This is a genomic window from Achromobacter sp. 01N37, assembly GCF_056399725.1.
Map to the genome: position 1 here is coordinate 56,003 of NZ_JBFTRX010000006.1, position 57,671 is coordinate 113,673.

At 65.2% G+C, this 57,671-nt stretch carries 47 protein-coding genes (2 of these 47 running past the window's edge); 26 read left to right on the plus strand and 21 right to left on the minus strand.

Going from position 1 to position 57,671, the window contains the following annotated elements:
• Nucleotides 1-349, minus strand: the 5' portion of a protein-coding gene (gene lolB / locus AC1DSJ_RS15825) for a lipoprotein insertase outer membrane protein LolB (RefSeq protein WP_441371600.1). 233 nt of this gene lie to the left of the window's left edge; the window shows 349 of its 582 coding nt (coding positions 1-349); the start codon lies at nt 347-349; its stop codon lies beyond the left edge, outside the window.
• Nucleotides 350-366: 17 nt separating this feature from the next.
• Nucleotides 367-2,253, minus strand: coding sequence for a tetratricopeptide repeat protein (locus tag AC1DSJ_RS15830; RefSeq protein ID WP_054423148.1), 1,887 nt, complete (start codon nt 2,251-2,253; stop codon nt 367-369).
• Here AC1DSJ_RS15830 and mutM point away from each other — a divergent pair.
• The 4 genes from mutM to AC1DSJ_RS15850 all read left to right on the plus strand — a co-directional run bounded on the left by mutM (nt 2,252) and on the right by AC1DSJ_RS15850 (nt 6,200).
• Complete coding sequence (mutM, locus tag AC1DSJ_RS15835) at nt 2,252-3,079, plus strand: bifunctional DNA-formamidopyrimidine glycosylase/DNA-(apurinic or apyrimidinic site) lyase (protein WP_054423149.1); 828 nt, start codon at nt 2,252-2,254, stop codon at nt 3,077-3,079. The two genes, AC1DSJ_RS15830 and mutM, sit on opposite strands and share 2 nt — an antisense overlap.
• Before the next feature lie 138 nt (nt 3,080-3,217).
• Nucleotides 3,218-4,171 (plus strand): MBL fold metallo-hydrolase, encoded by a 954-nt coding sequence (locus AC1DSJ_RS15840; RefSeq protein ID WP_175170904.1) that lies wholly within the window; start codon nt 3,218-3,220, stop codon nt 4,169-4,171.
• 123 nt (nt 4,172-4,294) lie between these two features.
• Nucleotides 4,295-5,974: an FAD-dependent oxidoreductase gene (locus AC1DSJ_RS15845; protein WP_441371601.1), complete on the plus strand. Its 1,680-nt coding sequence runs from the start codon at nt 4,295-4,297 to the stop codon at nt 5,972-5,974.
• A gap of 19 nt (nt 5,975-5,993) precedes the next feature.
• Nucleotides 5,994-6,200 carry a DUF2783 domain-containing protein gene (locus tag AC1DSJ_RS15850; protein WP_054423152.1) on the plus strand — a complete coding sequence of 69 codons (207 nt, stop codon included), beginning with the start codon at nt 5,994-5,996 and terminating at the stop codon, nt 6,198-6,200.
• A 73-nt stretch (nt 6,201-6,273) separates the two neighbouring features.
• Here the strand turns inward: AC1DSJ_RS15850 and AC1DSJ_RS15855 are convergent, their stop codons facing one another.
• Nucleotides 6,274-7,182 carry a LysR family transcriptional regulator gene (locus AC1DSJ_RS15855; protein ID WP_342066239.1) on the minus strand — a complete coding sequence of 303 codons (909 nt, stop codon included), beginning with the start codon at nt 7,180-7,182 and terminating at the stop codon, nt 6,274-6,276.
• Nucleotides 7,183-7,345: 163 nt separating this feature from the next.
• Between AC1DSJ_RS15855 and hmgA the strand changes: the two genes are divergently transcribed.
• Complete coding sequence (gene hmgA, locus AC1DSJ_RS15860) at nt 7,346-8,644, plus strand: homogentisate 1,2-dioxygenase (protein WP_346551505.1); 1,299 nt, start codon at nt 7,346-7,348, stop codon at nt 8,642-8,644.
• 119 nt (nt 8,645-8,763) lie between these two features.
• Entirely contained in the window at nt 8,764-10,083 is a 1,320-nt protein-coding gene (gene fahA, locus AC1DSJ_RS15865) for a fumarylacetoacetase (protein WP_342066238.1), read from the plus strand.
• A gap of 505 nt (nt 10,084-10,588) precedes the next feature.
• On the opposite strand, the gene AC1DSJ_RS15870 is transcribed toward fahA, so the two are convergent.
• Nucleotides 10,589-12,484, minus strand: coding sequence for an LTA synthase family protein (locus tag AC1DSJ_RS15870; RefSeq protein ID WP_054423156.1), 1,896 nt, complete (start codon nt 12,482-12,484; stop codon nt 10,589-10,591).
• Between the two features lie 294 nt (nt 12,485-12,778).
• Complete coding sequence (locus AC1DSJ_RS15875) at nt 12,779-13,507, minus strand: FadR/GntR family transcriptional regulator (protein ID WP_427217478.1); 729 nt, start codon at nt 13,505-13,507, stop codon at nt 12,779-12,781.
• Between the two features lie 175 nt (nt 13,508-13,682).
• Between AC1DSJ_RS15875 and AC1DSJ_RS15880 the strand changes: the two genes are divergently transcribed.
• The 5 genes from AC1DSJ_RS15880 (at nt 13,683) to AC1DSJ_RS15900 (ending at nt 18,354) form a co-directional block, all read left to right on the plus strand.
• Nucleotides 13,683-14,528 carry an NAD-dependent epimerase/dehydratase family protein gene (locus AC1DSJ_RS15880; RefSeq protein ID WP_441371602.1) on the plus strand — a complete coding sequence of 282 codons (846 nt, stop codon included), beginning with the start codon at nt 13,683-13,685 and terminating at the stop codon, nt 14,526-14,528.
• 8 nt (nt 14,529-14,536) lie between these two features.
• Nucleotides 14,537-15,415, plus strand: coding sequence for an SMP-30/gluconolactonase/LRE family protein (locus tag AC1DSJ_RS15885; protein ID WP_441371603.1), 879 nt, complete (start codon nt 14,537-14,539; stop codon nt 15,413-15,415).
• Nucleotides 15,416-15,531: 116 nt separating this feature from the next.
• Complete coding sequence (locus AC1DSJ_RS15890) at nt 15,532-16,509, plus strand: TRAP transporter substrate-binding protein (RefSeq protein WP_441371604.1); 978 nt, start codon at nt 15,532-15,534, stop codon at nt 16,507-16,509.
• Between the two features lie 7 nt (nt 16,510-16,516).
• Nucleotides 16,517-17,080 (plus strand): TRAP transporter small permease, encoded by a 564-nt coding sequence (locus AC1DSJ_RS15895; protein ID WP_441371605.1) that lies wholly within the window; start codon nt 16,517-16,519, stop codon nt 17,078-17,080.
• Nucleotides 17,071-18,354, plus strand: coding sequence for a TRAP transporter large permease (locus AC1DSJ_RS15900; protein WP_054423161.1), 1,284 nt, complete (start codon nt 17,071-17,073; stop codon nt 18,352-18,354). Before AC1DSJ_RS15895 ends, AC1DSJ_RS15900 begins: the two co-directional genes overlap by 10 nt.
• Here AC1DSJ_RS15900 and AC1DSJ_RS15905 read toward each other — a convergent pair.
• The 5 genes from AC1DSJ_RS15905 to AC1DSJ_RS15925 form a co-directional block, all read right to left on the minus strand.
• A complete protein-coding gene (locus tag AC1DSJ_RS15905; RefSeq protein WP_175170912.1) occupies nt 18,306-19,097 on the minus strand; it encodes a phosphatase PAP2 family protein in 792 nt (263 codons plus the stop codon). The two genes, AC1DSJ_RS15900 and AC1DSJ_RS15905, sit on opposite strands and share 49 nt — an antisense overlap.
• Before the next feature lie 65 nt (nt 19,098-19,162).
• A complete protein-coding gene (locus tag AC1DSJ_RS15910) occupies nt 19,163-20,569 on the minus strand; it encodes a sensor histidine kinase (protein WP_441371606.1) in 1,407 nt (468 codons plus the stop codon).
• The gene (locus AC1DSJ_RS15915) at nt 20,566-21,279 is read right to left on the minus strand and encodes a response regulator transcription factor (protein ID WP_054423361.1); all 714 of its coding nucleotides are present in this window, start codon (nt 21,277-21,279) and stop codon (nt 20,566-20,568) included. Before AC1DSJ_RS15915 ends, AC1DSJ_RS15910 begins: the two co-directional genes overlap by 4 nt.
• A gap of 52 nt (nt 21,280-21,331) precedes the next feature.
• A complete protein-coding gene (locus AC1DSJ_RS15920) occupies nt 21,332-22,747 on the minus strand; it encodes an FAD-binding oxidoreductase (RefSeq protein ID WP_054423163.1) in 1,416 nt (471 codons plus the stop codon).
• Nucleotides 22,748-22,843: 96 nt separating this feature from the next.
• On the minus strand, nt 22,844-23,473 hold the full coding sequence (locus AC1DSJ_RS15925) for a BPTD_3102 family carboxylase-like protein (protein ID WP_175170914.1): 630 nt from the start codon (nt 23,471-23,473) through the stop codon (nt 22,844-22,846).
• A 324-nt stretch (nt 23,474-23,797) separates the two neighbouring features.
• Between AC1DSJ_RS15925 and AC1DSJ_RS15930 the strand changes: the two genes are divergently transcribed.
• Both AC1DSJ_RS15930 and pgi read left to right on the plus strand, forming a co-directional pair.
• Complete coding sequence (locus tag AC1DSJ_RS15930; RefSeq protein WP_054423165.1) at nt 23,798-25,192, plus strand: phosphomannomutase/phosphoglucomutase; 1,395 nt, start codon at nt 23,798-23,800, stop codon at nt 25,190-25,192.
• A gap of 7 nt (nt 25,193-25,199) precedes the next feature.
• Nucleotides 25,200-26,753 (plus strand): glucose-6-phosphate isomerase, encoded by a 1,554-nt coding sequence (gene pgi, locus AC1DSJ_RS15935; protein WP_342066233.1) that lies wholly within the window; start codon nt 25,200-25,202, stop codon nt 26,751-26,753.
• A 65-nt stretch (nt 26,754-26,818) separates the two neighbouring features.
• Here the strand turns inward: pgi and AC1DSJ_RS15940 are convergent, their stop codons facing one another.
• The 10 genes from AC1DSJ_RS15940 to coq7 all read right to left on the minus strand — a co-directional run bounded on the left by AC1DSJ_RS15940 (nt 26,819) and on the right by coq7 (nt 39,666).
• On the minus strand, nt 26,819-27,952 hold the full coding sequence (locus AC1DSJ_RS15940) for a glycosyltransferase family 4 protein (RefSeq protein WP_054423167.1): 1,134 nt from the start codon (nt 27,950-27,952) through the stop codon (nt 26,819-26,821).
• Entirely contained in the window at nt 27,949-29,106 is a 1,158-nt protein-coding gene (locus AC1DSJ_RS15945; RefSeq protein WP_346551523.1) for a glycosyltransferase family 4 protein, read from the minus strand. The genes AC1DSJ_RS15940 and AC1DSJ_RS15945 overlap by 4 nt, the downstream gene beginning before the upstream one ends.
• Nucleotides 29,103-30,218 (minus strand): glycosyltransferase family 4 protein, encoded by a 1,116-nt coding sequence (locus AC1DSJ_RS15950; RefSeq protein WP_441371607.1) that lies wholly within the window; start codon nt 30,216-30,218, stop codon nt 29,103-29,105. Before AC1DSJ_RS15950 ends, AC1DSJ_RS15945 begins: the two co-directional genes overlap by 4 nt.
• A gap of 3 nt (nt 30,219-30,221) precedes the next feature.
• Nucleotides 30,222-32,153: an asparagine synthase (glutamine-hydrolyzing) gene (gene asnB, locus AC1DSJ_RS15955; RefSeq protein WP_054423170.1), complete on the minus strand. Its 1,932-nt coding sequence runs from the start codon at nt 32,151-32,153 to the stop codon at nt 30,222-30,224.
• 45 nt (nt 32,154-32,198) lie between these two features.
• Entirely contained in the window at nt 32,199-33,341 is a 1,143-nt protein-coding gene (locus AC1DSJ_RS15960; protein WP_441371608.1) for a glycosyltransferase family 4 protein, read from the minus strand.
• Entirely contained in the window at nt 33,342-34,691 is a 1,350-nt protein-coding gene (murJ, locus tag AC1DSJ_RS15965; protein WP_175170920.1) for a murein biosynthesis integral membrane protein MurJ, read from the minus strand.
• A gap of 1 nt (nt 34,692) precedes the next feature.
• The gene (locus tag AC1DSJ_RS15970; RefSeq protein WP_441371609.1) at nt 34,693-35,718 is read right to left on the minus strand and encodes an SDR family oxidoreductase; all 1,026 of its coding nucleotides are present in this window, start codon (nt 35,716-35,718) and stop codon (nt 34,693-34,695) included.
• Nucleotides 35,719-35,728: 10 nt separating this feature from the next.
• Complete coding sequence (gene tviB, locus AC1DSJ_RS15975; protein WP_156336544.1) at nt 35,729-37,006, minus strand: Vi polysaccharide biosynthesis UDP-N-acetylglucosamine C-6 dehydrogenase TviB; 1,278 nt, start codon at nt 37,004-37,006, stop codon at nt 35,729-35,731.
• A 95-nt stretch (nt 37,007-37,101) separates the two neighbouring features.
• A complete protein-coding gene (locus AC1DSJ_RS15980) occupies nt 37,102-38,208 on the minus strand; it encodes an MraY family glycosyltransferase (protein WP_054423174.1) in 1,107 nt (368 codons plus the stop codon).
• A gap of 780 nt (nt 38,209-38,988) precedes the next feature.
• A complete protein-coding gene (gene coq7, locus AC1DSJ_RS15985) occupies nt 38,989-39,666 on the minus strand; it encodes a 2-polyprenyl-3-methyl-6-methoxy-1,4-benzoquinone monooxygenase (protein ID WP_342066229.1) in 678 nt (225 codons plus the stop codon).
• Nucleotides 39,667-39,789: 123 nt separating this feature from the next.
• Here coq7 and AC1DSJ_RS15990 point away from each other — a divergent pair, with 123 nt between their 5' ends.
• The 4 genes from AC1DSJ_RS15990 (at nt 39,790) to AC1DSJ_RS16005 (ending at nt 44,310) form a co-directional block, all read left to right on the plus strand.
• Nucleotides 39,790-40,233, plus strand: a complete 444-nt coding sequence (locus AC1DSJ_RS15990) for an OsmC family protein (protein ID WP_054423176.1) — start codon at nt 39,790-39,792, stop codon at nt 40,231-40,233.
• Between the two features lie 8 nt (nt 40,234-40,241).
• Nucleotides 40,242-41,213, plus strand: a complete 972-nt coding sequence (locus tag AC1DSJ_RS15995; RefSeq protein WP_427949687.1) for a thymidylate synthase — start codon at nt 40,242-40,244, stop codon at nt 41,211-41,213.
• 422 nt (nt 41,214-41,635) lie between these two features.
• Nucleotides 41,636-43,699, plus strand: a complete 2,064-nt coding sequence (locus AC1DSJ_RS16000) for a putative bifunctional diguanylate cyclase/phosphodiesterase (RefSeq protein ID WP_054423178.1) — start codon at nt 41,636-41,638, stop codon at nt 43,697-43,699.
• 119 nt (nt 43,700-43,818) lie between these two features.
• Nucleotides 43,819-44,310, plus strand: coding sequence for a dihydrofolate reductase (locus AC1DSJ_RS16005; RefSeq protein WP_441371610.1), 492 nt, complete (start codon nt 43,819-43,821; stop codon nt 44,308-44,310).
• 114 nt (nt 44,311-44,424) lie between these two features.
• Here the strand turns inward: AC1DSJ_RS16005 and AC1DSJ_RS16010 are convergent, their stop codons facing one another.
• Nucleotides 44,425-45,843: an aminotransferase-like domain-containing protein gene (locus AC1DSJ_RS16010; protein WP_175170924.1), complete on the minus strand. Its 1,419-nt coding sequence runs from the start codon at nt 45,841-45,843 to the stop codon at nt 44,425-44,427.
• Nucleotides 45,844-46,004: 161 nt separating this feature from the next.
• Between AC1DSJ_RS16010 and aptA the strand changes: the two genes are divergently transcribed.
• The 9 genes from aptA to AC1DSJ_RS16055 all read left to right on the plus strand — a co-directional run.
• Entirely contained in the window at nt 46,005-47,330 is a 1,326-nt protein-coding gene (gene aptA, locus AC1DSJ_RS16015; protein ID WP_054423181.1) for an omega-aminotransferase AptA, read from the plus strand.
• Nucleotides 47,331-47,500: 170 nt separating this feature from the next.
• A complete protein-coding gene (locus AC1DSJ_RS16020; RefSeq protein ID WP_054423182.1) occupies nt 47,501-48,994 on the plus strand; it encodes a CoA-acylating methylmalonate-semialdehyde dehydrogenase in 1,494 nt (497 codons plus the stop codon).
• Between the two features lie 145 nt (nt 48,995-49,139).
• Nucleotides 49,140-50,648 (plus strand): M81 family metallopeptidase, encoded by a 1,509-nt coding sequence (locus tag AC1DSJ_RS16025; RefSeq protein WP_441371611.1) that lies wholly within the window; start codon nt 49,140-49,142, stop codon nt 50,646-50,648.
• An 81-nt stretch (nt 50,649-50,729) separates the two neighbouring features.
• A complete protein-coding gene (locus AC1DSJ_RS16030; RefSeq protein WP_054423184.1) occupies nt 50,730-52,295 on the plus strand; it encodes an ABC transporter substrate-binding protein in 1,566 nt (521 codons plus the stop codon).
• Nucleotides 52,296-52,322: 27 nt separating this feature from the next.
• Nucleotides 52,323-53,264, plus strand: coding sequence for an ABC transporter permease (locus AC1DSJ_RS16035; RefSeq protein ID WP_441371612.1), 942 nt, complete (start codon nt 52,323-52,325; stop codon nt 53,262-53,264).
• Between the two features lie 9 nt (nt 53,265-53,273).
• The gene (locus AC1DSJ_RS16040; protein WP_175170928.1) at nt 53,274-54,179 is read left to right on the plus strand and encodes an ABC transporter permease; all 906 of its coding nucleotides are present in this window, start codon (nt 53,274-53,276) and stop codon (nt 54,177-54,179) included.
• Nucleotides 54,180-54,184: 5 nt separating this feature from the next.
• Entirely contained in the window at nt 54,185-55,882 is a 1,698-nt protein-coding gene (locus AC1DSJ_RS16045; protein ID WP_054423187.1) for an ABC transporter ATP-binding protein, read from the plus strand.
• Nucleotides 55,883-55,940: 58 nt separating this feature from the next.
• Nucleotides 55,941-57,347, plus strand: a complete 1,407-nt coding sequence (locus tag AC1DSJ_RS16050) for an amidase (protein WP_342066226.1) — start codon at nt 55,941-55,943, stop codon at nt 57,345-57,347.
• Between the two features lie 28 nt (nt 57,348-57,375).
• Nucleotides 57,376-57,671, plus strand: partial view of a M81 family metallopeptidase gene (locus AC1DSJ_RS16055; protein ID WP_175170930.1) — the 5' portion only. Its footprint extends 1,180 nt past the window's final position; the window shows 296 of its 1,476 coding nt (coding positions 1-296); its start codon is at nt 57,376-57,378; the stop codon falls past the right edge of the window.

Consider the following 57,671-nt stretch of genomic DNA (forward strand, 5'->3'; position numbering starts at 1 on the left):
CCAGCGCGTCTTCCGCCAGCGCGTCGGGGTTATCCGCCGTCAGGCGCGTGCCGTCGGCCTTGGTCAGGCTGGCCGAACCGGGCTGGCCTTCGACGCGGGCTTCGGTAGAACCCAAGGGGTTGGTCAGGTCCAGCACATAGCGCCGGCCATCGTCCGACCACGAAAAGCCGCCCTGCACGGCGTTCTGCTTGCCGCTTTCTTCATTCACCGTGATGGCGAAGCGGCCGATGCGCGAAAACGCATCGGCGCTGGCGCCTTCAATCGGTTTGGGCGTGGTGGTGCAGGCGGCCAGGGCCATGGCCAACATCGCCATCAGCGCCCAGCGCAGCCACGCTGCCACGCCCGCCATGCGTTGCACTGCTGCCCTCACAGACGAACTCCCAGACGCTTGACGACGTCCTGGACGGTCTTGTTCTTGGGATCTTTCATGAGCGCGGCGCGCAGCAGCTCGGTCGCCTGATCGCGCTTGCCCTGGGACCACAGCACTTCAGCCAGGTGGGCGGCGATATCGGCTTCCGGACGCACGCTGTAGGCGCGGCGCAGGTATTCCGCCGCGGACTCGGATTCGCCCATGCGGTACTTGACCCAGCCCATGCTGTCCAGAATGAACGGGTCATTGGGCGACAGTTCCAGCGCCTGGGTGATCAGGTCCAGCGCTTCGGGCAGGCGCTGGTTGTGGTCAGCCAGCGTGTAGCCCAGCGCGTTATAGGCATGCGCGTGGTCCGGGTCCAGCGCAATGACCTGACGCAGCATGCGTTCAAGATCGGCCAGACGGTTCTGGCGTTCGTACAGCATCGCCAGTTCGTATTTGATTTCAACCGTGTCCGGGAGCGCCTGGTCGGCGGCTTCAAGCGTGGTAACGGCTTGCCCCACGCGGTCGGCGTCACGCAGGATCTGCGCCTTGGTCAGCACGCCCAGGGTGCGTTCTTCTTCATCCTGCGGGCCTGCGGAATCAATCATGGCCAGCGCGTCGTCGACGCGGCCGCTCTTGGCGCGCAGCGCAGCCTGACGCATGCGCACGGAATAGCGCAGGGTCGGGTCGTCGATACGGCCAAGTTCATTGATGGCTTCGTCGTAGTGGCCCTGGTCTTCAGCGATGCGCGACAACAGCACATGCGCGTCGGCGGCGGCAGCCCCCGCGTCGGTTGCGCCCGGCACCGTGGCGCGCTGGCGTTGCTGCTGCACATCCAGATACTGCTGAAGCAGCGTCTTCGCCTGCGGCAACTGGCCCGCCTTGTAGGCCAGCTGGGCCTGCATGAAGAGCAGGTCGAAATCTTCCGGCGAGCGGCGGGCCATGGCCTGCAATTCGGCCAGCGCGCCGTTGTAGTCGCCGCTGTCGGCCAGTTGGCCGGCCAGCATCAGGCGAACCTTGCGGGCGCTGGGGTTGCGGTTGATATAGGCGCGGGCTTCGGTTTGCGCGCGTTGGGGGTCGACCTTCGAGCCGTATTCCAGCACGCGCTGGGCGGCGGGTTCGGACTTGGGGTCGGCCGCCAGCGCCGCGCGGGATTCCTGCGCCGCGCGCTCGTAGTCGCCCGCGGCCGAGGCCACGTCGGCTAGCGCCAGATGGGCGGCAGGCAGCTTGCGCACGCTATCGCTCAAGGATTCGTCCAGGATGCGCAGCGCCAGACGGCGGTCGTTCAGGCGGCTCAACACGGCCAAGGCCTGGCCGATGGCGGCCGGCTTGTCGCGCGAAGCGTCGATACGGTTGCGCAACGCTTGAGCCAGGCCCTTGGTCTGCCCGTTGGCGGCGGCCAGCGCCAGCTCGGTGGAGCTGGCCTCGACGTCGTTGGGAGACAGGCGCGCCCAGACCCGGGCCGCGTCCAGCGCGCCGGGCAGGTTGCCGCCCGCGAGCTGGAATTCCAGGCCGCGACGGGCCAGGCGGGGGTCGCCCGTGTCCCGGGCGAGGCCGACCATGGTGGTGGCGGCCGTGCCGTACATGCCGCGCTGAGCGGCGATCTCCGACGCGAGGACGCGATAGAAGATGTCGGCGGTCAGTGATACGTAGGGCAATTGGCCCGGACGCAGGCGGATCACCTCGGTTTCTGGCTGGCGGTTCTGCGGGGCCATACGCGGCCCGGTCGCATCACGCGTCCGGCTGTCGGCCGCCTGGGCTGGCAGCGCAAAACCTGTTGCCAGCGCAAGCGCCAGCGCGGCGATCCCGATATTCATTTGTTTGAAAGACGACTTCACGCGGCCCGTCCGGTTGATGGCACAATCTTCGTACACGCAATTGATGATCTTACACTGGCTCATGCCGGAACTGCCTGAAGTCGAAACTACGCGTCGCGGAATCGACGCCGTCATCACCGGTCGGACGTTGAATCGTCTGGTCGTCCATGAACCCCGCATGCGCTGGCCCATCCCCCCGGATCTGCCTGCGCTGATCGGCGGCCGCGCCGTTCTGGAGTGCGCCCGCCGGGGCAAATACCTGCTGCTGCGCTTTGAACACGGCACCCAGATTGTGCATCTGGGCATGTCCGGGTCGTTGCGCCGCGTGGCTCCCGGTGAATTCTTGCGCAAGCACGACCACGTCGAATGGATTTTCGATGACGCCGTGCTGCGCCTGCATGACCCCCGCCGGTTCGGCGCAGTCTTGTGGCACCCCGAGGCCGACGGCCCGATCGACGCCCACCCGCTGTTGGCCAAGCTGGGCATCGAACCCTTCGACCCGCGCTTTGACGGCGCCTGGCTGCATCGCCACTTCAAGAACCACAGCGCCGCCATCAAACAGGTGCTGCTGGCCGGGATGGCGGTGGTGGGCGTGGGCAATATCTACGCATCGGAATCCCTGTTCCGCGCGCGCATCAACCCGAAGACGCCGGCCAACAAGCTGTCGCTTGCGCGCTGCGAGCGGCTGGCCGACATGGTGCGCGCCACGCTGGCCGACGCCCTGACCTCTGGCGGCAGCACCCTGCGCGACTACGTTGGCGCTACGGGCGAACCGGGGGCCTACTTCGAGATCCATGCCGCCGTCTACGAACGTGAAGGCCTGCCCTGCCGGGTGTGTTCCACCCCGATCCGGCGCTTCGTCCAGGGCCAGCGCGCCACGTATTACTGCCCGAAGTGCCAAAGGAACTGAATCATAAGTCCCCGAAAACCCTCGGGAAATCCCTGTAAAAACAAGGCCGTTTGTTTATAGCGAACGTATTGCACAAACACTAACGCCACGCTATATTCCTTCCACACACCTATTCCTATAACAGTGGAAGGAGCCTCCATGAGCAAGCAATTCGCCTCGCACGCCGATATGGACGACAAGGTCGTCTCGTTCGAAAAACTGTCCGACAACGCCTATGCCTACACGGCCGAAGGCGACCCCAACACGGGCGTGATCATCGGCGACGAGGCCGTCATGGTGATCGACACCCAGGCCACGCCGGTCATGGCGCAAGACGTCATCCGCCGCATCCGTGAAGTCACGGACAAGCCGATCAAATACATCCTGCTGTCGCACTACCATGCCGTGCGCGTGTTCGGCGCTTCCGCCTACAACGCCCAGGAAATCCTGGCCAGCCGCGACACCTACGACCTGATCGTCGAACGCGGCGAACAAGACAAGGCCAGCGAAATCGGCCGCTTCCCCCGCCTGTTCCGCAACGCGGAATCGATTCCGCCGGGCCTGGTCTGGCCGACGATGACGTTCAAGGGCGAAATGACCGTCAACCTGGGCAATCTGGAAGTCAAGCTGCTGCAAGTGGGCCGCGGCCACACCAAGGGCGACACCATCGCCTGGCTGCCCGAGCAGAAGATTCTGTTCGCAGGCGACCTGGTCGAATACCAGTCCACCCCGTACTGCGGCGACGCCTACTTCCGCGACTGGCCCAGCACGCTGGACGCGCTGTCGGGCTTTGAAGCCGAAAAGATGGTGCCCGGACGCGGCCCCGCCTTGAAGAGCGCCACCGAAGTCCGCCAGGGCCTGGCCGGCACCCGCGCCTTCCTGACCGACCTGTACGGCGCCGTCAACCGCGGCGTGGCCGAAGGCAAAGACCTGAAGACGATCTACCGCGAGGTCTACGACTTCATGAAGCCGCGCTACAGCGACTGGGTGATCTTTGACCACTGCATGCCGTTTGACGTGTCGCGCGCCTACGACGAGGCCTCTGGCCACACCCACCCGCGCATCTGGACCGACAAGCGCGATCTGGAAATGTGGGCGCAGCTGGAAGGTTAAGGCGCACGGGCCGCTGAAGACGGCCCTGCCCGAACTGGAATTTGGCAAGAACCGAAGACGCGCGTCGCAAGACGGCGCGCGGCTTCGCGCATAAAAACAAAGTGACCCACACAGGAGACAACCGTGGGAGACATCGACTTTCAGGCGATGGAGTTCGCCTATGAAAAGCACGCCGACCAAAGCGCCGGCGCAGCGCCGCGCCATCAAGTGGTGGTGGTGGGCGCCGGCCCGGTCGGCTTGACCACCGCGCTGGATCTCGCCCGCCAAGGCGTGCGCGTGGTGGTCCTGGACGACGATTACCGCTTGTCCACAGGCTCGCGCGCCATCTGCTTTTCCAAGCGCACGCTGGAAATCTGGGACCGTCTGGGCGTCGGCCAGCGCATGATCGACAAAGGCGTGTCGTGGAATGTGGGCAAGGTGTTCTTCCGCGAACAGGAAGTGTGGCGCTTTGACCTGCTGCCCGAACCCGGCCACCGCCGCCCCGCCTTCATCAACCTGCAGCAGTACTACGCCGAAGGCTATCTGTACGAGCAGGCGCGCCAGGAACCGAATATCGACCTGCGCTGGAAGAACAAGGTGGCCGGCGTCACGCGGGCCGATGACGGCGTCGACCTGACGATCGAAACCCCCGAAGGCCCGTACACGCTTCACGCCGACTGGCTCGTCGCCTGCGACGGTGCGCGCTCGCCGGTGCGCAAGCTGATCGGCCAGGAAAGCCACGGCCGCATCTTCCGCGACCGCTTCCTGATTGCCGACGTGAAGATGAAGGCCGACTTCCCGACCGAACGCTGGTTCTGGTTCGACCCGCCCTTCCATCCCAACCAATCTGTACTACTGCACCGCCAGCCCGACAACGTCTGGCGCATCGACTTCCAGCTGGGCTGGAATGCCGACCCCGTTGAAGCCGTCAAGCCCGAGAACGTGCTGCCGCGCATCCGCGCCCTGCTCGGCCCCGACGCGCAGTTCGATCTGGAATGGGTCAGCGTCTACACGTTTGCGTGCGAACGCATGGACAAATTCCGCCACGGCCGCGTGGTGTTCGCCGGAGACTCCGCGCATCGCGTTTCGCCGTTTGGCGCACGCGGCGCCAACAGCGGCGTGCAAGATGCGGAGAACCTGGCGTGGAAGTTGAAGCTGGTGTTGGCGGGCCTGGCCCCCGATACGCTGATCGACAGCTACAGCGCCGAACGCGAGTTCGCCGCCGACGAGAACATCCTGAATTCGTCGCGCGCGACCGACTTCATCACCCCAAAGAGCGACATCAGCCGCAGCTTCCGCAACGCGGTGCTGAACCTGGCGAAGACGCATCCGTTCGCGCGTTCGCTGGTCAACAGCGGCCGCTTGTCATTGCCCGCAACCTACGCCGCATCGCCCTTGAACACGCCGGATGCCGACGCGTTCACGGGCCGCATGGTGCCGGGCGCGGTGGCGCTGGACGCGCCTGTCGCCGCACACGGCGATGAAGGCTGGTGGATGTCGCAACTGGACGGCGGCTTTGTGCTGGCCGTGTTCTGTGACGGCACGCTGCCCAGCCGCGATGTGCAATCCGCTTTGCAAGCGCTGCGCATGGCGCCGGTGCCCGTCAAGGCCGTGCTGGTGGCAGGCCCGCAGTGCGACGTGTCGGGCTTGTCTGCCGACCTGCCCGTGGTGACGGACGTTCAAGGGTGCCTGGCCAAGCGCTATGACGCAGAAGCCGGCACGGCTTACCTGATCCGCCCCGACCAGCACATCGCCGCGCGCTGGCGCGCGTTCAACGCAGAAGCCGTCGCCGCCGCCGTAAAGCGCGCAACGGGCCACGCGTGAATCCAGAGGTCATTCCATCATGCTGATTACTGAAACCAATCTGAGCTCGCCGGACGACTTCTACGAGGCGCTGATCGAAACGCACCGCGACCTGACCAACGAGCAAAGCCAGGAACTGAACGCGGCGCTGATTCTGCTGCTGGCCAACCATCTGGGCGATGTGGCGCTGCTGCGAGAGGCGTTGCAGCAAGCGCGGGCATCGGTGACGAACACAACGACGGTTTGAAGGGCCATAGGATGGGTGAAGCGCGCGGCCCGGGACGGAAATAATCATCCGCCCGAGGCGCGCGCAACCCCTCCTAGGCGCCCACCGCGAACGTGTTGACGATCAACGCGCGCAGCCATTGGTTGCCGCTGTCCCGGTCCACCCTGCGCTGCCAGTACAGGTTCGTCTGTAGCGCAGGCACTTTCACCGGCGGGGTCATGTAGCGCAGGCCGAATGGCGGCGCGGCGCTGGCGGCCAGCTTTTCAGGCACCGTCGCCAGCAAATCCGTTGCGCTGACGATGTACGGCACGGCCGAAAAATGCGGCACGCTGAAGTGCTCGGCCAGCACGATGCCCGCGCGCTCCATCGACTGATTGACCTGCCCGTAAGGCGCAGCGCGCGACACGATCAGATGGCGTTCCGCCCGGAACGCCTTGATGCCCATGCCCGCATGCGCCGTCGGATGCGCCTGCCGGAACAAGGTTGCGTAACCCTGGCGAAACAGCATGCGTTGCAGCGTGCCCGCGCCCATTTCGTCGAACGCGCCGATGGCCAGATCGACGCGGCCCGACTCCATTTCGCGCGGCAGGTCTGGCCCTTGCACCCGCACGGAATCGATGCGCACCTGCGGCGCGACTTGCACGCACACTTCCATCAAGCGCGGCATGAAGTGGATTTCGCCTACGTCCGTCATGGCTACGCGAAAGCGTCGCGTGCTGGTGGCGGCGTCGAACACATCCTGATCTTGCAAGGCCTGCGTCAGCACGGTCAGCGCTTCGCTGACGGGGCCGGCCAGCCGCTGCGCGCGAGGGGTGGGCAACATGCCCTGGGCGGTGCGCACGAACAGTTCATCACCAAAGGCGTCACGCAAACGGCGCAAGCCGTTGCTGACCGCAGGTTGCGTCAAATCCATGCGGCGCGCCACGGCCGACAGGTTGCGGTCTTCCAGCAGGTGCTGAAACAGGATCAACAGATTCAGATCGACATCACGCAATTCCGCCATCATGCCCCCTACTATTCACAAAATTTATAGTCTGTATTTTTGCATTCCCGTAGCCTTAGCGGGCGTTTTTTCCGACAATGGCGAATCGGCCCTGGGTACGCCCAGCACAGCCCCCCATACCGATCGCGCGGCCAAGCACCGCGCCGCCACCCAGGAGGATTCCATGGAACTGCAATATCTGACCGGTTTCGGCAACGACTGCGCCACCGAGGCTTTGCCCGGCGCGCTGCCCGTCGGCCGCAATTCGCCGCAGCAATGCCCTTACGGCCTGTACGCCGAACAGCTGTCCGGCACGGCCTTCACGGCCCCCCGGAACGAAAACCGCCGCTCGTGGCTCTACCGCATTCGCCCGGGCGCGCAGCACAAGCCGTTTGAAGCGTTTGGCGGCGCGGCGGGCTGGGAAAGCACGTTCGGCCACGGCCCTGTGACGCCGAATCAGTTGCGCTGGAGCCCGATGCCCATCCCGGATGCGCCCACCGACTTCCTGGAAGGCGTGAAGACGTGGGGCGGCAACGGCAGCCCCGACGAGCAAGGCGGCGTGGCCATACACATGTACGCGGCCAACCGTTCGATGCAGGGCCGTTTCTTCTACAACGCCGATGGCGAGCTGCTGCTGGTGCCGCAAGAAGGCCGTCTGCGTTTGGCCACCGAGCTGGGCCTGATCGACCTGGAACCCTTGGAAATCGCCGTGATTCCGCGCGGTGTGCGCTTTCGTGTCGAGCTGTTGGACAGCACGGCGCGCGGCTACATGCTGGAGAACTTTGGCGCCGCGCTGCGCTTGCCGGAACTGGGCCCCATCGGTTCGAACTGTCTGGCCAACGCGCGCGACTTCAAGACGCCGGTTGCCTGGTATGAAGACGTGGAAGGCGATTTCGAATTGATCGCCAAGTTCACGGGCGGCTTCTGGCGCGCGTCCATCGACCATTCGCCGTTGGACGTGGTGGCCTGGCACGGCACGCACGCGCCGTACAAATATGATCTGCGCCACTTCAACACCATCGGCTCGATCAGCTTCGACCACCCGGACCCGTCGATCTTCACCGTGCTGACCGCGCCGTCCGACACCCCGGGCACGGCCAACATGGATTTCGCGATTTTCCCGCCGCGCATCCTGGCGATGGAAAACACGTTCCGTCCGCCCTGGTTCCACCGCAACGTGGCCAGCGAATTCATGGGCCTGATCCAAGGCGTCTACGACGCCAAGGCCGATGGATTCGCCCCCGGCGGCGCCAGCCTGCACAACTGCATGAGCGGCCACGGCCCCGACGCCGAGACCTTCGAAAAGGCCTCGCACGCCGACACGCACGCCGCGCATTACATTCGTGACACGATGGCGTTCATGTTCGAAACGCGCCGCGTCATCCGCCCGACGGAGCAAGCGCTGGCGTCGGTAGAATTGCAGGGCGACTATTACCGGTGCTGGCAGGGTATCGTGAAGCACTTCGACCCCGCGAAGGCGTGACGGCAGCCCCGCGCTGATCCCTCCACGGCGGTGCGCGACAGCGCATCGCCGTTTTGGCATTTCAGCGATACCGTATTTCGGCATTCCCATTCCCACCATTACAGAAGAGACACGCAGCCATGACCACCACGATCAACGAAACCCACGATCCGTCCTTGAAGAGCTGGATCGCCAGCGCCAACACCGGCACGTCAGATTTTCCGGTGCAAAACCTGCCGTATGGCGCGTTCCGCCGCAAGGGCGCACAAGAGTCGTTCCGCCCGGGCGTGGCGATCGGTGACCAGATTCTGGACCTGGCCGCGCTGGCCGCGAAAGCACCGTTCGAAGGTCTGGCCGCTGAAGCCTTGGCCGCCTGCGCGGGAGACAGCCTGAACGCGCTGATGGCGTTGGGCCAGCCGCACTGGAGCGCGCTGCGTCTGGCGTTGTCGCGTGCTTTGCGTGAAGGCGCCGCGTTGCGCGCCACGGTCGAGCCGCTGCTGGTGGCGCAGGCCGACGCGGAGTACACGACGCCCGCGCGCATTGGCGACTACACCGACTTCTATATTTCGGTGCACCACGCCACCGCAATCGGCAAGCAGTTCCGTCCCGATAACCCTTTGCTGCCGAACTACAAGTGGGTGCCGATCGGCTATCACGGCCGTGCATCGAGCATTGGCGTGGACCAGAAATTCCCGCGCCCGGTTGGCCAGACGCGTCCCGCTGCTGAAGGCGAAACGCCGCAATTCGGCCCGTGCGCACGGTTGGATTACGAACTGGAGCTGGGCATTTTTGTGGGTACGGGCAATGAGCAAGGCGAGCGAATCGGTCTGGCCGATGCTGACGCGCATGTGTTCGGGCTTTGCATTTTGAACGATTGGTCGGCGCGGGATATTCAGGCGTGGGAATACCAGCCGTTGGGGCCTTTCCTGTCGAAGAATTTTGCGTCGACGATTTCGCCGTGGATTGTGACGATGGAAGCGCTGGAGCCGTTCCGTACGCAATGGAATCGTGGCCCGGCCGAACCGCAGCCGATGCCGTATCTGGCGTCCGATGCAAACCGCGCGAAGGGTGCGTATGACGTGCAGTTGGAGGTGCTGATGACGACGGCGCAATCGCGTGAAGCGAAGCTGCCGCCGGTGTCGCTGTCACGCAGCAATTTCCGGGATGCTTACTGGAACGTGGCGCAGCTGATTACGCATCACACGGTGAACGGCTGCAATCTGCAACCGGGCGACATGCTGGGAACGGGCACGCTGTCAGGTCCGCAGCCGTCGGAAGCCGGGTCGTTGCTGGAGTTGAGCAATGGCGGGAAGACGGCGATTGATCTGCCTTGGGGGGAGAAGCGGACGTTCCTGCAGGACGGGGATCAGGTGATCATGCGGGCGGCTTGCGAGAAGGCGGGGTATCCGAGGGTTGGATTTGGTGAGGCGTCGGGGGTGGTGTTGCCGGCGCGGGGTTGATGATTGCTTGCTCGCGGGGGGGGTGTTTGCTCGCGGGGTTGAGGGGGGTTATTTGCGGGCGGCTTAGGGGGATGTAGGTCGCCCATCGGCGCGGTGGCCCTGGCGGCGTGCGCCCACGATTGCGGTCCGGAGCCTTCGCTCCGGACTTGCCTAGGCGGCCCCCCCCGTTGTCATCTTCGTCACCCGCCGTTGGCGGGTTCCTTCAGATTCCCTCGGGCGCATCGAGGTTGCACGCCGCCAGGGCCACCGCGCCGACGGGCTGCCGGCGTCTTGGGTCGGTGCGCTGCTAGGGTGTGCCTTAATTACGAGTGCTGCGGGGCCCGCCGAGTGGCGGCCGCGCGGGCGGCCTTACTCGGCATACGCACTGGGGGTCGCTCGCTTGGTGATCGCTTCGCGAATGCGGGGCGTGGCTTGTTGATGTCCCTCGCACGTGTTTTGTGGGGTATAGGGTGGCGCGCGGTGGGCACTGCCTTGCGCGTGCCTACCCTTTGCGCGCCATCCCCCCTCAAGGCAACCGGTACTTTTCTTCGCGGTAGACCCAGCTTGCCCACAACGCGTGCGCTAACGCTTCTTCCGTCAGCGTCGGGTCGGCGGGCGTGATCGGGGCGTACACCTCATCCTTGCCAACCGGGGCGGCCTCGTATTTGAACTCTCTGGGTTCCTTGGCGGGTTCCAGCACCAGCAGCTTGTCGCCTTGCAAATACCCGAAGTTGTCTGCGTATTGCATGATCGCGCGGTTGGGGTCGCGTTGGGTCAGGTCGGCGCCCAGCATCGGGTTCACGTTGTCCAGGCCGATCAACGACAACAGCGTGGGCGCCATGTCGATCTGGCTGACCAGGCGTTCGTCTTGGCGTGGCGTGATGCCTGCGCCCAGGAACATTGCCGGGATCTGGAAGTGGCGGACGGGGACGGGGATGGAACCGTAGACGCGGGAGTCGTGGTCGGCGATGACCAGGAACACCGTGTTGTCCCAGTACGGCGCCTGCTTGGCTTTCTCGAAGAACTGGCCCAGCGCCCAGTCCGCGTAGCGCACCGTGTTGTCCACAGTGGCGGGGTCGCCGACCGGTTTGATGCGGCCTTCGGGGTATTCCCACGGCGAGTGGTTGCTGACCGAGAACGCCAGGGTGAAGACGGGCTTGTCGCCGTCGGCGCGCAGCAGGCGGTCGACCTGGTTGAACATGTCTTCGTCGGAGGCGCCCCATGACCCTTCGAACACCGGGTTCACGAATTTGGGGCGGTCGATGACTTCGTCGAAGCCGTTGCCCAGGAAGAAGGCGCGCATGTTGTCGAAGTGCGATTCGCCGCCGTACACGAAGCGCGAGTGGTAGCCGTGTTTGCCCAGTACCTGCGCCAGCGTGAAGAAGCCGGTTTGCGAGCGCGGGAGTTTGACTACGGCGTCGGCGACGCTGGGCAGGAAGCCGGCGGTGACGGCTTCGATGCCGCGTACCGAGCGCGTGCCGGTGGCGTAGGCGCGGTGGAACATCCAGCCTTCTTTCGACAGGCGGTCGATGTTGGGCGTGAGGTCGCGGCCGCCCAGGCTGCCGACGTATTGTGCGCCCAGGCTTTCCTGCAAGATGATGACCACGTTCAACGGCTTGTCGCGGCGTACCGTGGCTTTCTGTTCGTGCAGGCTGGGGTAACGCGGGTCCAGCGGCGCGCCGGTCAGGCCGGCTTTCTCGCGGACGATGGCGTTCATCTGGTCGACCGGCATCTTCGGATACATGGCGGCGGAGGAGCGTTCATCGCGCATGCGATAGGCCGCATCAAACACGCTGTACAGCGAGTTCAGCGCCAAGGAATTGACCATGGCGTCCGAGCTGAAGGCCACCTTGGCCGGGTTGATCGGGCGATGTTCCAGCGTGCCGCGTGCGCCCAGGAACACCAGCGCCAGGATCACGAACGATGCAATCGGGCGCTTCCACCATGCCATGAACGGGTCACGCGCACGCGTGGGGAACAGCTTCACGGCCAACCAGGCCGCCACCACCAGCACCACGAACGCGGCCAGCAGCACGCCCTTGTAGCCCTGCCACAGCATCGAACCCACTTCCTTCGGATTCAGCAGGTAGATGAAGTACAGCCGGTTCGGCCGCGTGTCGTATTCAGCGATGAATTGCGGCGTGGACACTTCCAGCAGCGCATACAGCATCCACCAGATGCGGAACCACCATGCGGTGATGCGGGCCGCCAAAGGACGGTGCCCGAACCAAGGCGAGAACACCGCCGGCAGCGCAATCACCATCGACAGCAGGCAGACGTCGATACGCAATCCGCCGAACAGCACCGGCCACAGGCCGCCAGCGGCTTGCACGCGGTCCCACATCCAGAACGACAGCCCCAGACGCGACAGCGTCAGCAGCGCCAGAATGGCAAGGATGAATCGAAGTGTCAGGCGGCGCATGCGGCGGCCCTCCCGAGATAGCGAGCGCTCGCCGTTTCAGATGAAAGAATGCCGCGGGGGGTGCCTAGCAAAGCCATGCTGCGTCGATGTCCGGAATGAAAACGGGCAAAGATTAACGCGGTTTTGCGCCAACCAGCGGCCGATCGCGTGACGTGAGCGTGACATCGTCGTAACGCCAGCGCGACGTAGACGTCAGGCCAGCGTGATGTTGACGTCACGCCAGCGCGATGTCAAACGTTGTACGACATCGTATTTCGCAAACAGGGCCGCATCTGACGCGGCCCGTCTGTCGCGCTATTGCGCACGGCGCAAGCGTTCGCGGCTGTTGCTCAAGTGCGTGCGCATGGCGGCGCGGGCGCTCTCGGCGTCTTGCCGCATGATGGCGCTGTAGATGTCTTCGTGTTCGAGATTCACGCGCGCCAGATAGGCGGCGCGGTCTTCATGCGCGAACTTGGCGGAATTGATGCGCGTGCGCGGAATGATGGCCGAGCCCAGGTGCGACATCAGGTCCGCGAAGTAGCGGTTGTCGGTGGATTGCGCGATCAGCAAATGGAATTGAAAGTCGGGCGTGATGGTGTCGCCGCCGCTTTCCAACGCGCTGCGAAACAAGTCCAGCGCGCGGCGCATTTCTTGCAGCTGCGTGTCGCTGCGGCGAATGGCGGCCAGGCCTGCGGCCTCGCTTTCCAGGCAGATACGCAGTTCCAGCAGCACCAGCACATCGCGCACGGTGGCGATGTCGGCGGGGTCGACGCGGAAGTCGCCACTGCCGTTGGGCTCCAGCGCATACGTGCCGACACCGTGATGCGTTTCAACCAGACCGGACGCTTGCAAGCGCGACAGCGCCTCGCGCACGACGGTGCGGCTGACACCAAACTGACGCATGATTTCGGATTCGGTGGGCAGCTTGTCGCCCGGGCGGATGTTGCCGCTGCGGATGCGTTCCGAGATGCTTTCCACCAGGCCTTGGGCCAGATTTCGGGGACGACGCTGCGGCAGAACAGAGGTATCGACTGGAGCGTTCACGGGATGTAGTCCGAAATTGATTGCACAAAGCTTGACGCTGAAATTTGGGGCTAATTATACTTTGCGCAGGTTGTACGACAACGTACCAGATCGCCCCCCCTCTGCACAGGCTTCTGGACGTTCATCCGCATGAGTATCTGCCTGGATATCCGTCTCTTTCACCGAGCGTTGCGACATGAACCAAACCGTCAACACCCCGCCTGCCGAGTTCCGCTGCCATCGTTTGCTATTGACCGGCGCCGCCGGCAACCTGGGCAAGGTGTTGCGTCCCCGTCTGAAAGCCCACGCGGATCTGCTGCGCGTGTCGGACGTGGCGGACGTCGGCCCCGCCGCCCCCGGCGAAGAAACCCTGCCCTGCGATCTGGCCGACGCGGCCGCCGTGTCCACCTTGGTTGAAGGGGTCGACGCCATCGTGCATCTGGGCGGCGTCTCGGTAGAGCAGCCTTTCGACGTCATCCTGCCCGCGAACATCCAGGGCATCTACAACCTGTACGAAGCCGCCCGCCTGCACGGCGTTCGACGCGTGGTGTTCGCCAGCTCGAACCACGTCATCGGCTTCTACGAACAAGGGCAGCAGCTGAATGCCGACGTCCCCTTGCGGCCCGACGGCTATTACGGCTTGAGCAAAGCCTACGGCGAACACCTGTCGCGCTTCTACTTCGACCGCTATGGCATCGAAACCGTGTGCCTGCGCATCGGCTCGTCGTTCCCCGAACCCAAAGACCGCCGCATGATGGTCACGTGGCTCAGCTACGACGACCTGACCGACTTGGTCACGCGCGCGCTGTTCACCCCCGGCGTTGGCCATCTGATCGTCTACGGCGCGTCCGCCAACCGCGACCGCTGGTGGCACGACGACGCCGCGAAAGTACTGGGGTTCGTCCCCAAAGATTCTTCTGAACGCTTCCGCGCGCAAGTTGAAGCGCAGCCGCCGCTCGCGGCCGATGACCCGGCCGCCCGCTATCAAGGCGGCGCGTTCGTCAAGGCCGGCCCGTTTCCCTTACCCCCCGCCTCCAAGTAAACGCCACCATGTCCACCCTGGCTGAACGTATCGGGGATCTGGTTTGCGGCGTGGGCGAAAGCCCAGTCTGGCGCGCCACAGAGCAGGCCTACACCTGGACCGACATCCCCGGCAAAACGCTGCACCGGTGGTCGCCCTCCCATGGCACGTTTGAGCGTTGGGCGCTGCCGCAGATGGCGGGCTGCATCGCGCCGCGCGGCGCGGGCTGGCTGTTGGCGATGGAAGACGGCCTGTACGGCTGCGGTCCGCTGCAAGCGGGCGCGCCCTGCACTCCTGAACGGATCGCTGCGGTGGCCCACGCGGCCGCCGGTATGCGCTTTAACGATGGGCGTTGCGACCGCCAAGGCCGCTTCCTGGCCGGCACGATGGTCATGGACATGGGCTTGGCGCAAGCCGCCGGCAAGCTCTACCGCTACGACGCCCACGGCGTGGCGGTGCTGCTGTCTGACCTGATCGTGCCCAACGGCCTGGCGTTCAGCCCGGACGGCAAGACGATGTACCTGTCAGACTCGCATCCGTCGCGCGCCAGGGTCTGGGCGTTTGACTACGACATCGACACCGGCACGCCGCACAGCCGCCGCCCCTTCATCGACGCCCTGCCCGCGGGCCGGCCCGATGGCGCGGCAGTGGACACCGATGGCGGCTACTGGATCTGCGGCAACGACGCCGGCCGCGTCTACCGCTACACGCCCGAGGGCAAACTCGACCGCACCTATACCGTGCCCGCCGCCAAAGTCGCGATGTGCGCCTTCGGTGGCGCGGCCATGGACACCCTCTTCATCACATCGATACGCCCCGCGAACGCCGCCCCTGGCGCGCCCGACGGTGGCGTATTCGCCCTGCGCCCCGGCGCGCAGGGCCTGGAGGAAACCGCAAGCACCGGTTAGCACCCGACCGGAGCGCCCGCATCGTCCCGCGCCCCACGCAAAGTAGGTCTGTACACATAGAGCTTCGAGGCCGACCCGGCCCTTAACGAAACGCCGTACTCCAACCGGAGGTAGACATGCTGCGCCCCACCCTGACCCGCGCCATCCTGGCGGCGGTTGCCTTGCTGACGCTGATTCCCGCCACCCAAGCCGCCGAACTGCGATCCGCCGACATCCATCCCGACGACTATCCCACCGTGCAGGCCGTGCGCCAGTTCGGTGAACTGGTCAAGCAACGCACCAATGGCCGCATCACCGTCAAGGTGTATGCCGGCGGCGCGTTGGGCAACGAAGACGATTCGATCGAACAGGTGAAGATGGGCGCGCTTGCCATGGCGCGCGTGTCCAGCGCCGCCATGCACAACATCTGCCAGACCACGCGCGTGCCGTCGCTGCCGTTCCTGTTCCGCTCGAAAGACCATCTGCACAAAGTGCTGGACAGCGAAATCGGCGACCAGATCCTGCGCTCGTGCGAAGCCGCGGGTTTTGTCGGGCTGGCCTGGTACGACAGCGGTTCGCGGTCGATGTACACGCGCAACAAGCCGATCAAGACGCTGGCCGACGCCAAGGGCTTGAAGATTCGTGTGCAGCAATCGGACCTGTCTGTGGCCATGGTGGAAGCGATGGGCGGCAACGCCACGCCGATGCCGATGGGCGAGGTCTATACGTCGCTCAAGACCGGGCTGGTGGATGCCGCGGAAAACAATTTCCCCAGCTACGAAAGCGCGCATCACTACGAGGTCGCCAAGTTCTACTCGATGACCGAACACACGATGACGCCGGAAATTTTGATCTATTCCAAGCGGCAGTGGGACAAGCTCACGCCCGAAGACCAGAAGATTCTGCGTGAGGCCGCGCGCGAATCGGTGCCCTATATGCGCAAGCTGTGGGACGAGCGCGAGCAGAAATCCCGCGCGGTGGTCGAAAAGGCCGGGTCGCAGATCGTGGAGGTGGACAAGGCGTCGTTCCAGGGTGCGATGAAGCCGGTGTACGACCGCTTCGTCACCACGCCCGAGATGAAAGACCTGGTCGCAAAGATCCAGGCCGTCCAGTGAGGACATCATGTTGGCCACTCCTACGAATGAACCTGAGGTGACCGGGGGAGGCGGGGCGCAAGCCCTTGCCGCTCCGCTGGACGCCTACACGCGCGCCTGCGCGTGGATTGCCCGGGTCTGCATGTGGACCAGCGTGTTCGGGCTCGTCTGCCTGATCATCGCCGTCAGCCTGCAAATCTTTGGCCGCCACGTGCTCAACAGCACGCCCACCTGGGCCGAAAGCCTGGCGCTGCTGCTGGTGCTGTACGTCACCATGCTGGGCGCGGCGGTGGGCGTGCGCGATGCAGGCCATATCGGCTTTGAATCGCTGCTGGACGCCTTGCCCCCCGTTGGCCAGCGGCGGCTGCGGATCTTCATCCATCTGCTGGTGCTGCTGTTTGGCGTGCTGATGGCCTGGAACTGCGGGATGCTGGCGGAATCGGTGTCTGCCTACAAGATCCCCAACCTGGGCATTTCCAACGCCTGGAAATACATCCCCGCGATGCTGTCTGGCGCCCTGATCGCGCTCTTTTCCGTTGAGCACATCATCGCCATCCTGCGCAACCATAAGGTGGTACCGGCATGGCGCTGACACTGCTTTCCTTTACGTTCATGGGGTTTCTGGTGATCGGCGTGCCGGTGGCGTTCGCCATTGGCTTGTCGTCCATCACCGCCATCATGGTCGAAGACCTGCCCTTGCAGGTTGCGTTCCAGCAGATGACCTCGGGCATGAACGCCTTTTCGTTCCTGGCCATTCCCTTCTTCATCTTCACGGGCGAACTGATGCTGTACGGCGGCATCGCCGACCGCATCGTGACGTTTGCGAAGTCGCTGGTGGGGCACGTGCGCGGCGGGCTCGGCATGTCCAACGTGGTGGCCTGCACGCTGTTCGGCGGCGTGTCCGGGTCGCCCGTGGCCGATGTGTCGGCGATGGGGTCGGTGATGATCCCGATGATGAAGCGCGAGGGCTATCACGCCGACTACGCGGTGAACGTCACCACGCATGCGGCGCTGGTCGGCGCGCTGATGCCTACCAGCCACAACATCATCATCTACACGCTGGCGGCGGGCGGCAAGGTGTCGATCGCGGCGCTGATCGCGGCAGGGGTTGTGCCCGCGCTGATCCTGACCTTGTGTAATCTGGCGGCGGCGTACTTCGTGGCGCGCAGCCGCGGGTATCCGGCGGGCACGTTTCCGGGATGGCACATCGTGCTGCGTTCGCTGATCGCGGCGGCGCCCGGCCTGTTTGTTGTGGTGCTGATCATCACGGGCATCCTCAGCGGCGTTTTCACCGCAACGGAATCCGCGGCGGTGGCGGTTTTGTATGCGCTGGCGCTAACGATCTTCGTGTACCGCTCGCTAACGTGGGACCAGTTCGTGCGCGCCGCCAGCAAGGCCGTCAAGACAACCGGCGTCGTGCTGCTGCTGATTGGCATCTCGGCCACCTTCGGCTATCTGATCAGCTTTTATGGCGTAGCGGAAAAGACAGGCGAATTGATGGCGTCGGTATCGACCAGCCCGTGGGCCATCTTCTTGATGGTCAACATCATCCTGTTCGTGCTGGGCACGTTTCTGGACATGGCCGCCACCATCCTGATCTGCACGCCGATCTTCCTGCCGATCTGCATGCAGTACGGCATGGGGCCGGTGCAGTTCGGCATCGTGATGCTGCTGAATTGCGCGCTGGGCTTGAACACCCCGCCCGTGGGGACCACGCAGTTCGTGGGGTGCGCCATCGGCGGCGTGTCGGTCGGCACCGTGATGCGCACAATCTGGCCCTTTTACGGCGCGCTGCTGGCCGCGCTGGCGCTGGTGACCTATGTGCCCGCGTTTTCGCTGTGGTTGCCGGGCGTGCTGCTCAACTGAACCGGCGTTTGCCGGGCCGGGCCGCGCGCAGCGGCTCGGCCCACGATCACCGGGTAGAAGAACAACGCCGCCAGAAACCAAAGCAAGGTGGCCGACCACAGCGTCTGGCTCAGGAAATGGGCGCCTTGCAGAATGCGCACCACGGAAAAGGCGACGCCTGCGGTCACGCCCAGGGCCAGGCCCCACCAGCGCCACGCCGGACGGTTCAGTGCCCAGCCCGCGAAATACAGCGTCAGCATCGAATAGCCGGCGCCCGCGTGGCCGCTGGGCAACGCACCGCCCGCCCGCGCACGCGCCCACGTCCACCAGTGCAGCGGGTATGGCGTGTAGCCGCCCAGCGTTTCCAGGTCATAGGGGCGCGGCAAGGTCGTGTGGTGTTTGAGCTGGTTCACCGCCAGTTGGCCAACCAGGCACGTCGCCGCCAGCGCAAGCGCTGCGCCGCGCCAGGGACGCAAGGCGGGGATGCGAAAGCTTGCCACGGCCGCCGCCACGGCCGCCAACGCCACGCCAATCGGCAGCGCAAGCACCATGCGATGTCCGAACAGATCGAACCAACGATTCAGGTGCAGCGGGAAATCATCCAGGGCGGGATCGAACAGCGCGCGGGCGATGCGCATATCCATGCCCGAGGCGTTGGCCCACCAAGCCAGGCACGCCAGCATCAGCGTGACGCCGACGAGCTGCGTGCTCAGGTACCACGCAGGCGACGGCGCATGCGGCGCGGACAGCAAGGGGGACGACATGGATCAATGGACTGGGGACGCGTCGGACAAGCAGAAAGCTTAGAGCGCGGACAGTCGAAAAATCGTCAAATTCGATCTTGTGTCTTGGGCGCAACGCCGGCTGTGGAGCCCGGGCGCGGGGTGCTGGACGTGGCGGAATTCGTGGCGGCATCAACGCCGGCTGCCGCGTCGAAGCGCAACGAGAATCGCGTGCCACGCGTTTCGGGTTCGCGCGACGACGCCACCGTCAGCGACCAGCCCTGCATGTCGCACACGCGTTTGGCGATGGCCAGGCCCAAGCCGCGCGCGGTCTCGTCATGCGCGCCGACGCCGGAGTCGCGCAGCCGGCCGCTGTAGTAGCGGCGGAACAGGAACGGCAGATCGGCTTCGGCGATGCCTTTGCCGTCGTCGCTCAATTCCAGCACGCCATCGTCGGTGAACCGGGTGGTCAGCGTCGCCGGGGCGGCATGCTCGACCGCGTTGCGCACCAGGTTGCGCAGCACCGTCAGCAAGGCGTAGCGGTCCAGCGTCAGGACGTGGCCGGGGGCAATCTGGTTGTCCCAGCGCAGGTTGGCGTGTTGCGCCTGCACCTCGTAACCGCGCCAGGCGTCTTCCATGCAGTCGGCGATATCAACCGGGGCGGGCAGCAGCAATTGGTCGCGCGCCATGGCTCGGGCGCTTTCCAGGCACACGATCACATCGTCCACGTTTTCCATGACACGCGTCAGGCGCGTGCGCTGGTCGGGCGTCAGCGCCTGCGTCAGCAACATCAGTTCACTATCAGAGCGGATGGCGGCAAGCGGGGTGCGCACCTCGTGGCTCAGGTTGCCCGCAAACTCGCGTTCGCGGGCGATGGATCGGTCGACCTGGTTCTGCACCCGGTTGAAGGCTTCGATCAGGCGGCCGGCCTCGTCGTCGCGGGTGACGGCCATATCAGGCGACCCGGGCGCCCAGGTCGATAAACGGTCGGTCAAGTCCAAGAGCGGCCCCACCGCCACCGTGGCCACGCGCCGCGACAATGCGTAGGCGCCGACGACGCAAATGGCGCCTACGCCCAACACGATCAGGCCGAAATCGTGGACACGCTCTTCGTTGTCGGTCGCGTCGTACAGCAGATAGACCTTGCCGCGTCCGGTCTCGGCCACCATCACGTGCCAGGTGTAGGCGCCGGGCTCGATCAGGTGCAGCCCGTTATCCAGGCCCAGCACTTCATCGGGAATGCCGGCCGGACGCTGTCCGTCCACGCTCATCCAGGCGCGCATTGATCCGCCCAATTCGCGTGCGCCCTGGCGCGGCATGAATTCGTCGCTGGCGCGCGCATGCTGCACCAGCCGGTCCATTTCGGTATTGAGAATGTCGTTGACCAGATCGTCTTCCATCTGGTCGAACGTCAGGTAGGCCAAGAGCGCCAGCGCCGTCACGAACAAGGCGACCGTGCCCGTCAGCGCCCACACCACGCGCTGCGTCAAGGTGCCGGTGGCAGCGCGCGTCATGCCGCGGCCCCGCCCAGCGTCAGGCGCCAACCGGTGCCGTGCATGGTCTCGATGCCATCAAAGCCGGCATCCGCCAGCGCGCGGCGCAGCAGATGGACCTGGCTGCGCAGCGCGTCGGAGGACGGCGGCTCGTTGCCCCACAGCATGGACTCCAGCTCTTCGCGCGCCACAACCCGGCCGGGGTCGCGCATCAGCGCTTCCATGATCAGGCCTGCCTTGCGCGTCAGGTGCACGGGCGTGCCATTGACCGATACCGCACGGCTGCGCGTGTCGTACTGCACCGGGCCAAACACGCGCACCGAATCCACCGTTGAGCCCTTGGCGCGCTGAATCAGCGCCAGCAGACGTGCTTCGACTTCGAGCAACGCGAAGGGTTTGGTCAGGTAATCGTCGGCGCCATGGGAAAAACCCGCCAGCTTGTCTTCCAGGCTGTCGCGCGCGGTCAGGATCAGCACGGGCACATCCACGCGCCGTTCATTTCGCAACGCGTGCAGCACTGCGTTGCCGTCCATGCCCGGCAAGCCGATGTCCAGGATCAGCGCATCAAAGCGTTGCTCTTTCATGCGTTCCAGCGCGGCGTGGCCGGTGTAGGCCACGTCCGGCAAAAACCCGCGCACCTCCAGGAAAGAGAACAGGTTGCCGGCAATGATGTGATCGTCTTCAACGATCAGCACCCGATGATTCGCACCCGCCGCGGGACTGACTGCCATCATTGAGGCTCCGTGTGAAATAAGGAACGCAGGGGGTAGCGGACCACGCCGCTCAGCCTTGCAGCACCTTGCCCGGATTCATGAGCCCTTGCGGGTCCAGCGCGCGCTTGATCCGGTGCATCAGCGCAAGTTCGACAGGGCTCTTGTAGCGCGGCAGTTCGTCGCGCTTGAGTTGGCCCACGCCATGCTCGGCGCTGATCGAGCCGCTATGCGCATGCACGCTGTCATGCACCACGCCGTAGATTTCGCTTTGCAGGGCGAGCAACTCGGCCTCGGTCTGGCCTGCGGCGTTCGCCACGTTGTAATGCAGATTGCCATCGCCCAGATGCCCGAAGATCACATGGCGCACGCCAGGAAAGCGGGATTGCAGCAAGGCATTGGTCTTGTGCACGAAACCGGCGATGGACGAAATGGGAATGGACACGTCGTGCTTGACCGACTTGCCCAGCTCGGCTTCGGCCAGCGGAATGCTTTCGCGCAAGTGCCATAGCGCCTTGCTCTGCGCCACGTTGGCGGCGATGACGGCATCGTCGACGAGACCGGCGTCGATGGCCTCGCCCAGCACCGCTTCAAAGCGTTCACGCGCATGCGCTTCGCTTTCGCTGTCGGACAACTCAAGCAACGCAAACCACGGAGACTCGGCGGACGCGCCTTCGAAGGGCAGGCGCTGCTGCGGGAACAGCCGCACGACAGCTTGCAGGCAGGCGCCGCTCATCAATTCAAAGCCCGTCAACGCCGCGCCAAAACCGGTGCGTGCGCGCGACAGCAATTCCACGGCGTGGTCGATCGTGTCGAGGGTGAGCAGCGCGGTGCACGACGCCACCGGCCGGGGGAACAGTTTGAGCGTGGCGGCGGTGATGATGCCCAGCGTGCCTTCGCTGCCGATATACAGGTCGCGCAGGTCGTAGCCGGTGTTGTCCTTGCGCAGGCCGCGCAGCCCGTTCCAGATTTCGCCATCGGCCGTCACCACTTCCAGGCCCAGCGCCAGGTCGCGCGTGTTGCCGTAGCGCAGCACCTGCGTGCCGCCAGCGTTGGTGGCCAGGTTACCGCCGATGGTGCAGCTGCCTTCGGCCGCCAGGCTGAGCGGGAAAAGGCGGTTGGCCGCTGCGGCGGCCTCTTGCACGGCTTGCAGGATGCAGCCCGCTTCCACGGTGATGGTGTCGTTGTCGGTATCCAGGTTGCGTATGGCGGTCAGGCGGGCGGTGGACAGCACCACGGCGCGGCCGGAGTCGTCTGGCGTGGCGCCGCCGCACAGGCCGGTATTGCCACCTTGCGGCACCACCGGCACGCCGTGATGCAGGCACAGTTTCACGGCGTCGGCCACTTCCTGCGTGGACCCGGGGCGTATCACCGCCAGCGCGGAACCCCGATAGCGGCGGCGCCAATCCTGCACATAGGACTCGGCATCCACACCGGTCAACACATGGGTGAAACCCAGGAGGGACTGAAGATCGCTCAGCAATGTCATAGCAGCCGCACAAGAATGGCCTGGTCTCGCCCAGGCGCGGGTCTAGGGATGTGCGGACTATTGTAGGGGCGGAATCGCGCGGGCCGAAGCGCCGCGCTAGCCGACGGCCTGGTCCAGGCGCGTGCCGGTCAGGCCGGAGCAATAAGCGCGGGACGCGATGCGGTTCATCAGGAATGCCCGGTCAACGCCGGCGGGGCCGGGCATCTCGGACAGCGCCCGGTACGCGCGGCGCAGCGCCTCGCCCCGCGTCGCGCCGCAGACCAGCAGGCGCGTGCAGGGAAGGCGGCGGTCCACGCAGCCGTCGATGCGCATTTCCAGCGCGTGCGCGTTGTCGGGATCGGGGCTGACCATGGCCGAACCGCTGTGCGGCTGCGCATCGGCGCCTATCACCCTGAACACGCCGCTGCGGTCATCCAGCGCGAACGCCACGGTGCCCATGCCCTGCCAGCCGCGATCGCGCGCGACATCGGCGGCAACGGCGCGCAGCGCGGACTCAATGGAAGCGGGAAGATGCGGCGCCGGGCATTCAGCGATCAGGACGCGCGCGTCGCGCCAGACACAACGTTCCCAGGCGCGGCCAGACGACAATTCGCCGGCGTCGGAGTGGAATACATGGATATCAAGCCGGCGTTCGCGGCCAGCGGCTGGCCCGGCGAAATCCGTGGGGGGGCCTCGCCGGCTGGTGGCGCCTCCCGATGACATGACAGTAGATACTTTGGCACCCATGGCCCCTCCCGGTCTTTCTACTTGCAGCGCAAGCGTATCACCTTCGGATGACGAGCAAGTTCCATGCCACGGCGGCGCCCCTGGGACAGGGCCTTTCAGCCCCGCCGCGTCATGCACCGGATCAAGGCGATACGGCCGCGCCACGCACCAAACCAGGGCACGCGCTACCGTTAAGACGCCCTACGCCGACCGAGGGATGAAGGCGCATGCGCCGATGGAGGATAATTCACACCTTGACCCTCTTTTCAGGCGGGTTTTGGCATTCGGGTTTTCCATTAGCCCTGGCCGAATCCCCCGTTGCAACTCCCTTATCAAGGAATCGTCGTGGGCAATAACAAGTCGCAGTTTCCCGCCTCGGTCTTCAAGGCCTATGACATCCGCGGCACCGTGCCGGACCTGATCGACGCGTCGTTCGCGCGCGCCCTGGGCGTGGCGCTGGCCGGCCGCGCGCGCGAGGCCGGCGTGCAGACGCTGGTGGTGGGCCGGGATGGCCGCTTGAGCAGCGACATGCTGTCGATGGCTTTGCAGGAAGGCATGCTGGAAGGCGGTGTGGACACCGTGGACATCGGCATGGTCCCGACCCCGCTGGTCTATTTCGCCACGCACATCATGCAGTGCGGCTCGGGCGTGGCCATCACGGGCAGCCACAATCCGCCCAAGTACAACGGCTTCAAGATGATGATGGGCGGACGCGCCCTGTACGGCGATGACGTGCAGGCGCTGGGCGCCGCCATGAACGGCACGAGCCCCGCGCCCGCCGAGCGCGCCGGCGTGCGCCGCCAGCTGGATCTGGTGGCCGCCTACATTGCGCGCGTGGCCTCCGGCGTGAAGCTGGCCCGCCCGATGAAGATTGCGATCGACTGCGGCAACGGCGTCGCGGGCGCGGTCGCGCCCCAGCTGTTCCGCGAGCTGGGCTGCGAAGTGACCGAACTCTTCTGCGAAGTGGACGGCACGTTCCCCAACCACCACCCCGATCCCGCCGAACCCAAAAACCTGCAAGACCTGATCAAGTGCGTGCGCGAGACCGATTGCGAACTCGGTCTGGCGTTCGACGGTGACGGTGACCGCCTGGGCGTGGTCACGAAGTCGGGCCAGATCATCTGGCCGGATCGCCAACTGGTGCTGTTTGCCCGCGACGTGCTGGACCGCAACCCCGGCGCCACGATCATCTATGACGTGAAGTGCAGCCGCCACGTGGGCTTGTCGGTCGAAGCTGCGGGCGGCGTGCCGCTGATGTGGAAGACGGGCCATTCGCTGGTCAAGGCCAAGCTGGCCGAAACCGGCGCGCCGCTGGCGGGCGAAATGAGCGGCCACATCTTCTTCAAGGAACGCTGGTACGGCTTTGATGACGGCCTCTACACCGGCGCGCGCCTGCTCGAAATCGTGTCGCGCTTTGCCGACCCGTGCGCGCCGCTGGAAGCCTTGCCGCAAGACGTGTCCACGCCCGAACTGAAGCTGGAAATGGAAGAAGGCCAGCCCTTCACGCTGGTGAAAGCCTTGCAGGACCAGGGGCAATTCCCCGACGCCCGCCGCGTGATCACCATCGACGGCGTACGTGCCGAATACGCCGACGGCTTCGGCCTGGCGCGTCCGTCGAACACCACGCCGGTGGTCGTGTTGCGCTTCGAGGCCGAGAACGCCGAGGCCCTCGCACGCATCCAGGCCGACTTCCGCCGCGAACTGGGCAAGCTGGCGCCAGACGCCAAACTGCCGTTCTGAGCCGTCCATGTCACTGTCCAACAGCCCAGCCTGGCAACGCTTCACCGCAGCGGCCCACGCCGCATCGCGGCGCGGCGAGCAATTGCGGCTGATCCCGGCGCCCGGTTTGCGCCTGGACCTGAGCACCCAGGCCCACTCGCCCGACTTGCAGGCGGCTTCCGGCGAACTGCTGGCGCAGCAAGGCTTTGACGCCGCGCGCGCCATGCTGTTCGACGGCGGCCACGCCAACTGGACGGAAGGCCGCGCCGCCTGGCACACCGCCTTGCGCGCGGCGGAGCCGCCGCCGGCAGTCGCCAACGCCGTGCAGGCCGAACGCGACCGTCTGCGCGAATTCGTGCGTGAGGCCGATGCCGCCGACCGCTACGGCTATGTGCTGCATCTGGGTATCGGCGGCAGCGACTGGGGGCCGCGCCTGGTCACCCGCGCGCTGCGCCATGGCGGCGCCCGCCGCGAAGTCCGCTTCGCGTCGAACGTCGATTCGCATTCGGTGGCCGACGCGATGAGCCGGCTGGACCCGCACGACACACTGGTCATCGTCGCGTCGAAATCGTTCACCACGACCGAACCGTTGGCCAACGCCGAAGTGGCGATGAACTGGCTGCGCGACGCGGGCGTGGCCGACCCGATCAAACAGGTTGTGGCGATTACCGCCAACGTGGAAGCCGCGCTGAACCTGGGCATTCTGCCCGACCACATCTTTCAGATCTGGGACTGGGTGGGCGGGCGCTATTCGTTGTGGTCGGCCATCGGTCTGCCCATCGCCTTGGCGCTGGGCAACGATGCGTTCGACCAGCTGCTGGCCGGCGCCGCCGCCATGGACGAACACTTCCGCACCGCGCCGCTGGCCGACAACGCGCCCGTGCAAATGGCGCTTGCCGGGGTCGTGAATCGCAGCGTGCTGGGGTATGACTCGCTGGTCATCGCGCCCTATGATTCCCGGCTGTATCACCTGGTGCCGTGGGCGCAGCAGCTGGAAATGGAATCGCTGGGCAAGGTCGCCACCGCCGACGGCAGCCCCGTCGGCGTGCCGACCGGCGCGGCGATCTGGGGCATGTCAGGCACCGACTGCCAGCACACCTTCTTTCAATGGCTGCATCAGGACTCCATGGGCGCGCCCGTGGATTTCATCCTGTGCGAACAGCCCGACCACGATTACGCGCGCCATCACGAGCTGCTGATCGCCAATTGCCTGGCGCAGCGCTCGGCGCTGTTGCGCGGCAAATCGTTCGAGGAAGCGTTGGCGGAAACCTCCGCCACCGAACGCGACCCGGCCCGTGCGCGGCTGCTGGCGCAGCATCGCGTGCACCCGGGCGGCCGCCCGTCGTCACTGATTGTGTTGCCGCGTCTGGAAGCCTACACGCTGGGCGCGCTGCTGGCCCTGTACGAACACAAGGTGTTCACGCAAGGCGTGATCTGGGGCATCAACCCGTTTGATCAATGGGGCGTGGAATTCGGCAAGGTGCTGGCCAAGAGCATCATGCGCGAACTGGATGCGCCGCAGCCTGGCCAACAAGACCCGTCGACCCGTTTCTGGATCGACGCGATGGCGCGCCGCCACTAGGTTGCCCCGCGCGGAGTACGCCACGCGGCGTGCTCCACCCAGCAGGCCCTATGCGTTCAGCCGGCTCAGGCGCTGAGCGCGTCGTACAGCTCCACATGGATGCGGGCGACGCGCTCGATATTGAATTCGCGTTCCGCCAGCACACGGCCCGCTGCCCCCATGGACTGACGCAGCGCGGCATCTTCTGCCAAGCGTTCGATGGCGTCGGCCAAGGCTCGCGCATCACGCACGGGCACCAGCAAGCCCGTCTCATTCGGTTCGATGGCATCGCGGCAGCCGGGCACGTCGGTCGTCACCACCGCACGCCCGCAGGCCGCGGCTTCGATCAGTGACTTCGGCAGCCCCTCACGGTATGAGGGCAGCACGGCGATGTGGCACGCCGCGTACAGCTCGGCGATGTCCGACCGTTCGCCCAGCGCCTGGACCGCGCCATCACGTTGCCAGGCCTCGACCTCGGCCTGCGTCGCGGATGCCGGGTTGCCAGCGTCCACGCCGCCCACCAATTGCATCGTCACGGGCACGCCGCGTTCGCGCAGCAGCGACGCCGCCTGCACAAATTCCTGTACGCCCTTGTCGCGCAGCAAACGCGCCACCATCGTCACCACGACGGGCGGTGCGGGCGGCTCGGGCAAGGCCCGGTACGCATTCAGGTCCACGCCTGCGCCGCGGATGATGACGACCTGCTCATCGCGCACGGCGCCCAGCGACTTGAGCATGTCGCGGTCGCTGGTGTTCTGGAAAATCACCCGGCTATTGGGATGCCCCAGCGCCACGCGATACAGCCGCGCCACCACCGCGCGCACCATCCGCATCTTCAGCGAATTGGACAGGAACACGAAGCCCAGCCCGGAGATCGCGGCCACCATGCCGGGCACGCGTGCCAGACGCGCGGCGATGCCGCCATACAGCACGGGCTTGATCGTGACCAGGTGCACCACGTCAGGACGCACGCGGCGGAACAGCCGCAACAGCGCCATCAAGGTGCCCAGCTCCTGCAAGGGATGCTTGCCGCTGCGCGTCATCGGAATGGCGTGGTGCGTCATGCCGAGTGCCTGGATGTCGGCCACGGCGGGCCCGTCCATCGTCGCCACATGCACGTCATACCCCGCGCGTTGTGCGGCCAGCGCCACTGGCACGCGATGCGACATGAAAAACGCGGGGTTATTGACGACAAACATCAGGCGGCGGCCGGTGCTCATGCCTGGACTCCAGAAATGCGGCGCCATACGGCGATGTAACGTTGCACCATGCGGGCAAGGTCAAAATTTTCCAGCACGCGGGCGCGGCCGGCTTCGCCTGCACGGCCATGGCCGCGCGCGGCCACGTCGCACAAGGCGGTTTCGATGCCGCGCGCAAGCGCCTCGGCTTGTTCAGGGGGCACGACCACGCCGGTGTCACCAACGATGTAGGCGGCGTCGCCCACGTCGGTCACCACGCAGTACACGCCGCAGGCCATCGCTTCGGCCACGACGTTGGGAAAGCCTTCGGCACAGCTCGACAGCACATGCAGGTCCAGGCCGTTCATCACGGCGGGAACATCGTCGCTGGGGCCGGCAAGAATCAGGCGGTCGCGCAGGTTCAGCTTGTCGATCAAGGCGGCAAGTTCGGGGTTGTCGGCGCTCATGCCGCGTCCGACCAGCACGCAACGCAGGCCGCCATCACGGCCATCGCGCACCAGCGCGGCCACAGCGCGCAGCAGATTGGCGTGGTCCTTGAGCGGGTCCCAGCGGGCCACGCAGCCGATCACCGGCGCGTCTTCCGACACGCCCCATTGCGCCCGCACGCGCGAGCGCGCCTGCGCATCGGGGGCATAGCGCGATAAGTCATAGCCGTTGGAGATCACCTCCATGCGGTCGCGCCGATAACCCTTTTCCGCATGGCGCTCGGCGGCGTTCTGCGCGGCGCAGACAATGGCGCGAGGCACGCTGCCCGACAAGGCCGCGCACGCACGCAACACGATGCGCGCCGACCGGCTGCTGCGTTCCAGGTGCGCGCCCGAATTGCGGATGCCCCACGCAATGGCGCGCACGCCCGCCAGCCTTGCGGCCAGCCCGCCGATCAGGTCGGCGTGATACATCCACGTCTGTACGGCATCGGGGCGCGCGTCGGCGATCAACCGGCGCAAGGCCAGAAAACCGCCCAGGCTGACACGCCCGCGCTTCATGCCCAGCGCATGCACCGCAACGCCGGCTGCGCGCAGACGCTCGCCGTAGATACCTTCATCGGTCAGCGACACGACGGTGTGTTCCACCCCCGCATCGGGATAGGTCGCCAGGCGCAGCAGCACGGATTCCGCGCCGCCCTGCCCCAGACCGGTGATGACATGCAGCACGCGCAGCGCGGGGGTGCTCATCGCCCCTCCCGCACCGCTTCGAACAGTTCGTCCCATTCCGTCAGCACCGCTTCCAGCGCATAACGATGGCGCACGGCCGTTGCTCCACGCTCGCCCAATTGACGGCGCAACGACACGTCGCTCAGCACGCGCTGCAACGCATCGCGCAGCGCATCGCTGTCGCCTGCCGGCACCAGCAACGCGTCCTGGCCGTCGCGCGTCATTTCGCGCGGGCCGCTCGGGCAATCAAACGCCACGCACGGCAGGCCCAGCGACATGGCTTCCAGCAACACATTCGGAAAACCTTCCACCAGCGAGCTCAGCACGAAGGCCTGGCCGCGCGCCAGTTCTTCCCACGGCGTTTCGGTGCGGCCGGGCAGGCTGACCCGCGATTGCAGGCCCAGGCGCTCGATCTGCGCTTCCAGCGCGGCACGCTCGGGGCCTTCGCCCCAGATGCGCAGGTTCCAGTCGGGATTCAACGGCGCCAATTGCGCAAACACGTCGATCAGCAGATGGAATTGTTTGTCTGCCACCAGACGTCCCATGGCCAGCAGTTCAAGCGGGCCGCCGTCTTCGCGCTGTTGCACGCGCGGCGCATCCAGCAAGGGCGCAGGCAAAGGATTGGGAATGACGGCCAGGCGCTTGATGCCCGGCACTTGGCGCGAGAACGGGCCGGCGGTGTCTTCCGCCTGCACCGTCACCATGTCGGCGCGCGGATACAGCAGCCGGCGCAGCTTGCGCCACACCGAACCCGTGGTCGTTTCGGCGACGGGGTTGGTCCGTTCGCAAACGATGAGCGGCACGCCCAGCCCTCGCGTGGCGAGGATGGCGGCCACATTGACGTTGGTCAGGAAAGACACCACCACATCGGGCTTGGTGTCGCGGATGTGTTTGCGTAGCGCCATCAGGCGCTTGAACGCAGCCCACCCGCCCGAGGCCCGCGTGCCGGCGATATCGGCCAGCCAGGCAAGTTCGACCTTGTCCGATAAGGGATAAAAACACGTGCCCTTGGACGAGTAGGTGGGCGTCAAGGTGACGGCATCCCCGCGTTCGGCCCATGCGCTGACGAGTGTGGCAGCCACCCGCTCGGCGCCGCCCGCATGCATGGAACTGACCAGCATCAATATTCTCATTCGTCAAAGACTCCCAATAGATCCCCCTTGATCCGGTCCTGCACGATAACGATCCAGCCAGGCCTGCATCATCAGCACGCCCCACAGATGGCTGTCCCAGTTGCGATGGCCCGACGTGTGTTCGCGCCACTTGCGCAGAATGGGTTCGGGCTCGAACCAGCCTTCCTGGCGCAAGCGCGCCGGGTCCAGCAGCGCGTCCGCCCATTCCCGCAAGGGGCCGCGCAGCCACGCAGCCAGCGGCACGGCGAAGCCGCGCTTGGGGCGGTCCACCAGCGCCTGCGGCACGTGGCGATGCAGCACCTGGCGCAGCAGCCACTTGCCCGTATTGCCGCGCACCTTGTATTGATGCGGCAGGCTCCAGGCGAATTCATACACGCGGTGATCGATCAGCGGCACGCGCGTTTCCAGGCTGACGGCCATGGCGGCGCGGTCAACCTTGACCAGGATGTCGTCGGGCAGGTAAGTCACCGTGTCCAGCTTCATCATGGCTTCGAAGGTCGTGCCTTGCATGGCGCGCGCAAATTCCGAGACGGGTTCGACGCCACCTTTGACGACCTGGGACGGGTCCGCCCAGTACGACACGAAGTGGCGATAGAAATCGCCGCGCGAATCGGTGCGCAACAGTTCGCCGAGCTTGCCGACTTTGCCGCGCCACGCGCCCCGCCCGGGCAGATGCGTCGATGCGGTGAGCAGCGCGCCAGCGGGTTTGCGCAACAGCGCCGGAACGCGCTCGCACTGCTGCCACCACTTGTTCACGCGGAAATAGCGCGAGTAGCCGCCAAAGAGTTCATCGCCGCCGTCGCCCGACAAGGCCACGGTGACGTGCTGGCGCGCCATCTTCGTGACGAGCGACGTCGGAATCTGCGACGAATCGGCGAACGGTTCGTCATACATGTCCGCCAGCGACGGCACGACCGCCAGCGCATCCGCCGCGGTCACATACAGTTCAGTGTGGTCCGTGCCCAGATGGGTGGCGACGGCCTTGGCGTGCTGCGCCTCGTCGTAGCCCTTTTCGTGGAAACCGATCGCGAAGGTGCGCACGGGCTTGGCGCTTTGCGCCTGCATCAGCGCGACGATGGTCGACGAATCAATGCCGCCCGACAGGAAGGCGCCCAAGCTCACGTCCGACAACATCTGCCCGCCGACCGCCTTGGACAACACGGCTTCCAGCGCTTCGGTGGCTTGAGCGTCGGACTCAAACGTCAGCCGCGATTTGGCGGCGGCGTCGGCGGCGTCGCGCGCCGACCAGTACACGCGCGGCTCGGGCATGCGGCGGCTGCGGGTGTCGTCGGCGGTGAATTCCACCCACGTGCCCGGCGGCAGTTTGGCGATGCCTTGATAGATGGATTGCGGCGCGGGGATGTAGTTGTGCCGCATGAACGACGCGAGCGCGTTGCGGTTCAGGTCGCGGCCAAATCCGGGGATGGGCATCAAGCCCTTGAGCTCGGACGCGAACACCAGTTCAGCGCCCGAGTAGCCGTAGTACAGCGGCTTTTCGCCCATGCGGTCGCGCGCCAGCATCAGCTTGCGCGAGGCGCGGTCCCATAAGGCGATGGCGAACATGCCCACCGCCGCCTGCAACGTGGCCTCGATGCCCAGCGCGGTAAAACCGGCCAGCAGGGTTTCGGTGTCGGAATGGCCGCGCCACGACGGCGCCAGCGCCGATTGCTCAAGCTGCTTGCGGATGTCCAGGTGGTTATAGACCTCGCCGTTGAACACCATCACATAGCGGCCGCACGCGGACGTCATGGGCTGGTGGCCGGCTTCGGTCAGGTCCAGGATCGCCAGGCGCACGTGCGCAAGCGCCAGCTCGGCCTCGGGGTCTTCCCAGAAACCGTTGCTGTCCGGCCCGCGGTGGCGGATGCGGCGGCAGCTTTCCGCCAGCACGCGTTCCTTGTTCCCGATGGGGCCCCAAATTCCGACTATTCCACACATGATGAGGTTCTCGTGGTCACCGTAGCAACGGCATGCGGGCCAGGCCTAGCGGCCCGGCGCGCGCACGCCGTCAAAAAGTTCTTGCCATTGTTGCAGCACGCGCGCGGCCGAAAAACGGTCGCGCACATCGGTTGCTGCCTGCGCCATCCGCTGGCGCCCTGCGTCGTTATCCATGACGTCCGCCAGCGCCTTGCACAGCGCCGGCACGTCGCCGTTGGGGCGTACCAAAACGCCATCAATGCCCTCGCGCACAATCTCGCGCGGGCCGGTATCGCAATCAAACGACACTGCGGCCAAGCCGCTGGCCATCGATTCCAGCAAGGTGTTCGACAAGCCTTCAAAGCGCGACGTCAGCACATAGAGGTCAGCGCTGCCGTACCAGTCGCCTACGTTGCCGGCGCGTCCCGGCATCGCAATGCGCGAGGCCAGCCCGGCGTTGGCGACCTGCGCTTCCAGCGCGCGGCGTTCATCGCCTTCGCCCAGAATAACCAGATCCCAGTCCGGATGCGATGGCGCCAGCGTGGCAAAAGCCTGGATCAGCAGATCGAAGCCCTTGTCCGCATGCAAGCGGCCCACCGCCAACAGGCGTTTGCGGCCGTCGCCCGAAACCGGCGTCAACACGGGTTCGGCGCGCGGCAACGGCCAGTGCACCGGGTTGGGAATGACAGCCAGGCGCGAGCCCGGCACGTGTTGCTCGATCCAGTCTGCTGTGCCGCGCGTTAACGCAACCACGCGCGCGGCGCGCGGATACGTCATGCGGCGCAGGCGCTGCCACAAGCCCGACAGGGTTTGCGACGGGGGATGCGTGTGTTCGGTTGCGATCACGCGGCACGACAGGCCGCTCGCGGCCAGCACGGACAGCACGGAGGCGGTTGTCATCATGCCCAGCACGATGTCCGGGCGGAACGCCTTGATCACGCGGCGCAAGGCGCGCACGCGCTGCACATTGCTCCAGATGCCGCGCAGGCCGCCGCCCTCGCCTGCCGTGTGCAGGACTTCGCGGCGCACTTTCGGATGCAGCGTATAGACGTCGCCATCGGCGCTGGCCTGGGTCACCATCATAACTTCGCGGCCCATGTCGGCCCAATGCGCGCTCAGGTCGGCGGCAACCCGCTCAGCGCCGCCGCCATGCAGCGAATGAATGAACAGCAGCACGCGCAGCGCGCGGCCGGAGTCGGCGTCGGACATTCAATCGGCCTCCTTGGGTTCGGCCTTGCGCATCGCCACCACCAGGTAGCACGCGTAAGACAGCACATACATGAGGCTGGTCGCCAGCATGATGCCGGCCGCGCCCATCTTGGGCGCCAGCACAGTGTTCAACAGGGCCTTCAACGCAAAATTGGCCACGGCAATGGCGGCCATGATGCGGTAACGGTTCTGGCTGGCCAGCAATTGCACCAGGATCAGCACGCCGAAATAGAACGGCAATTGCAGCAGGCCCCAGCGCAACACGTGCGCCACGGCCTCGGTATTTTCGGCGGTGAATGCGCCACGCTGAAACAGCACGGACACGCCCCACGGCGCCAGCACCCAGCCGATCGCCACGGCGGCCGCGCCCGCGCCCACCATCAGCACCGACCATTTCAGCGCCATGCTGCGCGCCCGCGCGGTGTCGCCGCGCGCTTGCACGTCGGCCAGCACCGGCAGCGCAGCGCGGCCCACCGACACGGCGCCAATGCCCAGCAACAACGACAGCAGCCGGCTGGCGTAACCCAGCGTGGCGTTGGCGTTGGCGCCCAGGTTCGCCGCGGCGTATTGGTCCAGCGGGCCGACAAAGCTCATTGCCACTTGCCCGATCAGCATCACGCCGGCCGCGCCCATCAGTTCGGGCCAGTGCGGCGAACGCAAGGTCAGCCTGGGTGCGCCCCAGAACCCCTTGTCGGCGCGCGCAGCCAGCCAGGCCAGCCACACGGTTTGAATCGCGTAGCCGACGAGCGTGCCCCACAGCAGCGGCCCCACGCCATCGGCGCTTACGGCCAGCATCACCCAGGCCAGCGTCGCCACGGCGGGCACGCTGTCCAGCAAGGTATTGACGTGGCGTTCATGCGCACGCAGGCGCGCGGCGCTGATGCCGGCGATGAGCAGCAGGGCCGACACTGGGGCAAAGGCCACGAGCAAGTCGCCCGTCATGCCGCGCACGCGTTCAGGCAAGCCCTTGCCTAGCGCATCGACCACGTAGGGCCACGCGAACCACGTGCCGATCGCCAACGCAATACCCGCCGCGGCGACCCAGCCTTGTAGCTCTTTGATGAATTGGTTGCGTTCGGCGTCTTCGGCGCGGTTCAGGCGCACCAGCACCGGAATCAGTACCACCGACAGCACGCCCACGATCGTGACCGGCAGCCAGGTGGCCATGGTCATCGTGAACTGGTAGGCGTCCACGGCGTCGCTGACGCCGTAGCGGTACGCCACCGCCATCTCTTTGATGGCGCCGGCGGCCTTGCCCAACAAGAGGAACACCGCCACCCGGAACGCGCCTTTGAAAATGCGCTGATGGTCCGGGTGGATGTTTCCGAGTTTGCGGAGAAGTGCTTTCAAATCAACGCAGGAATTGCGTGTACCAGGGCATGGCCACTTCCAGGCCTTGCAGCACGGTGTGTGACGGCGCATAGCCCAGCAGACGGCCGGCCTTGCTGACGTCGGCCTGCGAGTGGCGCACGTCCCCTGCGCGGAAGTCGGCATACACCGGCTTCTTGGCGTAGGTCACGCTTTGGTTGCCCAGCGCCTTGACCAGGAATCCGAACAGGTCGTTCAACGTGCTGCGGCCACTGACGGCCACGTTGTAGACCTGGTTGCGGGCTTCCGGCGGGGCCATTGCGGCCAGCAGGTTGGCTTGCACCGCGTTATCCACAAAGCAGAAATCGCGGCTGGTTTCGCCGTCGCCGTTGATGGTGACGTCGTCGCCCTTGATCATCGCGGCGGTCCACTTCGGGATCACGGCGGCGTAGGCGCCGTCCGGGTCCTGGCGTTTGCCGAACACGTTGAAATAGCGCAGGCCCACGGTTTCGAAGCCGTACGAACGGGCGAACACGTCGGCGTACAGCTCGTTCACGTACTTGGTCACGGCGTACGGAGACAAAGGCTTGCCGATGTTCTCTTCCACCTTCGGCAACGCCGGGTGGTCGCCGTACGTGGAGCTGGACGCGGCATACACGAACGACTTCACGCCGGCGTCGCGCGCGGCGACCAGCATGTTCAGAAAGCCGCCGATGTTCACTTCGTTCGTGGTGATCGGGTCTTTCAGCGAGCGCGGCACGGAACCCAGCGCGGCTTGGTGCAACACGAAGTCCACGCCTTCCGTGGCGCGCTGGCAAGCGGCCAGGTCACGGATATCGCCTTCAACGAAGGTGAAGCGCGCCCATTGCTCAGGCGACACCGAGTCGCGCACTTCATCCAGATTGCGCTGGTGGCCGGTGGCGAAGTTATCCAGGCCGGTGACGGTCTGGTTCAGTTTCAGCAGCGTTTCCAGCAGGTTGGAGCCGATGAAGCCGGCGCAGCCGGTCACGAGCCACTTGCGCGGCGCGGCCGACAGTTCCTGCTTGAGGGTCTCAAAACGTGTAGTCATGGCGCAATCCTTACAGACGCAGATCGGATTCGGCGGGCGACAGCACGTACTTCAAGTCGTACAGGATGTGTTGCGCCTTGCCCAGCTTGCGGATGCCTTCGGCGCCCATGGCCTTGAATTGGTTGTGCGCCACCGCGAGGATGACGGCGTCGTACTTGCCTTCCTCGGGCTTGGCGACCGGGGTCAGGCCGTATTCATGCACGGCTTCCTCCGGGTCGACCCACGGGTCGTACACGTCGACGTCGACGTTGTAGTCGCCCAGTTCACGCACGATGTCCACGATGCGCGTGTTGCGCAAGTCGGGGCAGTTTTCCTTGAAGGCCAGGCCCATGACGAGCACGCGCGCGCCTTGCACATGGATGCGCTGCTTGGTCATGGCCTTGACCAGCTGCGACACCACGTAGCCGCCCATCGAGTCATTCAGGCGGCGGCCCGCCAGGATGATCTCGGGGTGGTAGCCGATGGATTGCGCCTTGTGGGTCAGGTAGTACGGGTCCACGCCGATGCAGTGACCGCCCACCAGGCCCGGACGGAACGGCAGGAAGTTCCACTTGGTGCCGGCAGCTTGCAGCACGGCTTCGGTGTCGATGCCCATCTTGTTGAAGATCAGGGCCAGTTCGTTGATCAGCGCAATGTTCACGTCGCGCTGCGTGTTCTCGATCACCTTGGCGGCTTCGGCCACGCGGATGCTGGACGCCTTGTGCGTGCCGGCGGTGATGATTTCCTTGTACAGCTGGTCGACCAGTTCGGCGACGTCAGGCGTGGAGCCGGAGGTGACCTTCTTGATCGTGCTGACGCGGTGTTCTTTGTCGCCCGGGTTGATGCGCTCGGGGCTGTAGCCGGCGTAGAAGTCCACGTTGAACTTCAGGCCCGACACGCGTTCCAGCACCGGCACGCAATCTTCTTCGGTAGCGCCCGGATACACGGTCGATTCATAGATGACGATGTCGCCTCGCTTGAGCACGGCGCCGATCGTTTCGCTGGCCTTGACCAGCGGGGTCAGGTCGGGCTGCTTGTATTCGTCGATGGGCGTGGGCACGGTCACGATGAACACGTTGGCCTGGCCCAGTTCGGCGCGGTCGGCGGTATAGCTCAGTTGAGCGGCTTGGGCCAGCTCTTCGTCGCTGACTTCCAGCGTATGGTCGTGACCCGCTTTCAATGCGTCGATACGGCGCGTATTGATATCGAACCCGATGACCGAGCGCTTCTTGCCGAACTCCACCGCCAGGGGCAGACCGACGTAGCCAAGGCCAACGACAGCGAGTTTCACATCCTGAATTCGCAACATAACTCTCCCTTCACCGTAGATCGACTACGGCATTTTAAATATGGTCGGGTGATTGATAACCGAGCCCCCGGCGGCATTCGCCGGGGCACTCAAAACTAATCCGAGGTCTTCAAAACGGACGGCAAGAGCAGCCATCCCGGACGGCGCCAGGACACCAGGCGCGCGTACAGCCAGATATAGACGCTGGCGAACACCACCAGACTGGCGCAGAGCGCCCAGGCGTTGTCCCACCAGATGGTGGCCGGCACCAACCCGATCAACGCCAGCACCCACATGTAGGGCGACGCCATCGCGTTGCACAGCGCCGGCACCGCATGACGGCGGCCGCGGCTGAACGTCACACGAACCAGGCGGCGGAACACCAACTGGTGCAAGTGCAACGCATCCGGCTGATCAACCGGCACGCCACGCTTGAAGCGGCGGCGCCAGATCGAAAAGCCCGTTTCGAATACCGGGTAAAACAGCACGGCCAAGGCGTAGAACGGCGACACCGAGGGGTTGCGCACCACCAGCAACACCGCCAGCTCAGCCAGCATGAAGCCCAGGAAGTACGCGCCGCCATCGCCCAGGAACACGCGGCCAAACGGGAAGTTCCAAACCAGGAACCCCAAGGTGGCCGAGGCCAAGGCCGCGGAAATCAGGAAGATCGGCACGTCGCCCACTTGCAGCGCCACCAGGCTGATCGACACCGCCATCAACGTGGCGACCATGCCGGCCAAGCCGTTCATGCCGTCAACGATGTTCAGCGCGTGCGTACAGCCGCCCACCGCAAACATGGTGAACAGCAGCGACACAGGCCAATAGGACAGCACGTAATCCACCGGCGCCATGCCGACACGGCTGACGCCGCCCAGCAGCCACCACGCGATTGCGGCCGACAAAAATGCCGCCAGCAAACGCTTGCTGGCGCCGATATCTTTGGTGATGTCTTCGAGCAAGCCCGCGACGAACACCGGCAAGGCGGCAACAAACAGCGCCGGCCAAAGCCAGGTCAGGGTCATGTTTGCGGGGCCCAGCACAAGCAGGCCCAGCAGCGTGCCAGCAAGCACGGCCAAACCGCCGACGCGAGGCGTGGCGCGGGAATGGTTGGCTTGCGGTTTATTGAGGTCGCTGTCGCCGGTAAAACGGCCATGCCAGCGTTCCGACCAGACGATCGCCCCGCCAACAAGGAACGCGACCACGCATATGTACAGCCAGGTCACAAGATCACCTCTGGTTGGTCTATCGAGACAGGCCCGCCATTATCGGGGGCAGGTGTAACGCCCATATATGGGAGCGATAAGGAAGTGCAATTCACAGGCACGAAACGTAACACCCGAATTTGGGCTGTTCGAAAGCCAACCCGCCGTGGCCGGGAAGGGGCGGATGCAACAACACCGCGAACGCGCGGAAGGTCAGGTTTCATGCGAAGGATTGTAGAGCTTTCCGCCTCGGAACACGCGAAATATCCCAGGGAAAACGCGGATGCCGCCATAGGGAGGAGACGGCGAATGGCCGCACTGGCGGTGTCGCGCCCCTTAAAAATAGGGACGGATTATTTTGACGCAAAAAAAAGCCCGAGATCGTGAGATCTCGGGCTAAATCCACCAAAGGAGGAGGGTGGAGGAGACAACCGTGGCATGTTGGGAGCTGACCTTCTGCTCGCTGCGCTGTCGGGGTTTTGCACCGCGCCGACTGCGTTTCAACATCCGATGAGTGAATAGTACCGAGGTTTTTTGTGCGTTGCAAGAATTTTTTTAATCTCTTTAGAAGGCCAGATTTCACGTTGCGTTTTTGCCGCAAATTTCAATCCAACCCTCTGAAGACCCGCACAAACAATAGGTCTAACCAAAAAAAGGGTTTTTGCCGAATGGGTAAACCCCTTGGGGATTTACCCTGAACGGCACCGGGTAATCCCACCCTGTTTTTTGCACCAGATCAGTGCGCCGCGCACCACAACGTTGCGGAATTTGCGCACTGCAACATTTTAGCAACCGCCGATGTCAGATCCAGTACGCCGTCGTCGTCATGACCTTGGACATGGCGCGCATGGCCGTCTTTATTGGGCCCGGCAGCGGCACGCCCCCTGCCCGCTCGGCGCTGGCGCGGTGCTCGGCCTCGTCATCCTTCATCTTTCGGACGATTTCGCGCGAGCGCTCGTCTTGCACCGGTAAGGTGCGTAAATGTTCTTCCAGATGGGCCTCGACCTGCCGCTCGGTTTCAGCCATGAAGCCCAAATTTTTTGGCACGCCGGCCACGCTGGCCAACACGCCCATGGCAAACGAACCCGCGTACCAGACCGGATTCAGCAGGCTGGGCCGGCTGTTCAGCTCGGTCAATCGCTCGTTGCACCAGACCAGATGGTCCACTTCTTCCGACGCAGCGTTCAGCAGCAACGCGCGCGGAGCGGGTTCGCGGCACACAGACGCCTGCCCCCGATACAACGCCTGCGCGCAGACCTCGCCCACATGGTTCACCCGCATCAAGCCCGCGGCGTGGCGTTTTTCCTGCGCGGACAGGGTATCCGGCGCCTCGGGGGCCTTGGCGGGATAGGGCCGGCCGGCAGTGGCGCTGTTGGACAGCACGCGCAGCGCGCGGTCGGCTTCGGCCAGCAAGGCATCCAGGGGGCTCGTCCGGCGCAGGAAGGAAACAGGGCCGGATCGGGACAGGGCGGTGGACATGGACTACTCCTCGAGAAGACTGGCGCGCACACCCCTGATGCGGGGCGGGGCTCTCGTGCCTGGAATTGTACGCAACAGGTATCATCAGCCATTGACTGCGCTCAAAGCTCAAGGACACTCGAAATGGAATGCACGATCGACTGGGGCGGCCCCAATGGCATGCTCTTTACCGCCAGCACCGGCAGCGGCCATGTGGCCGTGATGGATGGCGCTGTAGACGGCGGCGGACACAATCTGGCCCCCCGCCCGATGGAAATGCTGCTGGCCGGCACCGGCGGCTGCACGGCCTATGACGTGGTGCTGATCCTGAAGCGTGGCCGTCATGCGGTTACGGGTTGCAGCGTCAAGCTCCAGGCGGATCGCGCCGATACCGACCCGAAGGTCTTCACCCGCATCCATTTCGCATTCACCGTCACCGGCCGCAATCTGCCGCAAGCCGCCGTCGAACGCGCGGTGCAGTTGTCGCACGAGAAGTACTGCTCGGCCTCGGCCATGCTGGAAAAGACCGCGGCCATGACGTTCTCGGTTGAAATCGTCGACACGCAGGAAGCGCCCGCCGCTGCCTGAGGACCGCCATGAAACAATATCTAGACCTCGTTCAATCCATCCTGGACACCGGCTCGTGGCAGGAAAACCGAACGGGCATCCGCACGATCAGCATGCCGGGCGCGTCGCTGCGCTTTGACCTGCAAAAAGGCTTCCCCGCCGTCACCACCAAGAAGCTGGCCTTCAAGTCCGCCATTGGTGAAATGGTGGGTTTCATGCGGGCCTCGCGCAGCGCCGCGGAATTCCGTGAACTGGGCTGCAAGGTCTGGGACCAGAACGCCAACGAGAACAGCCAGTGGCTGGCCAACCCGTACCGCGAAGGCCCGGACGACCTGGGCCCCGTGTACGGCGTGCAATGGCGCCAGTGGCCTGCCTATAAGGTATTGGACGCCAGCCGCCCGGCCCAGATCGAAGACGCCTTGTCGCGCGGCTACGCCAAGGTCTCTGACCTGAATGAAGGCGGCGTGGCGAAGGTGCTGATGTACAAGGCCGTGGACCAGTTGCGTCAATGCCTGGACACCATCCATGAACGCCCGGGCGACCGCCGCATCCTGTTCCACGGCTGGAACTGGGCGCAGATCGAAGAAATGGCGCTGCCGCCCTGCCATCTGCTCTATCAATTCCTGCCCAACGCGACCACGCGCGAGATCTCGCTCTGCCTGTACATCCGTTCCAACGATGTCGGGCTGGGCACGCCGTTCAATCTGACGGAAGGCGCCGCGCTGCTACATCTGGTGGGCCGCCTGACCGGCTACACCCCGCGCTGGTTCACGTATTTCATTGGCGACGCGCACATCTACGAAAACCACCTGCCGATGCTTCGCGAACAGCTCACCCGCGAGCCGTACGAATCGCCCAAGCTGGTGCTGTCTGATCGCATCCCCGATTTCGCCGTCACGGGCCGCTACGAACCCGAATGGCTGGAAAAGGTGGAACCGGGCGATTTCTCGTTGTCCGGCTACACGCATCACGCCCCCCTCACCGCGCCCATGGCCGTGTAAGATCGCGCCCGGCTTGCCGACTCCGGCAATCCGGGACGCGACCCCCAACCGCCGCTGGCGCCGCCGCGGCGGGTTTGCCGCGCTCGTCGGCCTTAAGTGAAGATTGGTGAGCTTCTGGAAGCGCGATTTCGGTATAACCCATCCCTTAGCCACGGACGCGCGTCCAGAGTTTCGCGCGCGCCCAGGCTTCCGACCGGCCCATGCCGCGCCGCGCCTGTCGCTTGCCGCAATGCAGCGCGGCACACCCGGCAGCGCCAACCGCAGGCCATGCCCGCCGCATCCCCCTTCCCGACAAGAGAGTACGTAAATCGCCAGCGTCGACTGAAGCAGTGTCTTACGACCCAATTGCAACGGTTGACTACTAATTGATTTGATTTGAGGCCGGCGCGACAGCAGCAAGCGCTCAGGACAGGACCCCACACATGCTCGTTGGAACTTATAACCCTTCGCTCGTCCTCGTATCCCTAGGGGTCGCCATCCTGGCGTCATATACGGCGTTGGGCATGGCCAATCGCGTAAGGGCCTCGAACGGGCTGCCAGCCGCGCGCTACTGGTTGGCAGGGGGTGCGTTCGCCATGGGCATCGGCATCTGGTCCATGCACTTTGTCGGCATGCTGGCCTTCAATCTGCCCATTCCCATGGGCTACGACCTGCCGCTCACCGCCTTGTCGCTGGCCATCGCCATCGGCTGCTCGGCCTTTGCGCTGTGGATCGTCTGCAAGGACGAACTGCCCTGGACCAGACTGGTGGCGGGCGCCCTGCTGATGGGCGCGGGCATTGCCGCGATGCATTACCTGGGCATGGCCGCCATGCGGATGGCGCCCGGCATCGACTACGACCCCAAATGGTTCGCACTGTCGATCGGGATTGCCGTGGCCGCCTCGGGCGCCGCGCTGTGGATTACGTACCGGCTGCGCCATGACGGGCCGCGCGTGGCCTTGTCCCGCCCGTTGGCGTCCGTCGTCATGGGCATCGCCATCGTGGGCATGCATTATTCGGGCATGGAAGCTGCAAGTTTTCCTGCTGGCAGCATCTGCATGGCCGCCGACGGCGGCATCTCGGCCGGCTGGCTGGCCATTGCCGTTACCGCCGTCACGCTGAGCGTGCTGGCCATCGCGCTGGTCGTGGCCGTGCTGGACAACCGGCTGGAGGCGCGCACGTCGGCGCTAGCCTCTTCGTTGGCCGAAGCCAACGAAGAGCTGGTGCAACTGGCGCTGCATGACACGCTGACCAAGCTGCCCAACCGCATCCTGCTTGAAGACCGCATGGAGCAGGCGATTGAAAGCGCGAGCCGCCGCAAGGGCTATTTCGCGGTGCTGTTCTTCGACCTGGATGGCTTCAAGGCGGTTAACGACGCCTATGGCCACCACACCGGCGACGCGCTGCTGATCGACCTGGCCCAACGCATCCGCCAGGCGCTGCGCACGCAGGACACCGTTGCCCGCCTGGGTGGCGACGAATTCATCGTGTTAAGCGAAGTCATCGAACCCACCGACGCCGCCAACGTGGCCGACCGCCTGATCGAAGCCATCGCCCGCCCCGTCATGGTCTATGGCCACGAAGTGCTGGTGACCTCCAGCGTGGGCATCGCCATCTACCCCAACGATGGCGAAGACACCCATACGCTGCTGACCAACGCCGACGCCGCGATGTATCACGCCAAGCGCCTGGGCGGCACCGGCTACAGCTTCTTCGAGCCGTCCATGAACGCGGACGCGCATGAACAGATCGAATTGCTGCACGACCTGCGGCTGGCGCAGGAACGCGGCCAGTTCGTGCTGCACTATCAGCCCAAGTACGAAGCGCCCGCCGGCCCCATCATGGGCGCCGAAGCGCTGCTGCGCTGGAACCATCCCACGCGCGGCCTGGTCGGGCCCGATCAGTTCATTCCCACGGCCGAGAAGACGGGCCTGATCCTGTCGATCGGGGAATGGGTCATCAACGAAGCCTGCCGCCAGATGCGGGAATGGATCAATGCCGGCCAAGGCCACTGGACCATCGCCGTCAACATTTCGGCCTTGCAGTTCGCCCACGCCAGCCTGGTGGAAACCGTGCGCTCGGCACTGGCGCGCCACGATGTGCCGCCCGCCTGCCTGACCCTGGAAGTGACCGAATCCACCGCCATGCGCGACGCCGAAGCCAGCCTGGCCGTGCTCAAGCGCCTGTCGGGGCTGGGGGTCACCATTTCCATCGACGACTTCGGCACCGGCTATTCCAGCCTGCTGTATCTGAAGCGCCTGCCCGCCACCGAACTGAAGATTGACCGCGGGTTTGTGAACCAGCTGGAAAACGACAATGAGGACGCGGCCATTGTGTCCGCCATCGTCGCGCTGGCGCAGCAGCTGAATCTGCGGATCGTGGCCGAGGGCGTGGAAACCGCCGCACAACAGAAGTTCCTGACGGGCCTGGGTTGCGATTCGCTGCAAGGCTTCCTGCTGGGCCGCCCGATGCCGGCGACGGAATTCCTGGAACACGCGGTAGGTTGACGCAGTAGGTTGACGCGGCCAATACGGCCGCACCGGACCTGACCGGGCGGCAGAATTTGCTACGCTTACGCCGTTGCGCTGGCCGACCCCCGGCCCGCCCCCAACCGTAGCAAGCCCGCATGCCCGCCAGCCTTACCCTGATCGTCGCCTACTCCACCAATCGCGCCATTGGCCGGGACAACGCCCTGCCCTGGAAACTGCCGGGCGATCTGGCGCACTTCAAGCGCAGCACGCTGGGCCACCCCATCATCATGGGCCGCAAGACCTGGGATTCGCTGGGCCGCCCGCTGCCGGGCCGACTCAACATCGTGATCAGCCGCAACACGGACTTCGCCGCCACGGGCGCCACTGTCGTGCCCACGCTGGACGCCGCCATCGCCGCCTGCGGCGATGTGGATCAAGCCTTCGTGATTGGCGGTGCGCAGATCTACACGCACGCGCTGCCGCTTGCCCAACGCGTGCTGGCAACGGAAGTTCATGCCGACGTGGAAGGCGACGCGTTTTTCCCGTTGCTGCCCGCCTTCCAGTGGAAGGAAACCGCACGCGAAAAACAGCCGGCGGAAAACGGATATGAGTACGATTTTGTGACCTATGAAAGGTCGGGCGCCTGATGGGTTTGCGCGTTGGGCAGCTGGGTTCTTTTTTGCAGCTTTGCGCGCTACACCCATCCTACGGACGGCGGCGCAGCGGCGGCATCGGACCACACGCTCATCGCGCGTCACCCATCAAACCGCCCCCGCATTCCTCATGAACCGCCACAACGCCGGCGCTTCGGAATACGCCACGTTGAACCGCACCCAGGGCGTATCGGCTTCATCCACTTCAAAGTAAGACCCCGGCGCCAGCCAGATACCGTCCTTCAGCGCCAATTCGGCCAGGCCGTTCGCGCCGCGCGCCCGCCATTCGCCCGCCACCTTGGCCCACAGGAACAGGCCGCCTTGGGGCCGCCCATACACGTCGAATCCGTGCTGCCGCATCTGCTCGGCCACCACGGTATGCGCCCCGGCCAGCCGTTCTCGCGTGCGCGCGATGTGTGCGCGGTAGCGCCCTTCGCGAATGACCTGGTGCACGATGCGTTCCATGATTTCGGGTGAAGTCAGCCCCACCGCCATCTTCGTGCGCGCAATGTCACGCACCAGATCACGATGCGCCACCACGTACCCCACCCGCACCGACGGGCTGATGACTTTGGAATAGCCGCCCAGATACACCACGCGCCGCGCGCCATCCAGCGCCGCCAGCATCGGCGTCACGCCCGGCGCGAGTTCGCGAGAGATATCGTCTTCAATCACCCACAAGCCATGCCGCTCGGCCGCTTGCAGAATCCGGAACGCGTTGGCCATGCCGATGCTGGCGCCCGACGGGTTCTGCAAGGCGGTGTTGATGAACAACGCGCGCGGCCGGTGCTGGGCCGCCACGCGTTCCAGCGCGTCGCAATCCAGCCCGTCCACCGTGCGCGGCACCGACACCACACGCAGCCCCGCCAGCCGCAGCATCTGCAACAGGTTCGCGTAGGCGGGCTGTTCGACCACCACCGTGTCGCCCGGCCGCAGCAGCGTGCGGATCACCATGTCCAGACCGTGCGTGACGCCCTGGGTCAGCAGCACCTGCGACACCTCCACGTCCATGCCCTGCGCGCTTAACGTTGCCGCGATGGTCTCGCGCAACGGCGCGTAGCCGTACGGATGCCCATAATTGGCGATACGCATGGCCGGCACGCGCCCCACGTGCCGCAGCGCCACGTGCATGCCTTCTTCATTCAGCCATTCACCGGGCAGCCAGCCGCAACCCGACTTGATCGGGATGGAATGGTCCGCAAAGATGTCCGACAGCAGCCAGCCGGCATTCAGCCGCGGCGGCTCCCATGACAGCGGTTCGCCCCGGCGCGCGGGCGCGTCGGGCGTGGCCACCCGGTAGCCCGCGCCGGGCCGCGCCGCCAGCCAGCCCAAAGACACCAGGCGGCTGTAGGCGCTGGCCACCGTGAAGGTGCTGACACCGTACTGCCGGGCAAACTCGCGCACCGAGGGTAGGGACATACCCGGACGCAGGGTCTGCTCCTCGATGGCGCGCAGAATGGCCGCGACCAGCTGTTCGACGAGTGTCGGCGCCAGTCCACGGGCACGGTTAGGCTGGAAATCAATCACGGAGATAACTGTACAGTTGGGCCACTCGTGACTATACAGTTAGCGGCCTTTGCGCAGATCGTATATTTTCATTCCCCGTAGGACGTACCAGAATCATTCGAATCGCGGCGGCTGCGCCCTATTCATGCAGACCCGCCGCTTGTCCTTACCCTGGAGCCGCCATGAACGCCCCCGCCGAGTTGCCCGATCTGTCTCATCTCTGGATGCCCTTCACTGCCAACAAGCAGTTCAAGGCGCACCCGCGCATGCTGGCAACGGCCAAAGGCATGCATTACACGTCGGCCGATGGCCGCCAGATTCTGGACGGCACCGCCGGCCTGTGGTGCGTCAACGCCGGCCACGGCCGCCAGGAAATCGTCGACGCGATCTCGCGCCAAGCCGGCATCATGGATTACGCGCCGGGCTTCCAGCTGGGCCACCCGCTGGCCTTTGAAGCCGCCACCGCCGTCGCCGGCCTGATGCCGCAAGGGCTGGACCGCGTCTTCTTCACGAACTCGGGTTCCGAATCCGTCGACACCTCGCTGAAAATTGCCCTGGCCTACCACCGCGCCCGCGGCGAAGGCCAGCGCACCCGCCTGATCGGCCGTGAACGCGGCTACCACGGCGTGGGCTTTGGCGGCATCTCGGTCGGCGGCATTTCGACCAACCGCAAGACCTTCTCGGGCGCGCTGCTGCCCGCCGTCGACCACCTGCCCCACACGCACAACCTGGAGCAGAACGCCTACTCCCAGGGCCAGCCTGCCTGGGGTGCGCACCTGGCCGAAGAACTGGAACGCATCGTCGCCCTGCACGACGCGTCCACCATTGCGGCAGTCATCGTCGAACCCATGGCGGGTTCCACCGGCGTGCTGATTCCGCCCAAGGGCTATCTGGAAAAGCTGCGCGAGATCACGTCCAAGCACGGCATCCTGCTGATTTTTGACGAAGTCATCACCGCCTACGGCCGCCTGGGCGCCGCCACTGCCTCCGAATTCTTCGGCGTCACGCCGGACATCATCGCCATGGCCAAGGGCGTCAGCAACGCCGCCGTGCCGGCCGGCGCAGTGGCCGTCAAACGCGAAGTCCACGACGCCATCGTCAACGGCCCGGCAGGCGGCATCGAATTCTTCCACGGCTATACCTATTCGGCGCACCCGCTGGCCGCCGCCGCCATTCTGGCCACGCTGGACATCTACCGCCGCGACGAACTTTTTGCCCGCGCCCGCAAGCTGTCTGGCGCCTTCCAGGACGCCGCCCACAGCCTGAAGGGCGCGCCGCACGTCATCGACGTGCGCAATCTGGGTCTCGTCGCCGGTATCGAACTGTCTTCGCGTGCCGGTGCGCCGGGCGCCCGCGCAGGCGAAGTGTTCCAGAAGTGCTTCGACAACGGCCTGATGGTGCGTTATACCGGCGACATCATCGCCGTCTCGCCACCGCTGATCATCGACGAGGCCCAGATCGGCCAGATCTTCGAACAGATCGGCAAGGTGCTGAAAGAAGTCGCTTGAGCCTGATGTTGACCTCAACATGTTGGCCTCAAGATATTGACCTCAACACAGTGACCCCAAGATGGTGACCCAAACATCGCGGCCCTGCCGCGCATCCTGACCCAATCCCGCGGGCGGCCGATGGCCGCCGTCGGGCGTTTTTAAAGAACTCCGCTTCGAGCCTCCGCACCATGAAGAAGATTCCTCATTTCATCAACGGCCAACACTACGAAGGCCGCAGCAGCCGCTACGCTGATGGCTTCAACCCCGCCACCGGCGAGATCAGCTCGTCGATTCCGCTGGCGTCCAACGAAGACGTGGCGCTGGCCGTCGCCGCCGCCAAGGCTGCGTTCCCGGCCTGGTCGGAAACGCCGGCGCTCAAGCGCGCGCGCATCCTGTTCAACTTCAAGGCGCTGTTGGATCAGCACCAGGACGAACTGGCCGAACTCATCACCCGCGAACACGGCAAGGTCTTCTCCGACGCCAAGGGCGAAGTGATGCGCGGCATCGAAATCGTCGAATTCGCCTGCGGCATTCCGCAACTGCTCAAGGGCCAGTACTCCGACCAGATCGGCGGCGGCATCGACAACTGGAGCATGCGCCAGGCCCTGGGCGTGGTGGCTGGCGTTACGCCGTTCAACTTCCCGATGATGGTGCCGTGCTGGATGTTCCCGGTGGCCATCGCCTGCGGCAACACCTTCGTGCTCAAGCCGTCTGAACGCGACCCCTCGGCGTCCTTGCGTCTGGCCGAACTGCTGACCGAAGCCGGCCTGCCGCCGGGCGTCTTCAACGTCGTGCATGGCGACAAGCAATCCGTTGACGCGCTGATCGCGCATCCTGATGTTGAAGCGCTGTCGTTCGTCGGGTCGACCCCGATCGCCGAATACATCTACGCCGAAGGCACCAAGCGCGGCAAGCGCGTGCAGGCGCTGGGCGGCGCCAAGAACCACCTGGTGGTTATGCCCGATGCCGACCTCGACCAAGTCACCGACGCATTGATGGGCGCAGCCTACGGCTCGGCCGGCGAACGCTGCATGGCGATTTCCGTGGCCGTGGCGGTGGGCGATGTGGCCGACAAGGTGGTCGAACGCCTGATCCCGCGCGTGAAGGCGCTGATCGTCAAAGACGGCATGCAGTCAGACGCCGAAATGGGCCCGCTGGTTACCGCGCAGCACCGCAACAAGGTCGTGGGCTACATCGAAGACGGCATCGCGTCCGGCGCCGATCTGGTGGTGGATGGCCGCGGCCTGAAGGTGCCTGGCAACGAAAAGGGTTACTTCCTGGGCGGCACGCTGTTCGACAACGTCAAGCCCGCGATGAACATCTACCGCGAAGAAATCTTCGGCCCCGTGCTGTGCGTCGTGCGCGTGCCGGACTTCGCCAGCGCAGTCGAACTCATCAACGCGCATGAATTCGGCAACGGCGTGGCGTGCTTCACGTCCGACGGCGGCGTGGCGCGCGCCTTTGCCCGCCAGATCAAGGTGGGCATGGTCGGCATCAACGTGCCGATTCCCGTGCCGATGGCATGGCATTCGTTTGGCGGCTGGAAGCGTTCGCTGTTTGGCGACCACCACGCTTACGGCGAAGAAGGCATCCGCTTCTACTCGCGCTACAAGAGCGTGATGCAGCGCTGGCCGGACAGCATCGCCAAGGGCGCGGAATTCACCATGCCCGTGGCGAAGTAATCCTTCGCTTCGCCCCACGACGTTTCAACAAGCCCTACAGAAGGACGCATTACCCAGCTTGAGCACAGGGCGCGGCCACGGCCGCGCCCGCCCGGCAATACGACACAGCAACAACAGCAACAACACACATACAAGGGGATGCCTGATGCGCATCGGGATAGGCGGCTTTCAGCACGAAACCAATACGTTCGCGCCTTCGCGCGCCACGTGGGAAGACTTTGCAGAAAAAGGCGGAGGCTGGCCCAAGCTGGTCAGCGGCCCCGCGATGTTTCAGGCAGTAGCGGGTGCGAACATCCCTGTTGCCGGCTTCATCGAAGCCATGGCGCAGCACACGCTCGTGCCCACCACCTGGGCCGCGGCCAGCCCCTCTGGCCTGGTCACCAAAGACGCGTTCGAACGCATCAGCGCAATGATCCTGCAAGGCCTGTCGGTGGCGATGCCGCTAGACGGCGTGTACCTGGATCTGCACGGCGCGATGGTCACCGAACATCTGGATGACGGCGAAGGTGAACTGCTCAAGCGCGTGCGCGAATTGGTAGGGCCCGATGTGCCTGTGGTGGCCAGCCTGGACTTGCACGCGAACGTCACGCGCAAGATGGTGAGCCACGCCGACGCGCTGGTTTGTTATCGCACGTATCCCCACATCGACATGGCCGAGACCGGGCAACGCGCCGCCGCGCTGCTGTCCCTGCGTCTGGCCGGCGTGCCGCGCCCTTACGCGGCGTTGCGCGCCCTGCCCTACCTGATTTCGCTGTGCTGGCAATCCACCGACATCGAACCGTCGCGCAGCCTGTATGCGCTGGTGGGCGAGATCGAAGCCCGCGGCGCCACGAGCCTGTCTTTCGCCACCGGCTTTCCCGCGGCCGACTTCCCCGAATGCGCGCCCACCGTGTGGGCCTACGGCGCCACGCAAGCTGACGCCGATGCCGCCGCCGATGAAATGACGCGCGCCGTGTTGAACGCGGAACGCGACTTTGGCGGCAAGCTCTACACGCCCGACGAAGCCGTGCAGGAAGCCATGCGGCTGGCACGCGACGCCACGAAACCCGTCGTCATCGCCGACGCGCAAGACAACCCCGGCGCAGGCGGCAGTTCCGACACCACCGGCATGCTGCGCGCACTGATCCGCCACGATGCACGCGACACGGCGATTGGTCTGATTGTTGACCCCGCCGCGGCGTTGGCCGCGCATCGTGCAGGCGTTGGAAACAAGGTCCGGATTGCACTAGGTGGACACTCGGGTATTCCCGACGACGAACCGCTGGACAGCGAATTCATCGTCGAGAAAACGTCAGACGGACGCTTCGATACGCACGGCGCGTTCTACCGCGGATTCCACATGGACCTGGGCCCCAGCGCATGCCTGCGCATCGGCGGCGTACGCATCATCGTCGCCTCTAACAAGGTGCAGATGGCCGACCAGGAAATGTTCCGATTCGCCGGTGTCGAACCCACGCGCGCAGCGATTCTGGTGGTGAAGAGTTCCGCGCATTTCCGCGCGGATTTCACGGCCATCTCGCACACGATCCTGGTGTGCGCCGCCCCTGGCTCCATGCTGATGGATGCGGCAAAACAACCATGGACACGGTTGCGTCCCGGCATCAGAATGGCGCCTTGCGGGCCGGTCTTTTCCGGCCTGCCCGCAACAGCCTGACCCTCGCACGCCGCCATCGAGCGGCGCGTTAACGACGTAGCGGCCGACCGTGCCGCTCACACCGCTTCAAGGGGAACCTTCATGCTCAAGTTTGTTCGAGCGGCCGCGCTGGCCGGTGCAACGCTGATGATGGCTCACGGCGCTTACGCCGAAACCGTCATCAAGTCTGTGATGCACTCGCCGTTGCGCTTGACCGACCCGCACGCCACCACCGCGTACATCACGACGTGGCACGGCTACATGATCTACGACACGTTGCTGGCCACCGATGCCGACAACAAGATCCAGCCCCAGATGCTTGAGAAGTGGGAAGTCTCGCCTGATGGCAAGACCTACACGATGACGTTGCGCGCCGGCCAGAAATGGCACGATGGCAAGCCCGTCACGTCCGAAGATTGCGTGGCGTCGATCAAGCGCTGGGCCGCGGGCGACGGCATGGGCCGCACCTTGTTGAAGTTCACCGACAAGATTGAAGTCATCGACGACAACAGCTTTCGCATCGTCATGAAGGAACCCACGGACCTGGCGTTGCGCGCCCTGTCCAAGCCCACCGGCACGGCGCCATTCATGATGCCCAAGCGCATCGCCGAACAGGCCATCGGCCAGCCCATCACCGACATGACGGGCTCCGGCCCGTTCAAGGTGATCGAGTTCAAGCCGGGCGTGAAGACGGTGTACGCCAAGAACGCCGACTACGTGCCGCGCAAGGAACCCGCAAGCGGCCTGGCCGGCGGCAAGGTCGTGAACGTGGACAAGGTGGAATGGGACGTCATGCCTGATGCGCTCACGACCGCCAACGCGCTCTTGGGCGGCGAGATCGATTTCGTCGAACAGTTCCCGTATGACCTGCTGCCGATGATTGAAGGCAACCCGGACCTGAAGGAAGAATCGCTCAGCCCGGTCGGTTACTTCACGATGTACCGCTTCAACTTCAAGCACCCGCCGTTCAACAACAAGAAGATCCGTCAGGCCGCGATGTACGCAATCGGCCAGGAAGACGTGATGAAGGCGCTGGTCGGCAATCCGAAGTACTGGAAGACCTGCGCCTCGTTGTGGGGCTGCGGCACGCCGATGGAAAGCGATATCGGCAAGGACGTCGTCGTTCCGTCGAACATCGAAAAGGCCAAGGCGCTGCTGAAGGAAGCGGGTTACGACAACACGCCCATCCTCGTCATGCACGCCACCGACGTGGGCACGCTGTCCGCGCAACCTGTGGTGATGGCGCAAGCGCTGCGCAAGGCGGGCTTTAACGTCAACCTGGCTGCAATGGACTGGCAAAGCGTGGCGACCCGCCGCGCCTCCAAGGCCGCACCGGCCGAAGGCGGCTGGAACATTCACAACACCAACTGGTACGCCACTGACGTGATGGACCCGGTGCGTTCCGCGCCCGCCGCCGCCAACGGCGACAACGCCTGGTTCGGCTGGCCCGACATGCCGCAAGTGGAAGAACTGCGCACGAAGTTCGCGCTGACTTCCGACCCCGCCGAGCAAAAGAAGATCGCCGACGAATTGCAGCGCATCGGCATCGACGAAGGCCTGTACGTGCCGCTGGGCCAGATGTCCGTGCCCACCGTCTACTCGACCAAGCTCTCCGGCCTGGTGCATGCACCGGTCTTTGCGTTCTGGAACGTCAAGAAAGCTCCGTAAAGGGGCAAGCAGTTCAGGGGGAAATACATGCTGGCATTTGTCTCACGCCGGCTCCTCGCGACCATCCCCGTTTTGGTGATGGTCGCGGTGGTGGTCTTCGCGATATTGCGTTTCAGCCCGGGCGACCCGGCCATCATCATGGCGGGCGACGGCGCCACGCCTGAACGTATCGTCCAGATACGGCAGACGATGGGCCTGGATCAACCGGTCATCAAACAGTTCTTCATCTGGGGCGGCAAGCTCCTGCAAGGCGACCTGGGCACCTCGCTCATGTCTGGCGTGCCGGTCACCAAACTGATCGCGCAGCGCCTGGAACCGTCGCTGAGCCTGGCGGTGCTGACCTTGGTCTTCACGCTGCTTGTGGCCATTCCGCTGGGCACCCTGGCGGCGTGGCGGCAAGGCAAGTTGCTGGACCGCGCCGTAATGGGCTTTTCAGTACTGGGCTTTTCCGTGCCGGTGTTCGTCACTGGCTACCTGCTGATCTGGCTGTTCGCCATCAAGCTGGGCTGGTTCAACGTGCAAGGGTATGCGCCGCTGGACAAGGGCTTCTGGCTCTATCTGCACCGGCTCATTCTGCCGTCGCTGGCCTTGTCCACGGTCTATGTGGCGTTGATTGCGCGCATCACGCGCACCAGCGTCATTGAGGTCATGGGCGAAGACTTCATCCGCACCGCCCGCTCCAAGGGCCTGGGTGAAACTGGCGTGCTGCTGGGCCATGCGCTGCGCAATGCGGCCGTCCCCATCGCCACCGTCGTGGGCCTGGGCATCGCGCTCTTGATCAGCGGTGTGGTCGTGACCGAATCGGTGTTCAACATCCCCGGCCTGGGCCGGCTGGTGGTGGAAGCCGTGCTGGCGCGTGACTACCCCGTCATTCAGGGCCTGACCCTGTTCTTCGCGTTCGTCTACGTGTTCATCAATCTGGTTGTCGATTGCGCCTACACGGTGTTCGACCCGCGCATCCGATACTAGGGAAGAGCCATGCACACGCCAACCGATGCCGCCGTGCAAGCGGCTGCCGACCTCCCCGGAGGCGGTAATCCTCACACTACCGCCTGGCGGCAAATCCGCCAGGGCCTGAAAAGCTGGCCGGTCATGCTGGCGCTGGTGGTGCTGGTCACCATCGTCGCCATCGCCGTGTTCGCGCCGCTGCTCGGCACGGTGGACCCCACCTTCATCAACCCGGGCGCACGCCTGAAGCAACCCTTCACCGACTACCTGTTCGGCACCGACGCCTTTGGCCGCGACGTCTGGTCGCGCGTGGCCTATGGCGCGCGCATCTCGCTGATTGCGGGCCTGGGCGCCGCCGTCGTCAGCGTGGTCATTGGCCTGGTCATCGGCGTCATCGCCGGCTGGTTCCGTTCGCTGGACGGGCTGATCATGCGCACGATGGACGCCATCATGGCCATTCCCGGCATCCTGCTGGCGATTGCCCTGGTGTCCGTTACCGGCGCCAGCATCACGACCGTGCTTGTCGCCATCACCATTCCCGAAATTCCGCGGGTGGTGCGGCTGGTGCGCGGGCAGATCCTGACGGTGCGCGGTGAGCCTTACGTTGAAGCCGCGCTGGCGCTGGGCACGCCGCTGCCGCTGCTGCTGTGGCGCCACATGGTGCCCAGCACCATCGCGCCGCTCACGGTGCAAGGCACGTACGTGTTCGCGTCCGCCATGCTGACCGAGGCCATCTTGAGCTTCCTGGGCGCGGGCATCCCGCCCGAGATCGCGTCCTGGGGCAACATCATGTCCGAAGGCCGCATGTACTTCCGCATGCTGCCCGGCCTGATTCTCTTTCCCGGCCTGTTCCTGTCGCTGACGGTGCTCAGCGTGAACATCCTGGGCGACGCCCTGCGCGATGCGCTGGACCCGAAAATGGTGCGCAGGATCTGATGCCGATGACCTACTCCCCTACTCCCCCTGCGGGCGATACCTCGTCCGCCATCCTGGCCATTCGCAACCTGTCGGTGGAAGTCGCTGGCGCCGGCAACCGCGTGGTGCGCAACCTGAGCCTGGACGTGCACGCCGGCGAAACGGTGTGCGTGGTTGGCGAATCCGGCTCCGGCAAATCGGTCACGTCGCTGGCCGTGATGGGCTTGCTGCCCCCGGGCATTCTTTCCATCAGCGCGGGTTCCATCCGCGTCGAAGGCGAAGATGTGGCCACCGCGTCGCAGCGCCGCCTGCGCGAGATGCGCGCGACCCGCATGGCCATGGTGTTCCAGGAACCCATGACCGCGCTGAACCCCGTGCATACCGTGGGCAAGCAGGTTGACGAAGTGCTGCGCCTGCATCGCAAGCGCATGAGCGGCGCCGAACGCCGCGCCAAGGTGCTGGACATGTTCCGCTCGGTACACCTGCCGGATGTCGAACGCATCTTCGATGCGTATCCGCATCAGTTGTCGGGCGGCCAGCGCCAGCGCATCGTGATCGCGATGGCGCTGATTCTTGAACCCAAGCTGCTCATCGCCGACGAGCCCACCACCGCGCTGGACGTCACCACGCAAAAGCAGATTCTGGCGCTGATCAAGGAACTGCAAATCAAGCACAAAACAGCCGTGCTGTTCATCACGCACGACTTCGGCGTGGTGGCGGAAATTTCGGATCGCATCGTCGTGATGAATCGGGGCGACCTGATCGAAAGCGGTACCCGCAACGAAATTCTGGCCGAACCCAAGCAGTCGTACACGCGACGCCTGGTGTCGTCCGTACCGAGCCTGGTGCCGATGCGGCGCGACGCGCCGGACGGCCAGCCGGTGCTGCACGTGAAGGGGCTGGGCCGCACGTATGGCGGCAAGAGCTCGCTGTTTTCACGCAAGGCCGCGCAGAACGTCATTGCGGCTACCGACGTCAACCTGACGCTGCGCAAAGGCGAAATCCTGGGCATCGTGGGCGAGTCCGGCTCGGGCAAATCCACGGTGGCGCGCTGCATCGTGCGCCTGATCGAGCCCACTGCCGGCCACATGATGATGGGCGGAGAAGATCTCAGCACGTTGTCCGGCTCGGCGCTGCGCCCCGTGCGCCGCCGCATCCAGATTGTGTTCCAGGACCCGTACCGTTCACTGAACCCGCGCCGCACGGTGGGTGAATCCATCATCGAAGGTTTGCTCAACTTCGGCATGCCGCGCGAGCAGGCGTTGAAACGCGCAGGCGAAACGCTGACCGTCGTGGGCCTGAGCCCCGACGCCATGCGGCGGTATCCCCACCAGTTTTCGGGTGGCCAGCGCCAGCGCATCTGCATTGCGCGCGCGCTTGTCATGGACCCGGAAATTCTGGTGGCTGACGAAGCCGTGTCCGCGCTGGACGTATCCGTGCAGGCGCAGGTGCTGGAACTGCTGGAGCAAGTGCGCCAGCGCACTGGCGTGGGCGTGCTGTTCATCACGCACGACTTGCGCGTGGCCGCGCAGATTTGCGACACCATCATGGTCATGCAGCGCGGCAAGGTGGTGGAAACCGGCTCCGCCGAAACGGTGCTGACCGAACCGCGCCACGAATACACCCGCGCCCTGATCGACGCCGCCCCCGGCCGCGACTGGGACTTCCGCAACTTCCAGCCCGTTGCGGCGACGTTGGCGCAGGCTGCCGCGCCAGCACCGTAGCGCCCTGACGCGCGTTGGCTTTCCCCGATCTGCCCTCATTCGCAACACTGGAACCGAGATGCCACAACCGCATGAATTGTCTGCCCAGGAACTGCTGCAAGCGTATCGCGACAAGACCCTCTCGCCCGTTGAAGCCACGCGCTCCGTGCTGGAACACATCGAGCGCTGGGAACCGCACCTGAAGGCCACCTACGCGCTGGACCCTGAAGGCGCGCTGGCAATGGCGCGCGCATCGGAAGCGCGCTGGATGAAGGGCGAGCCACAGTCGGCCGGCGGCTATTCGCTGGATGGCGTGCCCGCCACCATCAAGGAAAACATCGCTACCCGTGGCACGCCCGTGCCGCTGGGCACGGCCGCCACCGACCTGACGCCGGCCGCCGCCGATGCGCCGCCGGCTGCCCGCATGCGCGAAGCGGGCGCGGTATTGCTGGGCAAGACCACCATGCCCGACTTCGGCATGCTGTCATCCGGCCTGTCCAGCTTTCATGCGCTGACGCGCAACCCCTGGGACCTGACGAAGAACCCGGGCGGCTCCAGCGCGGGTGCAGGCGCCGCGGCCGCCGCAGGTTACGGCCCGCTGCACATCGGCACCGACATCGGCGGCTCGGTCCGTCTGCCGGCCGCCTGGTGCGGCATCGCCACGCTCAAGCCCAGCCTGGGCCGCATCCCCATCGACCCGCCCTTCATGGGCCGCTGCGCCGGCCCCATGACCCGCACCATCACCGACGCCGCATTGATGATGGGCGTGCTGTCGCAGCCCGACGCGCGCGACCACATGAGCCTGCCCTTCCAGGACTTCGACTGGCTGAACCTGAACCAGGACGTGCGCGGTTTGCGCATCGGCCTGTTGATGGACGCGGGCTGCGGCCTGCCACTGGACCCGGAAGTGCGTGACGCCGTGCAGGCGGCCGCCCGCGCCTTCGAAGCCGCCGGCGCCATCGTGACGCCGATGCTGCCGTGGATGACCCCTGACATGCTCGAAGGCGTCGACCGCTTCTGGCGCACGCGTTCGGCCATCGACCTGGCCGCGCTGCCCGAAGCGCGCCGCGCCAAGATCCTGCCGTTCATCCGCACCTGGGCAGAAAGCGGTGGCGGCCAAAGCGGCGAGGCCGTGTTCCGCAGCTACTACGAAACGCTGAACGTGCGAGCCAAGACGGTTGCCGCCTGCGCGCCCTTCGATTACGTGCTGTCGCCCGTGGCCCCCGTGGTGGCGTACAACGCCGAATGGCCGTCGCCCACCAATGAAGTCGCCACCACCATGCACCATATCGGCTTCACGCTGCCGTTCAACATGAGCGAGCAGCCTGCGGCGTCCGTCAACTGCGGCTACACGAAAGCCGGCCTGCCCATCGGCCTGCAAATCGCTGGCGCCCGCTTCGACGACCTGGGCGTCCTGCGCGTGGCGCGCGCCTGGGAAGAGATGCGTCCCGCGCAGCACCCGTGGCCTCAGCCGCCCAAGAACTGACTTTCCACAGCAACCCACAGGAATTCCCATGCGTTGGCTATTGGCAATGATCAAGCACGAGACGAATACTTATTCGCCCGTGCCGACCCCGCTTGAACGCTTCTTCCGCGGCAGCCCCGACATCCTGGCTGGCGAACGCGCCATCAAGGCCTACGAGAACACCGACAGCGGACTAGGCGGCTATATCGAAGTGGCCCGCCGCGAGGGCGCAGAAATGGTCGTGCCCGTGGCGGCCGAGTCCTGGCCCAGCGGCCCCACCAGCGCCGACACGCACGAGCAGCTGTGCAAGCTGGTGCTGGACCAGGTGAAGCTGGGCGGCTTTGA

What these genes read in the sequence shown, in the direction of transcription:
- AC1DSJ_RS15870 (WP_054423156.1), bottom strand. Translation starts at nt 12,484, where the DNA reads ATGCGCCGCCTGACACTTCGATTCATCCTTGCCATTCTGGCGCTGCTG.
- AC1DSJ_RS15915 (WP_054423361.1), bottom strand. Translation starts at nt 21,279, where the DNA reads ATGGCAGTCAGTCCCGCGGCGGGTGCGAATCATCGGGTGCTGATCGTT.
- pgi (WP_342066233.1), top strand. Translation starts at nt 25,200, where the DNA reads ATGTCACTGTCCAACAGCCCAGCCTGGCAACGCTTCACCGCAGCGGCC.
- AC1DSJ_RS15940 (WP_054423167.1), bottom strand. Translation starts at nt 27,952, where the DNA reads ATGAGCACCGGCCGCCGCCTGATGTTTGTCGTCAATAACCCCGCGTTT.
- AC1DSJ_RS16045 (WP_054423187.1), top strand. Translation starts at nt 54,185, where the DNA reads ATGACCTACTCCCCTACTCCCCCTGCGGGCGATACCTCGTCCGCCATC.
- AC1DSJ_RS16025 (WP_441371611.1), top strand. Translation starts at nt 49,140, where the DNA reads ATGCGCATCGGGATAGGCGGCTTTCAGCACGAAACCAATACGTTCGCG.
- AC1DSJ_RS16035 (WP_441371612.1), top strand. Translation starts at nt 52,323, where the DNA reads ATGCTGGCATTTGTCTCACGCCGGCTCCTCGCGACCATCCCCGTTTTG.
- AC1DSJ_RS15900 (WP_054423161.1), top strand. Translation starts at nt 17,071, where the DNA reads ATGGCGCTGACACTGCTTTCCTTTACGTTCATGGGGTTTCTGGTGATC.
- AC1DSJ_RS16005 (WP_441371610.1), top strand. Translation starts at nt 43,819, where the DNA reads ATGCCCGCCAGCCTTACCCTGATCGTCGCCTACTCCACCAATCGCGCC.
- AC1DSJ_RS15895 (WP_441371605.1), top strand. Translation starts at nt 16,517, where the DNA reads ATGTTGGCCACTCCTACGAATGAACCTGAGGTGACCGGGGGAGGCGGG.
- AC1DSJ_RS15910 (WP_441371606.1), bottom strand. Translation starts at nt 20,569, where the DNA reads ATGACGCGCGCTGCCACCGGCACCTTGACGCAGCGCGTGGTGTGGGCG.
- AC1DSJ_RS15945 (WP_346551523.1), bottom strand. Translation starts at nt 29,106, where the DNA reads ATGAGCACCCCCGCGCTGCGCGTGCTGCATGTCATCACCGGTCTGGGG.
- AC1DSJ_RS15840 (WP_175170904.1), top strand. Translation starts at nt 3,218, where the DNA reads ATGAGCAAGCAATTCGCCTCGCACGCCGATATGGACGACAAGGTCGTC.
- hmgA (WP_346551505.1), top strand. Translation starts at nt 7,346, where the DNA reads ATGGAACTGCAATATCTGACCGGTTTCGGCAACGACTGCGCCACCGAG.
- AC1DSJ_RS15880 (WP_441371602.1), top strand. Translation starts at nt 13,683, where the DNA reads ATGAACCAAACCGTCAACACCCCGCCTGCCGAGTTCCGCTGCCATCGT.
- AC1DSJ_RS15850 (WP_054423152.1), top strand. Translation starts at nt 5,994, where the DNA reads ATGCTGATTACTGAAACCAATCTGAGCTCGCCGGACGACTTCTACGAG.
- AC1DSJ_RS15920 (WP_054423163.1), bottom strand. Translation starts at nt 22,747, where the DNA reads ATGACATTGCTGAGCGATCTTCAGTCCCTCCTGGGTTTCACCCATGTG.
- AC1DSJ_RS16020 (WP_054423182.1), top strand. Translation starts at nt 47,501, where the DNA reads ATGAAGAAGATTCCTCATTTCATCAACGGCCAACACTACGAAGGCCGC.
- AC1DSJ_RS15905 (WP_175170912.1), bottom strand. Translation starts at nt 19,097, where the DNA reads ATGTCGTCCCCCTTGCTGTCCGCGCCGCATGCGCCGTCGCCTGCGTGG.
- AC1DSJ_RS16040 (WP_175170928.1), top strand. Translation starts at nt 53,274, where the DNA reads ATGCACACGCCAACCGATGCCGCCGTGCAAGCGGCTGCCGACCTCCCC.
- AC1DSJ_RS15970 (WP_441371609.1), bottom strand. Translation starts at nt 35,718, where the DNA reads ATGACTACACGTTTTGAGACCCTCAAGCAGGAACTGTCGGCCGCGCCG.
- asnB (WP_054423170.1), bottom strand. Translation starts at nt 32,153, where the DNA reads ATGTGTGGAATAGTCGGAATTTGGGGCCCCATCGGGAACAAGGAACGC.
- coq7 (WP_342066229.1), bottom strand. Translation starts at nt 39,666, where the DNA reads ATGTCCACCGCCCTGTCCCGATCCGGCCCTGTTTCCTTCCTGCGCCGG.
- AC1DSJ_RS15960 (WP_441371608.1), bottom strand. Translation starts at nt 33,341, where the DNA reads ATGTCCGACGCCGACTCCGGCCGCGCGCTGCGCGTGCTGCTGTTCATT.
- AC1DSJ_RS15995 (WP_427949687.1), top strand. Translation starts at nt 40,242, where the DNA reads ATGAAACAATATCTAGACCTCGTTCAATCCATCCTGGACACCGGCTCG.
- tviB (WP_156336544.1), bottom strand. Translation starts at nt 37,006, where the DNA reads ATGTTGCGAATTCAGGATGTGAAACTCGCTGTCGTTGGCCTTGGCTAC.
- AC1DSJ_RS15890 (WP_441371604.1), top strand. Translation starts at nt 15,532, where the DNA reads ATGCTGCGCCCCACCCTGACCCGCGCCATCCTGGCGGCGGTTGCCTTG.
- aptA (WP_054423181.1), top strand. Translation starts at nt 46,005, where the DNA reads ATGAACGCCCCCGCCGAGTTGCCCGATCTGTCTCATCTCTGGATGCCC.
- AC1DSJ_RS15925 (WP_175170914.1), bottom strand. Translation starts at nt 23,473, where the DNA reads ATGGGTGCCAAAGTATCTACTGTCATGTCATCGGGAGGCGCCACCAGC.
- AC1DSJ_RS16030 (WP_054423184.1), top strand. Translation starts at nt 50,730, where the DNA reads ATGCTCAAGTTTGTTCGAGCGGCCGCGCTGGCCGGTGCAACGCTGATG.
- AC1DSJ_RS16050 (WP_342066226.1), top strand. Translation starts at nt 55,941, where the DNA reads ATGCCACAACCGCATGAATTGTCTGCCCAGGAACTGCTGCAAGCGTAT.
- AC1DSJ_RS15990 (WP_054423176.1), top strand. Translation starts at nt 39,790, where the DNA reads ATGGAATGCACGATCGACTGGGGCGGCCCCAATGGCATGCTCTTTACC.
- mutM (WP_054423149.1), top strand. Translation starts at nt 2,252, where the DNA reads ATGCCGGAACTGCCTGAAGTCGAAACTACGCGTCGCGGAATCGACGCC.
- AC1DSJ_RS15855 (WP_342066239.1), bottom strand. Translation starts at nt 7,182, where the DNA reads ATGGCGGAATTGCGTGATGTCGATCTGAATCTGTTGATCCTGTTTCAG.
- AC1DSJ_RS15885 (WP_441371603.1), top strand. Translation starts at nt 14,537, where the DNA reads ATGTCCACCCTGGCTGAACGTATCGGGGATCTGGTTTGCGGCGTGGGC.
- AC1DSJ_RS15830 (WP_054423148.1), bottom strand. Translation starts at nt 2,253, where the DNA reads ATGAGCCAGTGTAAGATCATCAATTGCGTGTACGAAGATTGTGCCATC.
- fahA (WP_342066238.1), top strand. Translation starts at nt 8,764, where the DNA reads ATGACCACCACGATCAACGAAACCCACGATCCGTCCTTGAAGAGCTGG.
- AC1DSJ_RS16000 (WP_054423178.1), top strand. Translation starts at nt 41,636, where the DNA reads ATGCTCGTTGGAACTTATAACCCTTCGCTCGTCCTCGTATCCCTAGGG.
- AC1DSJ_RS15950 (WP_441371607.1), bottom strand. Translation starts at nt 30,218, where the DNA reads ATGAGAATATTGATGCTGGTCAGTTCCATGCATGCGGGCGGCGCCGAG.